A 56,261-nucleotide genomic window follows, 5' to 3' on the forward strand; every position below is an offset into this window, starting at 1 on the left:
CCACCGGGCCGCCGCCGGCGGCGTGCACCGAGTGGGCCGACGGCGACAAGGGCCGCCCGCAGGTACGGATTCCGGGGCAGCGCGTCGCCGATCAGGTCGGCGCAGCTGGCCGCGGCCGTGCCGCAGGAGGTCCGCGTGTCGGCCGACCGGGCGTCTGTGTCCATGAGCCGACGCGGTGACCGAGTCTCCCCGCGCGTGCCGCCGTCGAAAATCGTGCATTGGCATGGACCTGACGTCATGGCGCGGCTAGGCTCTGCCCCGCCACGCAGAGAGCGCTCTCAGACATCGGCTGTTCCACCCCACCCCTGGAACGACGAAGGGCAACTCCCATGAGACGCAGACGACTTACGCATGCCGCGCTGGCCGCACTCCTGGTCCTTGGCGGCCTGAGCGCAGCGGGTGCGGTCCCCGCGGCGGCGGCCGGCGCCACGACCGGATCCGCGGACACCGCGGCCTCCACCGCCCCGCCCGCCTCCGCCGGACTCGTGACCGCCATGCAGCGCGATCTCGGCCTCACACGCGAGCAGGCCGAGGCCCGGATCGCGGCTGAACGGACCGCCGCCGCGCTCGCCCCGAAGGTGCGCCGGACGGCCGGGGAGGCCTACGCGGGTTCCTGGTTCGACTCCGCGAAGGGACGCCTGGCGGTGGCGCTCACCCCGGACGCCCCGGCGGACACGCGCCGCGCGATCAGGGCGGCCGGGGCGGAGATCCGTACGGCCGCGCACACGGCCCGGCAACTGGACGCCGTCAAGGCGCGCCTCGACCGGCTGTCCGCGCCGCCCGGAGTGAGCGGCTGGCACGTCGACCCGGTGGCCGGCACGGTCGTCGTCGACATCGTCCGCGAGGACCGCTCCGACAACGATGTCCGGCACTTCGTGTCCCGGGCCCGCGAGGCGGGACCCGTCACGGTCCGGACCGTGCCCGCCGCACCGCGCACCTTCGCCGCCGGAACGGTCGGCGGCGACCCCTACTACACCGGCAACGTCCGCTGCTCCATAGGCTTCTCGGTGTACGGCGGCTTCGTGACCGCCGGGCACTGCGGCCGGCCCGGCGCCGGGGTCAGCGGCTGGGACGGCTCCTACATCGGCACCTTCCAGGGCTCGTCGTTCCCGGACAACGACTACGCCTGGGTGAGCGTGGGCAGCGGCTGGTGGACGGTGCCGGTGGTGCTCGGCTGGGGCACGGTGCCCGACCAGCTCGTGCGCGGCTCGGCCGTGGCGCCCGTCGGATCCTCCGTGTGCCGCTCGGGATCGACCTCGCACTGGCACTGCGGGACGGTGCTGGCGACGAACGAGACCGTCAACTACAGCCAGGGCGCGGTGCACCAGCTGACGAAGACGAGCGTCTGCGCCGAACCCGGGGACTCCGGGGGCTCCTTCATCACCGGGGACCAGGCACAGGGCGTCACCTCCGGCGGCTGGGGCAACTGCACCAGCGGCGGCGAGACCTGGTTCCAGCCGGTCAACGAGATCCTCGGCCGGTACGGCCTGACCCTGCACACGTACACCGGCTGACCTCGCCCGCGCACCGACCACACGCGGTCGCACCGGGGGTCCGCACGCACCGTGGCGGACCCCCTTCCGCACACCTGGGACGACCCGGGCACCTTCATCGAGGACACCACCCGGTCCGTCGAATCACCCTGGGCACCCTGACCCGGGCCACCCGCGCACCGGCCGCCGTACTCCGCGCCGGGCAGGCCGCGTCACTCCCGCCGCGGGACGGCCCCGCCGGCTCCCTCCGGCACCGTGTCGCCCATGAAGCCGAGCCGACCCGCACGCCGGGGCTCCCTCGTCGTCCACGCGGCCGCCTCCACGAGCCGGCTCGAACCCCGCCGAGCCGCCGGCCGGGGGGCGTTGTCAGAGGGGCCGGATAGCGTGACCGCCATCTGATCAAGCAATCGGTCCCGCCCGGGATCGGTGGAGGAGGGGTTGTGCGGCGCACGGAGTCGGTCGGGGTGGGTTCGGCGAGGGAAGAGGCCGAGGGGGAGGCTCCCGCGGTCGCCGGACCGGCGGCGGTGGCGGACGAGCCGGTCGCGCTGCCCGACGAGGAGACGTTCCGGATGCCGTCGGCCTGGCGGCGGCTGGTGCATCCCCGGCGGGGCGGGATCGAGCGGAGCGTCCCTGCACCGGACGCCGAGGCCGAGCAGTGGACGGCGGTCCGGCTCCAGGAGTACGCGGACCGCATCGAGGCGATGCTGGCCGACCCGAAGAGCGACCCGCGCATCGTCCAGGCCACCAGGGACCACCTGAGCGGCCGTCACGACCCGTTGGGCGCCGCGGCGATCGCCGTGCGGACCTTCTACTCGCACCACCCGGACGGCATCCACGTCGACGCCTGGGTCCGCGCACACGGACTGGCGTTCGCCGCCCGGGCAGTGGTGGAGTACTTCGACGTCGAGCCGCACTACCACCCGAGCGGCAGCCGCCGGGGAGAACCCTGGCTCGAATTCCGCCCCGACGGGACCATGCCCCCCGCGTGGGCCTGGCCCAAGTTCGCCGAACGCGTGCGCATCCTGCTGTCCGTGGCCGACGAGGACACCTACCGGGAGACGGTCGCCGCACTGGCCGGCTGCCGCACCGGCGCCCGCCGCCGTATCGTCGTGTCCTACCTGCTGCCGACCGAGCAGCAGTGGGTCGACGAGTGCTGCCTCGACGCACCGCGGGCCGACGCGCTGCTGCGCGCGATGCTGGCGTGCTCGCTGAACTCCCCCGAACAGCTGAAGCACTTCGGCCACCGGCTGGGCCTCACTTGGTTCGGCTGGAACACGGCGCTCGTCGCCACCCTCGCCGAGGGCACCGGCAAGGCCTTCGCCCCCCTCCTGGAGGAGGCCCTCGACCGGGCCGGCAACTCCGAGCGCACCAAGGCCTTCGCGAACGCCCTGGTCGAACTGCCGTCGGACGAGGCGTTCCGCCTCCTGCTGGACCGCGTCGGCGACAAGCACGTGCGCCCGTACCTGCTGGAGGCCATGCGCCGGTACCCGGTCCGCGCCCTGCGCCTGCTGGGTGCGGAGGCGGCAGGCTCCGGCAGGAACGCGCAGCCGGCCGGGCAGTTGCTCGCGGCGCACGTCCTCGCCCACACCGGCATCACCGCGGCCGTGCTGCCCGGCCTACCCGCCGAGGTCGCCGCCCTCGTGGCGCCCCACCTCACCCGCACCGACCGGGTGGCCGAGGCCCCCGCCGAGGCGCTGCCCGCCCTCCTGGTCCGCCCGCCGTGGGCCGGCAAGCGCAAGACCGGCAGGACGCGGGTCGCCACCGAGACGCCCGCGGCGCCCGAGCCGCAAGTGGGGTGGCGGCCGGACGAGCAGGAAGCCTGGGCCAGGTCCGGCGGCCCTTACGCCAGATGGCGCGTCGATTACGACTGGTCCGGCGAGATCGAGCACCTGCGGCGGACCGGGCAGCTGCGCAGCTTCCACGACCTGCGTCTGTTCGTCGACGGCCCCGAGGACGTCGTACGACCACTGCTCGCCGACTGTGCCCCCGAGGAATACTGGAACGGCGAGGCGGCGCTCAAGCCGGTCGCCGCCCGGCACTCGCTGGCCGCCCTGCCGCTGATGCGGCGGGCCGCGGCCCGGCACCCGAGCACCCTGGGCGCGCTGGTGCTGCCGTACCGGGACGTAGAGGTCGCCGCGCTCGTGTGCGACTGGCTGGCCCGGCTGAAATCCGCCGACGCCACCGCCCGCGCCTGGCTGGCCCGGCACGGTCTGGACGCGGTGCCCTTCCTGGTGCCGCACGCGGTGGGGCCGGCCGGCCCGGTCCGGCGCGGCGCGGAGAGGGCCCTGCGGCTGCTGGCCGAGGCCCACGGCGACACGGCGGTCTCGGCGGCCGCCGCCGGCTGCGGCGCGGAGGCCGCGGGCATCGTCGAGGAGACCCTGGCCGTCGACCCGCTGGTCAGCGCGCTGCCCGCCCGTGTGCCCACGGTCGGCGCCTGGGCGGACCCGGCGCTGCTGCCGCAGATCCTGCTGCGCGAGGGCGGCGCCCTGCCCGCCGACGCCGTCCGCAACGTGCTGACACTGCTGGCCCTGTCCAAGCCGGGCGAGACCTACCCGGGCCTGGAGGTGCTGACCGCGCACTGCACCGCCGACTCCCTCGCCGGCTTCGCCTGGGGCGTGTTCGGGCAGTGGCGGCTGGCCGGCATGCCGCCCAAGGACAGCTGGGCGCTGCACGCGCTCGGCTGGCTCGGCGACGACGACACCGTCCGCCGCCTCACGCCCGTCGTGCGTGCGTGGCCCGGCGAGGGCGCCCACCACCGCGCCGTGGAGGGCCTGGCCGTGCTCGCGGCCATCGGCACCGACGTGGCGCTGATGCATCTGCACGGCATCGCCCAGCGGGTGCCGTTCAAGGCGCTGAAGCTGCGCGCCCAGGAGAAGATAGCCGAGGTCGCCGAGGGCCTCGGCCTGACCGGCGAGCAGCTCGGTGACCGGCTCGTGCCCGACTTCGGCCTGGACTCCGACGGCACCACCGTCATCGACTACGGGCCCCGGCGGTTCACCGTCGGCTTCGACGAGCAGCTGCGCCCCTACATCCGGGACGCCGACGGCAAGCAGCGCAAGGCGCTGCCCGCGCCCGGCGTCAAGGACGACCCGGAGCTGGCCCCGGCCGAGCGCAAGCGGTTCGCCGCGCTGAAGAAGGACGTCCGCACCATCGCCGGCGAACAGGTACGGCGCCTGGAGGCGGCGATGGTCGCCCAGCGCACCTGGACGGCCGCGGAGTTCCGGGAGCTGTTCGTCGCCCACCCGCTGGTGTGGCACCTGGTCCGCCGCCTGGTCTGGCTCGGCGGCACCGACGGGGTGACGACGGCCTTCCGGGTGGCGGAGGACCGCACCTTCGCCGACGTCGACGACGACGAACTGACGCTGCCCGACGACGCGACGGTCCGTGTGGCGCACCCGCTGCACCTGGCCGACGAGCTCGCCGCGTGGTCGGAGCTGTTCGCCGACTACGAGATCCTCCAGCCGTTCCCGCAGCTGGGCCGGGCCGTGCACGAACTGACCGAGGAGGAGGCCGCCGGGCACCGGCTGACCCGGTTCGAGGGCGCGCGCGTGCCGGTCGGCAGGCTGCTCGGCCTCACCAAGCGGGGCTGGGAGCGCGGCGAACCGCAGGACGCGGGCGTGGAACGCTGGTTCCACCGGCGCATCGACGCCGACCGCCACCTGGTCATCGGGCTCGACGAGGGCATCGCCGCCGGCATGCCGGACACGTTCCCCGACCAGACCTTCGAGAACGTCTGGCTCGACTCCGCCCCGGGCGACTACTGGCGCAGTCGCGAGTACCCGCTGCGCTTCGGCGACCTCGACCCGGTCATCGCCTCCGAGATCCTCGCCGACCTCACCGAGGTGACCGCCAAGTGACCGCCACCGTCGAAGAAACCGGCGAGGCGCTGCTCCAGCGCCCGCCCGCCGAGGTCCGGTACGCCGCCGAACTGGCCGCCCTGCGCGCCGCGGACACCGACCCCCGCCCGCCCGGCTGGCAGCTGAGCCTGCGCGCGGCCCGCCGCTTCATCGTCGGCGACGAACCGGCCGGCATCAGCCGCAAGTTCGTCGGCAACGTCTCCCTGGTCGAGCGCGCCCTGGTGACCCTGGCCACCAACCGCGGCCTGATGCTCGTCGGCGAGCCCGGCACCGCCAAGTCGCTGCTGTCGGAGCTGATCGCGGCGGCCGTCAGCGGCAGCAGCGCGCTCACCGTCCAGGGCGGCGCGGCCACCACCGAGGACCAGATCAAGTACTCCTGGAACTACGCGCTGCTGGTCTCGGAGGGCCCCTCCGCGCGTTCCCTGGTGCCCGCGCCCATGCTGCGCGGCATGGTCGAAGGGCGGATCGTACGGTTCGAGGAGATCACCCGCTGCCCGCTGGAGGTACAGGACTGCCTGCTGTCCCTGCTCTCCGACCGCGTCATCACCCTTCCCGAACTGGACGGACCCGACGGCCTGGTCTTCGCCCGGCAGGGGTTCAACGTCATCGCCACCGCCAACACCCGCGACCGGGGCGTCAACGAGATGAGCGCCGCCCTCAAACGGCGCTTCAACTTCGAGACCGTGCTGCCCATCGCCGACTTCGAGACCGAGCTCGCCCTGGTCGGGGCCGAGGCCGCGGCGCTGCTGCGGCAGTCCGGGGTGGAGCCGCCGCCGCGCCGGGACGTGCTGGAGGTACTGGTCGGCACCTTCCGCGAACTGCGGGGCACCGCGGGGCGCGGCGAGCGGATGTCGACGGTGATGAGCACCGCCGAGGCCGTTTCCGTGGCCCACGCGGTGGGGGTGCGGGCCTGGTTCCTGCGCGGCGAGCCCGGCGGTGCCGCCGACGTCGTGTCCTGCCTGGCGGGTACGGCCGCCAAGGACAGCCCGGAGGACCTCGCCCGGCTGCGCCGCTTCCTGGAACAGGAGGCACCGCACCGGCCCGGCCCGCAGTGGCAGGCCCTGCACGAGGCCCGCCACCTCCTGGCCGACTGATGCCGGCCACGACAGCGCCCGCCGTCTTCCTCGGCGTGCGCCACCACTCCCCGGCCTGCGCGCGGCTGGTCGCCGACACGATCCGGACGCTGCGGCCGGCGTGGGTGCTGGTGGAGGGCCCGGCGGACATGAACGACCGGATGGACGAACTGCTGCTCGGGCACACGCTGCCCGTCGCCGTGTTCAGCCACTACCGCGACGACCGGCGCGTGGCCACGTCCTGGACACCGCTGTGCGACTACTCCCCGGAATGGATCGCGCTGCGCGAGGGGCGGGCGGCCGGCGCCGAGGTGCGCTTCATCGACCTGCCCGCCTGGCACCCGGCCGTCGCCGGCCGCACCGACCGGTACGCCAACCGCTACGCGGACGCGGAGGCGCGGTACGCCGAGGCCACGCACAGGCTGTGCGAGCACTTCGCCGTCGACTCCGTGGACGCCCTGTGGGACGGGCTGTTCGAAGTCACCGGGCCGGGTACGGACCCGCAGGAGCTGCGCGCCCGGCTCGACGCCTACTTCGAACTGGTGCGCGGCGACGCGGAGGCGGACCCCGCGGACCGGGCGCGCGAGGAGTACATGGCCGCCTGGGTGCGGGCCGCGCTGGCCCGCACCGGCGACCGCCCGGTCCTGGTGGTCACCGGCGGCTTCCACCAGCCCGCCCTGCGGGCACTGTCCGCACGGCACGGGGCCGCCGCGGCCCCGGCCGGCTGGCCCGCGGTGCCCGAGCCGCCCGACGGAGCGCTCGGCGGCAGCTTCCTCGTGCCCTACTCCTTCCGGCAGCTGGACGCCTTCGCCGGATACCAGTCCGGCATGCCCTCGCCCGGCTACTACCAGCGGCTGTGGGAGACGGGTCCGCCGGCGGCCGGGCAGGGTCTGCTGCGGGCGGTCACCGAGCGGCTGCGGACCCGCGGGATCCCGCTGTCCACGGCCGGCCTGATCGCCGCCCGCTCGCTGTCCCAGGGGCTGGCCCAGCTGCGCGGCCACCCGTACGAGACGCGGGTGGACGTCCTCGACGGCCTGGCCGGCGCGCTGATCACCGACGACCTGGACCGGCCACTGCCGTGGACGACGCGGGGCACCCTCGGCGCGGGCACCCATCCGGTCGTGGTGGAGATGGTCGCCGCCTGCACCGGCGAGGCCGTGGGCCGGCTGCACCCGGACACCCCCCTGCCCCCGCTGGTGCACGACGTGGCCGGCCGGCTCGCCCGCCTGGCGCTCGCCGACGTCACCGCGCCGGTCACCCTGGACCTGACGAAGGAGCGGGGCCTGGCCCGCAGCCGCACCCTGCACCGGCTGCGCGTCCTGGGCGTCCCCGGCTTCACCCGCGTCTCCGGACCGGCCCACGGGGCCGACCCGGTGTTCACCGAGGTGTGGGAGCCGGGCCCGGTGGCCGGCCGGGAGGCCGCGCTCATCGAGGCCGGTGCCTACGGGGCACGCCTGGACGAAGCCGCCGCGGCGCTGCTCGGCGAGCGGACGCACGCGGCGGGCCCCGAGCTCGGGGCGCTGGCCGGGCTGCTGTTCGACGCCGTGCTGTGCGGGGCCGGGCCGCTCTGCGCCGACCTGCTGACGGCGCTCGCGGTCCGGGTGGGGCAGGCCGGCGACCTCGGCCGGCTGGGCGAGGTGCTGTCGGCGGCGCTGGGCCTGTGGCGGCACGACCGGGTGTTCGGCGTGGCCCGGGACGGGCTGCTGGGCCGGGTGGTGGGCAGTGCCGCCGACCGGGTGTTCTGGCTGGCGGAAGGGCTGCACGGCGGCCCCGGGGCGGACCTGGCGGTGGTGCGCGCGCTGGCGGCCGCCCGGGACGCGCTGCGCCACGCCCCCGCCCTGCTGTCGGTCGGCCCGGAGGCCGCCGCCGAGGCCGCCGCCCGTATCAGCCGCGACCCGCGCGCCCCGGCCGCACTGCGCGGAGCCGCCTTCGGCCTGCGCTGGGCGCTGGGCGTCCCGGACGACCCCGGGCCGGTGGTGCAGGCGCTCGCCGCGGCCGCGGTGGACACCCTCGGCGACTGGCTGACCGGCCTGTTCGCGGTGGCCCGCGAGGAGGTGGCCCACGGCACGACGACCGGCGGCGGCTCCCTGATCGACCTCGTGGACGGGGTCGTATCGGCGCTGCCCGAGGGCGACTTCCTCGTCGGACTGCCCGCGCTGCGCCAGGCCTTCGCCTTCTTCCCGCCCCGCGAACGCGAGCGCATCGCCGAGCGCTTGCTGCACCGCCGCCGGCTGCGCGGCTCGGCCCGCTCCCTGCTGCGCACCCCCGCCGACCCCCTGCTGCTGGCCCGCGCCAGAGCCCTGGAGGAGAACGTGACCCGACTGCTCGACCGCCACGGCCTGGCGGCACCCGCCCCCGCTCCTCGCCCGGAGGCGACCGGATGAGCCCCGCACCGCCCGACCCGGTTCCGGCACCGTCCGGCACGCCGGCGACCCCCGACCCCGGGCTGGAGCGCTGGCGGCTCATCCTCGGCGCCGCCGCCGAACGCCGCACCGGCCCCCTGCACGGCGCGTCCGCCGCCCGGGACGCCGCGCTGGACTGGCTGTACGGCCGCGACGAGGACCTGCGCCGCCGCGGGGTGCGCCGCGGGGCGGCCGGCTCCCGGGAGGGCGGCAGCGGACCGTCCCAGCCGACCGCCGTGGACTGGCTCGACGACATCCACCGGCTGTTCCCGAAGGAGACCGTGGAGAGGCTGGAACGCGACGCGGTGGAGCAGTACGAGGTCCACGAGATCGTCACCGACCCCGACGTCCTCGCCCGCGTCGAGCCCAGCCAGACCCTGCTGCGGGCCGTCCTGCGCACCAAGCACCTGATGAACCCGCAGGTGCTGGCGGCGGCCCGACGGATCGTCGAAACGGTCGTACGGCAGCTGATGGAACGCCTCCAGCCGGAGGTGCGCCGGGCGGTCACCGGCTCGCGCACCCGCCGCCCCAGCCGGCTGCCGCTCGCCCGCGACTTCGACTTCCGCAGCACCATCCGCGCCAACCTCGCCCACTACCAGCCCGGGGAACGCCGCATCCTCATCCAGCGGCCCCACTTCCACTCCCGCACCCGCCGCCACCTGGAGCAGTGGCAGCTGGTGCTGCTGGTGGACCAGTCGGGCTCCATGGCCGGCTCGGTGATCCACTCGGCGGTCACCGCCGCCTGCCTGTGGAGCCTGCCGGGCCTGAAAACCCATCTGGTCGCCTTCGACACCGCGGTGGTGGACCTGACCTCCGAGGTGACGGACCCGGTGGAGCTGCTGATGCGGGTGCAGCTCGGCGGCGGCACCGACATCGCCCGCGCCGTCGACTACGGCGCCTCGCTCGTGGAGAACCCGCGGCGCACGATCGTCGCCCTCGTCTCCGACTTCTACGAGGGCGGCGACCCGTTCCGTCTGGTGCGCACCGTGCGGCAGCTGGTCGAGCAGGGCACCACCGTGCTGTGCCTGGCCGCCCTGGACGAGGCCGCCGACCCCGTCTACGACCGCGACCTGGCCGGCCGGCTGGCCGCGGTGGGCGCCCCGGTGGGGGCGATGACGCCGGGCCGGCTCGCGGAGTTCGTCGCGGAGCGGATCGGCCGCGGAGGACAGGCCCGGTGACCCGCTCCGACCTGCTGGCCCTGACACCCGACACGCTCGCCTCGCTCGCCAACCGGGGCCTGGTCAAGCGCGCCGACAAGGACCTCGCGGCCGGCTCCGGACCGGAGGTGACCACCGGCGACGACGGCACCGTACGCGGCACCTTCCCGGACGGCACCGTGACCGTGCTGCCGCCGGGCCGCGGCCTGGACGCGGCCGACTGCACCTGCGCCGCGGCGGCAATGTGCCGGCACCGGATCGCCCTGGTGCTGGCCTACCAGCGCGGCGCGCCGCAGCAGCCGCCGGCGGCCGGGGAACCGCTGGTGGACTGGTCGCCCGGCGCGTTCGACGACGACGCGCTGGCCGCCGCGCTGGGCCGCACCGCCCTGACCGCCGCCCAGCGCGTCCGCGCCCGCGGCTACACCGCCCGCGTGCACCGCCCCACCGCCGACGACCCGGTACCCCGCGTGGAACTGCCCACCTGCACCGTCCGCTTTCCCGTTCCGCGCGCGCTGGGCTACGCCCTCACGGACGCGGCCGCCGCCCTGCGCGGCGAGGTCGTCACCCTCGCCGTGTGGGCCTTCCGCGCGGCGGACGCCCAGCGGACGACCGAGGTGTGCGTCGGCGGCCGTACGACCACGCCCCCGGCGGCCGTCGAGGCGATGCGCGCGGCCCTGGCGCTCGCCGACGAACTCCTCCTGGACGGCGTGCGGCACGCAGGCCCGGTCTTCGCCGGCTCGCTCCGCCGCGCCGGGCGCGCCCTGGCCGCCACCTCCCTGCACTGGCCCGCGGGCGCGGTCGACGAGCTACGGGAACAACTCGACGCCTACACGGCCCGCGAGACCCGCTACACCCCCGAACGCCTGGCCCTGCTCCTCGCCGAACTCCACGCCCGGCACCGCGCCGCCGGCCACGACCCGGCCGGCGTGCTGGGCACCGCGGAGGCACCCGTGACTCCGCTGCGACGGGTACGGCTGGTGGCGCTCGGCTGCCGGATCGGCGGCACCGCCCGGGACCGTACGGCCGAGACGTACTTCGCGCACGCCGACGCCGGCATCGCCCTGGTCCTGCGCAGCCGCTGGGACCTGACGGAAGACCAGCGGCCCACGGGCCACGACCTGTCCGGGCGCCGCCTGCTCGGCTCACCGCTGCACGCGCTGGCCACCGCGAACGTCGTCAGCGAACACACCACGCGCGCCGCCGACCGCACGGTCACCCTCTCCCGCGGCCGCATCGCCGCCACGAGCGTCACGCCGGCCGGCTCGGCCTGGACGGAACTGCCCCGGACCCTGCTGGTGCGGGACACCGCCGCACACCTGCGGGCGGCCGGCGAGCGCCCGCCGCGACTGATCCGCCCGCGCGTCGCGGCGGACGACGTACGCGTGGTCATGGTGGACGCCGTCGAGGAGATCGGCTACGACCCCGCCGCGCAACGCCTCGAAGCGGTGCTCCGCGACCCGGCGGGCAACGGCGTCCACCTCCACGCCGAGTACAACCCGCTGTGCCCCGGCGGCCTCGACGCGCTGGCCGCGGCGCTGGCCGACGACGGGATCCGTGCCGTCAGCGGCATGCTGGGCCGCTCCCGCGGCCGTACCGTGCTGGACCCGCTCGCCGTGCTGACCGCCGACGGCGTGACCGTCCCCGACCTGGCCCCCGGCGCCGGCGACAGCGCGCTCGAAGCGGCCGGGCACCGCCCGTCCGACCCGGTCACCGCGGCCCTGCGGGCGGCGCTCATGGCCCTCGCGGACGCGGCCCACCAGGGCCTGCGTCACCTGACCCCCGCGACCCGCACCGCCCTCACCGACGGAGCGGACCGGCTGCGCCGCACCGGCCTGAACGGCGCGGCAGCCCGCCTGGACGACCTGACCCGCACCCTGCACGAGGAGGGAGCCCCCGCCGCCGTCCCGCACTGGGTGACGGCCCAGATCCGGCTGACGACCACCCTGGACCTGCACCAGGAGGACGGCTGACCGGCTGACGGCCCTCGGGACGCTCGGCGGGGCGCGGTGATCCTCAGAACGCGCCCAGGTCCGCGGCGGCCCAGTGCTCCGGCCGCATGTGGACGAGGAAGTGCTCGCCGAGGTGCTCCCGGTCGTACTCCACGAACGCGGCGACCTTCTCCTGCGGGAGGTAGCGCGCCGCCATCTCCCAGGACCGCTCGCGGCTGTCCGGGGCCGTCCGGGTGACCGGCCCCTCCACCCACACATAGCGCACGGAGGGCTGCGTGCGCTCGTACCAGATGGGAACCGTCAGCGGGGCGCGGTCCGGCCGTTCGACGACCGACAGGGCGCCGATGTGAGGCTCCGCCAGGAACTGTTCGCGTTCATGTAAGGAGAGAGTCACAGGGTCGAGCCTAACGCCGGTCGCCGCCTGGACGCCGGGTCATCCGGTTCCGCGGTCCAGCACCCGGCGGGCCGCCTCGGCCTCCGCCGCCACCGGGGACAACTCGTCGAGGGTGTCGAGTTCGTCGTCCGCCTCCAGTTCCCGCTCCCAGGCGGCGGCGAGCTGCTCCTGTTCCTCGCGCGGCTTCGCACCGACGGCCTCCCGGTGCTCCGGGTCCAGCGCCGTCAGGAATCGTTCGACGGGATCCTTCGGCATGCAGTGCTCCTTGTCGCCGCTCGCGGTGCCGCTCCCGCCCCAGCATGGCCAACCGAGCCCGCACCCGCCGCCCGACACGGCCCCGGACCACCCTGATGGCGTCAGGTCTGCCGGGCGTGCACCGGGTCGTTGGCGACCTCCTCCGGACACTTGCGGCGGGACCGGTTCGTCCGCCGGTCGCGCCGCCAGTCGGCCGTCGCCAGCGCCAGCGACGCCGCCATGCCGACGAGGGCGGCGCCCAGCGCGGTGACGAGCGCGCCGCGATAGTCGTGGCTCCTGCCGAGCACCAGGTAGAACAGGCCGGGCAGGGCGGCGGTCCCCAGCGCCGCACCCAGCCGCTGCCCGGTCTGCAGCGCGCCGCCCGCCGCGCCCGCCATGCGCACGGGCACGTCCCGCAGGGTCATCGTGATGTTGGGGGAGACCACGAAACCGCTGCCGATGCCGCCGAGGAAGAGGACCGGAGCGGCGAGCCAGGGCGCCATGTGCAGGGGCGCGAAGCGCAGCAGCAGCGCGGCGCCGCCCAGGCCTGCGAGCACGCCCGCGAGACCGCACACGGTGAGCAGGCGCCCGAACCGTTCCACCAGCCGGCCCGAGACCACGGCCGCGCTCGCCGAACCCACCGCGAAGGGGGTCACGGCCAGGCCGGACCGGAGCGGGGAGAAGTCCAGGCCGCGCTGGTAGAAGAGGGCGAACACCAGCCAGACGCCGCTGAAACCGACGAAGTACAGCGTGCCGATGCCGGCGCCGACGGCGTAGCCGCGCACGGTGCTGAACAGCCGCGGGTCGAGCAGCGGCTGGACGCCCCGGGCGACGAGGCGGTGCTGCCACCAGGTGAAGGCGGCGAGTACCGCCGCCCCGGCCGGGAACAGCCACCACAGCCGGCGCAGGCCGCCGGAGTCCGCCTGGACCAGCGGATACATGAGCGCCAGGACGCCCAGCCCGAGCAGCAGCACGCCGGCCACATCCAGCCGGCCCCGAGCGGAGCGCCGGACGCGGGGCAGCAGCCGGCGGCCGAGGAGGACGGCCAGGATGCCGATGGGGACGTTGACGTAGAAGATCCACCGCCAGCCCTGGGGGCCGGAGGCGAGGGCGAGGATGGCGCCGCCGGTGATCGGGCCGGCGGCGGAGGAGATGCCGACGGTGGCGCCGAAGAAACCGAAGGCGCGACCGCGCTCGGCGCCGCGGAACATCTGCTGGATCAGCGCCGAGTTCTGCGGCGCCATGAAGCCCGCCGCCAGGCCCTGGGCGAGCCGGGCCACCACCAGCAGCGTGATGTCCGGTGCCGCCCCGCAGGCCGCGCTGCAGAGCACGAAGCCGCTCAGGGCCAGCAGGAAGATCCGGCGCCGGTCCAGGGCGTCACCGAGGCGGCCCGCGGTGACCAGGGCGAGCGCGAAGGTCAGGGCGTATCCGGAGACCACCCACTGCACCTGCGCGGCGGAGGCGTGCAGCTCGCGCTGGATGGTGGGCAGGGCGACCGCCACGATCGTCACGTCCAGCAGGCTCATGAAGCCGGCCACCAGGGTGACCCACAGGGCACGCCACCGCTGCGGATCCGGCTCGTACCCGGCCTCCTGCGGGCCCGGGGCCGGATCGCCGGCTGCGGATGCAGACGCTGTCACCTGGACTCCTCCCGCCGGGGCCGCCACCCGGTCGGACCAAGTTCCCCCGCCCCGCACGGGCACACATCACGGGGGCCGTGGCCGGCTCCGGCCGGGGAACCCGTCGGCGTCCCCGCCGTTTTCGCACCGGGCCCCCGGGAACCCGGGCGGGGCGACGAGCGGAGCGGAGGACGGCGATGACGGAACACACCGACGAGCCTGCCGACCGGTACGCACGGGCCCGGGGCGACGAGGAGCCCGGAGCACACTCGGGCGGCGAGAGCCAGGCCCGCGAACGGACGATCCCGGGCACGGCGAGCGCGAAGGAGGGCTACCAGCCCGACCGCGGCACGGTGGCCGGCGAGCCGCTGCGCGGCGTGGGCACCGAGGACCAGGAGGGGGAGAGGCGGCAAGAGGACGAGGACACGGGTTCCGGCGGGTGACCCGGCGGACCCACGGCACGCCGTGCCGCGGACGGTTCAGGAATCGGCCGGTGCCCGCTCCTCGTCCCCGGCCCCGGTCTCGGCGTGCCGTGAACCGCCCGCGGACGGACGCCGTACCACCAGACTCGCCACCTCGAACGACATCTCGGTCGTCCCGGGGTCGGGCGAGGGGTGGTAACGGCCGGCGCTGACGGAGAGGTTGACGATCAGGTAGGCGTGCCAGCTGCGGCCCACGCCCCGTCCGTCCGCGAAGACCTGCGCGCCGTTCAGCCACCAGACCACCGACCGCGCCCCGAACTCGGTGCGCAGGTCCACCCAGGCGCCGGGCTGGACGGCGTCGTCGTCGAGGTAGCGGCTGCCGCCGCGCACGTGGTTGCTGAACTCCAGCAGATCCGGGTTGTCCGGGTGGTACTCGAAGACGTCGACCTCCTGGTCGCCGTCCCGCCACGTCCAGATGGCCGGCCAGGCACCGACCTCCTCGGGCAGTCGTACGCGCGCCTCCAGGACGTCCCCCGTCCGCACGGTGAACTCCTCCTGGCTGCCCTCGGTGGTCAGCAGCCCCGTGTCCCACCATCCGTCGGGCCGGCGCGTGGCCCGGAAGACGCCCGAGCGGCTGTATTCGGCGTCGGGCACCAGGTAGTCCAGCTTGTTGTCGCCCGGGTTGACCGGCCCGCCCCCCGGATAGGCCCACGACCGCCCCGCGACCCACTGGGTCTCGGACGCGAAGTCCGCCGTGAACACGACGTCGGGCGGGGGCGGGACGCGAGGGCCCGGCAGCGGGCCGCGGGATGTCGATTCGTCCATATGCGATGTCTCACCGGCTGGCGACCGGCCATGCCCCCGGGCGGCGGCCCGCCCGGGGGCACATGCGTTCGGCACTTCCACCGCACGGGCCCGGGTCGGCGCGGGCCGGCACCTCGCCGCGGACGTTCCGGGCATGGGCCGGCCACCGCGCCGGCAGCCCCCGCGCCCCGGCCGGCCCGGTCAGCGGACGACGCGGTGCTTCCTGCCCCCTCGGCGGAAGCGGATGCCGACGTAGACGAGGTCCAGGACGAGCACGACGGCGCCGATGACCAGCAGGTAGAACAGGCCGTGCACGGCGACGCCGATGATGCCCAGGACGACGGCCACGAGGATCAGGAACAGGAAAACGCTCATCGGATCTCCCGTCGGCTTCGGTGGGTCAGCGGCGGCCCAGGCGCCGCTCGCCGCCGGCGCCCGGGGTGTAGGTCAGCTCGTAGTGGGCGAAGACGGTCGGCTCGTCGGCGGCGGGCAGCTCCCCGTCGATCTCGATCGACGGGGCCTTCTTGACCCGCTCCTTGCCGTGGGCGACCTTCAGGTATCCCGGACCGACGGTCGCGCCGGGCAGGGGCACGAACACCAGCCGGCGGCGGGTGGGCAGGCCCACGGTCACTGTGGCGAAAAAGGGCTGGTCGGTGCTGGTGTCCACGTAGACGGCCTCCAGCGTGCCGATCTTGTGCCCGTCCGCGTCGACGACGTCGTGCCCTCGCCATTCGCGGATATCGGATGCCTCGAACATCACAACCTCCTCTGCGGGGGTACCCATGGTCAGGCCGGTGATGTCACCCCCGCCAGCCGGGCCGCGTCCGGGCCGGTCGCGCCCGGGTCCAGCCGGACGCGCAGGCTCCGGACGCTGCGGGCGACCCGGCCCGGGCCGTACGACACCGGGTCGACCGCGTGGCTCGCGGTTCCCTCCCAGCGGTTCGCGCAGGCGAGGGCGAGGGCGGTGACCCACAGCTTGCTGTCGTCGTGGGAGGCGGTGCCGTCGGCCAGCCGGCGCAGGTCCGTGGAGCCGGTCCGGTGCAGCGAGCTGCTGAGGTGGACGAGCCGGGCCGGCTCGGCCATCAGGGCCGTCAGCAGGTAGGGAGCGACGGTGTTGACCGTGCTCACGTCGGGGGAGTGCAGGGCGCCGGCATTGTGGATCACGGCGTCGAAGCGGCCGAACGCGCCGGCCTGCCGGGCGGCGTCACGGATCGGATCGACTTCGCCGAGATCACCCGTGACGACCCCCTCCCACCGGGCGGTGTCGTCCGCCCCCGTGAGCCGGGAGGGGTTGCGAACGTGGACGAGCGCGTCGTGCCCGTCGTCGGCCAGCGCGTGCGCCGTGTCCCGCCCCACTCCGCTGGATGCCCGGTCACCAGGATCAGTGCCATGTCCGTCCGTCATCTCCCGTGTGTGCCGCCTGCCGGCGGACGCGGTCCTCGAACCAGCCGACGGCGGCCCCGGGATGCCCGGTGGTGGCGCGGGGCGCCGTCGGTCCGTCGTCGTGCACCGGCCCCGCCGGCGTCACATCCGTGGCGGGCTGTCCGGTGGAGGTGGCCGGCGGGGGTCAGGGCGTGAGCAGGGCCTTGATGGCGCGGCGCTCGTCCATCGCCCGGTAGCCCTCGGCGACCTGGTCCAGGGGCAGGGTCAGGTCGAAGACCTTGCCCGGGTTGATCCGGCCGGACAGGACGCGGTCGATCAGGTCGGGCAGGTAGCGGCGCACGGGTGCCGGTCCGCCGCGCAGGCCGACCTGGGAGAAGAACAGCTCCTGGCCGTCCACGGCCACCTCGTGCGGGACGCCGACGAAGCCGACGTTCCCGCCGGGCCGCGCCGAGTGCAGGGCCTGCCGCATGGCCTCGGGCGTGCCGACGCACTCCAGCACCGAGTCGGCGCCGATGCCGTCCGTGAGGTCCTTGACGCGGGCGATGCCTTCGTCGCCGCGCTCGCTGACGATGTCGGTGGCGCCGAACTCGCGGGCGAGGTTCTGCCGGGACTCGTGCCGGCTCATGGCGATGATCCGCTCGGCGCCCAGCTCCCCGGCGGCGATGACACCGCACAGGCCGACCGCTCCGTCGCCGACCACGACGACCGTGGAGCCGGGCTTCACCTCGGCGGCGAGGGCGGCGTACCAGCCGGTGCCCATCACGTCGGAGACGGCGAGCAGGCTGGGCACGAGGTCGCCGGCCGGGTGCTCGTCCGTGGCGACCAGGGTGCCGTGGGCGTTGGGGATGCGGACGTAGTCGGCCTGGCAGGTGCTCATGAACTCACGGTTCAGACAGCTGGACTGCCAGCCGTTGCGGCAGTTCGCGCAGGTGTTGTCCGAGGTGGCGAAGGAGCCGACCACGAACTGTCCCGGCTGGACGTGGGTGACCTCGCTGCCGACCTCCTCGACGATGCCGACGTACTCGTGACCCATCGGGTGGGGATCGCCGATGGGCTCCGCACCGCGGTACGGCCACAGGTCCGAGCCGCACACACAGGTGGCCACCGTGCGGATGATCGCATCGGTGGGCCGGCTGATCTCCGGGTCGTCGAGGTTCTCGAAGCGCACGTCGCCGGGCGCGTGGATGACTGCTCCGCGCATGGTGGTCTTCCTTCGGTACGAGGGCTCGTGCCGCAGCCCTGGGTCGCAGACGCTGCTCACGGTCGAGCCTCACACCGGAAGGCCGACGCGAAAAGCGGAGGGATCCATCCGGGGAGGAACCCCTTCCGGGAGGGAGACATCCCCGGGAGGGGTTCGTCCGGGCGGCTGGTACCGGTACCGGCTACGACGCCTGACCCGTGCCTCAGCCGGTACTGCAGGAGACCGTCGGCCAGGTCCAGTTGCCGTTGGGCTGGATGGTGACGCCCCAGTTGTCGCCGTTGCCGTTGGGCTTGGCGACCAGTACCTGACTGCTGGGATAGCCGGCGCTGACGTTCCAGGTGGAGAGGACCTTCGCCGGGGACGGCACGTTCATCGTGACCGTCCAGTTGCCGGCGCCGGAGACGGCGACGTTCAGGTTGTACCGGTCGCCCCACTGCTGGCCGGCGGACAGGGTCGCGGTGCAGCCGCCGCCCCCGCCACCACCGCCGCCACCCGAACCGGCGCCGTCCACCGTGATGTTGGAGTTGCCGCTGCTCTGGTATCCCTCGGTGGCGAGGATCATGTAGTAGTTGAAGCTGCCGAGGGGCATGCCGGCGCGGGCCCAGGCGTCGAAGTGGTTACCGGTGGTGATGGTGCCGCCGGTCCGCTTGGTCTGCCGGACGCTCCAGTACTGGTTGAAGGTCTTGTTGCCCTCCACGGAGGGGGCGTTGTACCGGGTGGTCTGGTAGATGTCGTACGTGCCGCCGTCACTGGTGACCGTGCCCTTGTACGTTCCGGTCGGCCGGTAGGTCCCCCAGTTGTCGACGATGTAGTACTCCACCAGCGGGTTGGACGTCCACCCGTACAGCGCCAGGTAGGCGTTGCCGGACGGGTTGAAGGTGCCCGAGTAGGTCACCGCCCTGCGTCCGCCGTTGCTCCAGCCCTTGCCGGCGACGAAGTTGCCGGTGTTGCTCCAGGAGGTGCTGTAGTTGCCACCGGAGCCCAGGTTCATGGAGACCGTGCCCGGGGCGTCCGTCCAGAACGAGTAGTAGTAACCGTTGTTCGTGCCGGTCTGGTTGCCGGTGACGACCGTGTCGGCCTGGGCGGTGCCGGGCAGTGTCAGCGCGGCCACGCCGACCAGCAGCATGGTGCAGGCACTGCTGACGAACAGCCGTAAACGGCGCAAGAGTGCGTCCTTCATGCATGTCTCCTCGTCCTCGTGCGTCCTCGTGCTCCGACCCCCCTCAACGGCGACAGTGTTGGACGGCCCTGATGCACTGTCAATATTTTCGGCGATGATTCCGAAACATCAGCGGAGCCTGGATAGCCGAACTGGGCCATGTTTTCCCTGTTCAACGGGAGAAAGCGTCAACGCTGGGCAGCAGGATGTCTTCCGGGGAGGTGAAGGAGAGGCGGTGGTGGCGGCTCTCCGTCCCGAATGTTTCGGAATCAGGAGCGAACGATCCGCAGCCGGCGCGGCGGCCGTGCCACCGGCTCGGGCAGGCGCAGGGGCGTCAGGCCGGGCGTGATGCTGCCGAGCAGCGTGGCTCGGGAGGCGCCGGTGGCGCTGGGGTGGGTGCCGGGCAGGCCGTGGACCGTGAGGAAGCCCAGGACGGCGAAGGCGAGGGCCTCCTTGGCGTCCGAGGGCAGGCCCAGGTCGTCACTGGGGCGCACCGGCACACCGGGCAGTTCCTCGGTGATCATGCGCATGAGCACCGGGTTGCGGGTGCCGCCGCCGGAGGCGACGAGCTGGGTGACCCCGTGGGCGCGGCAGGCGTCGGCCACGGTCACGGCGGTCAGCCGGGTCAGCGTGGCCAGGACGTCGTCGGGGGCGGGCGTGGGTACGGCGTCGAGCGCCCGCTGCAGGTAGGGGAGGTGGAAGTGTTCCTTGCCGGTGGTCTTGGGGGCGGCCCGGCGGTAGTAGGGGTCGTCCAGGAGGACGCGGAGCAGTTCGGGGCGTACCCGTCCGGCGGCGGCCCGGCGCCCGTCCGCGTCGTAGGCGGCGGTGCCGTCGGTGAAGTGGTGGACGGCCGCGTCGAGCAGGGCGTTGGCGGGTCCGGTGTCGAAGGCCAGCGGCGCGGCTCCGGGCGCGAGGACAGTGACGTTGGCGATGCCGCCGAGGTTCAGCGCGGCGGGGGTGCCGGGCAGCCCGCACAGCAGCAGGGCGTCGGTCATGCCGACGAGCGGGGCGCCCTGGCCGCCGGCCGCGACGTCCCTGCTGCGCAGGTCAGAGACGACGGGGAGTCCGGTTGCCTCGGCGATCCAGGCGGCCCGGCCGAGCTGCAGCGTGCCGCGGACGATGCCGTCCTCGACCCAGTGGTGCACCGTCTGGCCGTGCGAGACCACCAGGTCCGCGGCGCCCGCGCACAGCTCCCGCAGGGCGCGCGCGGCCGCACCGGCGAAGGCCTGCCCGATACCGCTGTCCAGGGCGCAGACCGCCTGCGTGGTCGTGACCGCCGGCGGCAGGCAGGCCACGACGCGGGCGCGCAGGTCGTCGGCGTAGGGAACGGAGAGGTGTCCGAGGGGTCGCAGCAGCAGGGTGTCGTCGTCCAGGGCGAGGTCCGCGGCGGCCGCCTCGATCGCGTCGTGGGAGGTGCCCGACATCAGGCCGATCACCCGCATGGCGTCTCCTCTCCGGCGGGCGGAGCGGAGTGCGGCTGGGGCATGGTTCCTCCGGGATGTCGGTCGGGCTCGCGCGGTCCGGGGCGGTCAGTCCGAGCGGGTGGCCGCCGTGACCCGGCCCTCGCCGGGGTCCGGACCGCTCGCGGCCACGCCGGCCCCGGCCGGCCCGGGGGCGCGGTGCAGCAGGCTCAGCAGGCCGCCGACGGTGAGGGTGACGGCCACCCCGACCGGGACCAGCCACTGGGCGGCGATCGCCGTCGGGACGGTGGCGCCGGACGTGGTGACGTCGATCCGCACCGCGCGCACGATGTACGTCATCACCGCGACGGTCACCAGGAACGCCACGACGGAGTCGGCCTCGTGGGCCCGCCGCACGGTCCGGCCCAGCAGGAACGCGCCGAGCAGGGCGCCGTAGGTGTAGCCGGCGATGGTCAGACCGGTGAGGTAGACGTTGCCGGTGCCGGTGCTGAAGGCACACGCGAAGACCGCCATCAGCGCCGCCCACACCAGGGTCATCACCCGGGCGAGTCTCAGCAGTGACGCCTCGGAGGGCGTCGTGCGCAGGAAACTGCGGACGATGTCGGCGACGGTCGAGTTCGACATGGAGTTCAGCGCCGAGGACAGCGAGCCCATGGCGGCGCCGAGGATGCCGGCCACGAGCAGGCCGGAGACCACCACGGGCAGCCCGTGCAGGATGAAGTGCGGATAGAGGTCGTCGGAGCTGCTCAGGCCGAGTTCCTGGAAGCTCCTGCCCTCGTTGTACGACCACAGCAGTGCGCCGACGAGCGAGAAGGCCGCGAACTGGAGGGTGACGAAGACACCCGAGGCGACCATGGCCTTCTGGCCGTCACGCAGGGAACGGGTGGCCAGGACGCGCTGGACGATGAGCTGGTCGGAGCCGTGGCTTGCCATGGCGAAGATCGCGCCGCCGACGATGGCGGTGGGCAGGGCGAACGGGCTGGTCAGGACGTGCGCGAGGGAGAAGTCGGTGTCGAACAGCCGGAACTGGCCCGCGTCGAAGGCGCGGGCGAGACCGGCGCCGCCGACGTGCGCGGACAGCACGGCGACGGCGAGGACCGCGCCGCCCAGGTAGAGGCCCATCTGGATGGCGTCGGTCCAGATCACCGCCTTGATGCCACCGAGATAGGTGTAGACGACGGTGATCGCGGTGAGCACGACGATGATGACCCGGTAGTCCGCGCGGACGCCGAACTCGTCGAGCAGCAGCTTGATGGGGATCGCGGAGGCGAACAGCCGGACGCCCTCGGCCAGGAGCCGGGTGCAGACGAAGGTGACCGAGGCCAGCCCCTGGAGCCGGGGCCCGAACCTGGTGCCGAGGTACTGGTAGGCGCTGACGAAGCCGCCGCGTTTGTACAGGGGGATGAGAACGGTGGCCACGACGACACGGCCGACGACGTACCCCAGGGCCAGTTCGACGTTGCCGAAGCCCTGGCCGCTGTAGGCGCCGCCGGGCACGCTGATGACGGTGAGCACGCTGGTCTCGGTGGCGACCACGGAGAACGAGACGGTCCACCACGGCATGCTGCTCTCGCCGACGAAGTAGTCCTTCGACGTCTTCTGCCGGCCGGCCAGCCGGAGTCCGGTCACGGCGATCGCCACCAGGTAGACGCCGATCACCACGAGGTCGAGTTGGCGCACACTTTCTCCGACTGCTGCTGTCATGCGGCACGCCTTCGTGTCCGGGGATTCCGTCCCGTCGGACGGACGGTATGTCAACAAGTAACCACCGTCGGTGACTCCCGTACATTCCTGACGGCCGACCGGGTGCGCCCACCGTGTCCCACCCCGGCGTGCCGCGCCGCGGTGGGCCGCCGGCCCCCGCTCAGTCCAGCGGTACGACCACCTCGCCCGCGCCCGTCGCGCTCGCGCCCCCGGCGACGCGGACGGTGAACGGGCGGTCGGTGCCGCGCGCGGTCACCCGCAGCCGGGCCCCCTCGCGGCGTACGGTGAAGGCGGCGGCCGGGGCGCCCGTCAGGTCGGACACCGTCGTCCCGGCCGTGTAGTCCGGCGCGCCCGTGGGGTGGACCAGCAGGGTCGGGGTGTCGAGCCAGTCACCGTCGGGACGGCTGTCGTCGGAGGCGAGCGGCAGCACGGCGCCCTCGCGGACGTACAGCGGCAGGCTGTCGTAGGCGTGCCGCTCGGTGCGCCAGACCGGGCCGGTGACCCGTTCGCCGGTCAGCAGGTGCGTCCAGGTGCCCTCGGGCAGGTAGACCTCGACCTCGCCGTCCGCCGTGAACACCGGGGCGACCAGCAGATCGGGGCCGAGCATGTACTGGCGGTCCAGCGGGCGGCACGCCGGGTCCTGCGGGAACTCCAGGAGCATCGGGCGCATCACCGGGACGCCGGTACGGTGGGCTTCGGCCGCGGCGCCGTAGAGGTAGGGCATGAGACGGTGCTTGAGCAGCGTGAACCGCCGGGCGACCGCCACGGCCTCCTCGCCGAAGTTCCACGGCACGCGGTACGAGGTGGAGCCGTGCAGCCGGCTGTGCGAGGAGAGCAGCCCGAAGGCGAGCCAGCGCTTGAACACCGCGGGGTCGGGCGTGCCCTCGAAGCCCCCGATGTCGTGGCTCCAGAAGCCGAAGCCGCTCAGGGACAGCGACAGCCCGCCCCGCAGGGACTCGGCCATGGCCTCGAAGGACGCCCAGCAGTCGCCGCCCCAGTGCACGGGGTACTGCTGGCCGCCCGCGGTCGCGGACCGGGCGAACAGGACGGCCTCGCCCTCGCCCCGCTCCTTCTGCAGCAGTTCGAAGACGGTCCGGTTGTACAGGTGGGTGTAGTAGTTGTGCATCCGCTCCGGGTCGGAGCCGTCGTGCCAGACGACGTCGGTGGGGACGCGCTCGCCGAAGTCGGTCTTGAAGCAGTCCACGCCCTGGTCGAGCAGCGTCCTGAGCTTGGCCTGGAACCAGGCGCGGGCCTCCGGGCTGGTGAAGTCGACCAGGCCCATGCCGGGCTGCCACAGGTCCCACTGCCACACGTCGCCGTTCGGGCGGCGCACGAGGTGGCCGAGGGCGGCCGCCTCCCCGAACAGCGGGGACTTCTGGGCGATGTACGGGTTGATCCACGCGCTGACCCTGAGGCCCTTGTCCTTGAGCCGGCCCAGCATGCCCTCCGGGTCGGGGAAGACGGCCGGGTCCCAGGCGAAGTCGCACCACTGGTACTCGCGCATCCAGAAGCAGTCGAAGTGGAAGACCGTCAGCGGGATGCCGCGCTCGGCCATGCCGTCCACGAAGGACGTCACCGTCGCCTCGTCGTAGTCGGTGGTGAAGGACGTGGTCAGCCACAGGCCGAACGACCAGGCGGGCGGCAGCGCCGGACGGCCCGTCAGAGCGGTGTAGCGGGCCAGGACCTCCTTGGGTGTGGGTCCGGCGATCACGTAGTACTCAAGGCTCTGGTCCTCGACGCTGAACTGCACCTGGCCGACGGACTCGGAGCCGACCTCGAAGGAGACCCGGCCGGGGTGGTTGACGAAGACGCCGTAGCCGCGCGAGGAGAGGTAGAACGGGATGTTCTTGTAGGCCTGTTCGCTGCTGGTGCCGCCGTCGGCCTGCCAGATGTCGACGACCTGGCCGTTCTTGACGAACGGGGTGAAGCGCTCACCGAGGCCGTAGACCTGTTCGCCGACGCCGAGCGCGAGCTGGGCGAGGACGTGGTGCGCGCCGTCGTCGGTGGTGGCGAAGGCGGTGCCCTTGGCGCCGGCCCGGGTCAGCTCCCGCCCGTCCGGGCCGTGGAAGGCCAGGGCCCAGGGGGCCGCCTCGTCCAGACGGAGGGTCAGCGGGCCGCTGGTCAGCTCCGTGACGGTGCCGTCGCGGCGCACGTCGCCCGCACCCTCCGCCTCGGAGACGAGGGCGAAGTCCGGGCCGGGGCGGCGCTTGCCGGCGTGGTGCGTGACCCGGACGCCGATGACGCCCTCGGCCGGTGAGAAGCAGTCGACCGTGAGGAGCGGCGCGTTGAGCGTGTCCCCTCTCCGGGTCACCTTCCGCAGCGCGGCATAGGCGGTGAAGCGCTTCGACTCGCTGCGTACGTCACGGGTCTCTGTGGCGTAGGCGATCTGCACGCCGTCGCGGACGCGCCAGAAGCCGTCGGTGAACTTCATGTTCTTCCCTCGGGGGTGCTGGACGGGTGGGAGTGGGGCGCGGAGGCGTCGCCCGGCCGTTTGATCGTACACAGAACACGTCCGCCACGGACCAGGTCGTGCGCCGGAAAAATCTCTCTGACCTGCCCGGATCACGACCTTCTCGGTCATCGTCGCGAGGGACCGGAAGAGAACGGACCGCTGCCCGGGTCTGGCGCCGGGCCGGTGCGATGGCGTATTAGTCATGCCAATAAACAAACGCGTCCGGCAGTGCCGCCGGACAGTACGACAGCAAGGGCCGCGCATGTCGAAGCGCTTCAATAGCCGCTCCCGCAGTGCCGTGATACCGCTCGCAGCCGTCTCCGCCCTGGTCGCCGGGGCCGCACTGACCGGCTGCGGCCAGCAGCGCGACGGCTCCGTCTACACCGTGCTGAACTCTTCAACCGACGAGACGTACCACCGCTGGGACGCGCAGGCGATGGCCCGCTGCGGCAAGCGGCTGGGCGTCACCGTCGACCAGCGGAGCGTCCCGGCGGCGCAGGTGATGACCAAGGCGCTGCGCATGGCGTCCTCCAGGTCGCTGCCCGACATCGTGCAGTTCGACGCCTCGGAGATGCCGACGTTCGCCGGTGCCGGCGGGCTGGTCGACCTCCGCACGCTCGGGCTGCACACCGAGGACGTCCCGCAGGGCATCGTCAACTTCGGCTCGTACAAGGGCACGTACTACGGAGCCGCCCGGTCGGTGAACACGCTCGCCCTCTTCTACAACAAGGACCTCCTCGACCAGGCGGGCCTGAAGGTGCCCGCCACCTGGGCGGAGCTGCGCCGGACGGCGAAGCAGCTGACCCGGGGCCGGCGGTACGGCCTGGCGCTCAGCGCGGGCGGCGCCGAGGACGGCGTCTTCCAGTTCACGCCGTTCATGTGGTCCAACGGCGGCGACGAGACACGGCTCGACGGGCCGAGGGTCGTCGAGGCACTGGACTACTGGAAGGGCCTGCTGAAGGACGGCTCGCTGTCGAAGTCGACGGTGGGCTGGACGCAGGCCGACGTCAACGACCAGTTCATGGCGGGCAACGCCGCGATGATGATCAACGGCCCGTGGCAGGTCGAGACACTGAACACCAAGAAGTCACTGCACTGGGGCATCGCGCGGATCCCGGTGCCGAAGGCGGGGGAGAAGTCCGTCGGTCCGCTGGGCGGCGCCGTGCTCACCGTCCCGGACACCGGCGACGCACGGCGGGAGCGGATGGCGGGGAAGATCGTCGCCTGTCTGTCGAGCGAGCGGGAGCAGCTGACGTACGCGCGCAACAGCTGGATGGTCCCGGCCAACGAGAAGGCCGCCGCCGCATGGCGCAGGCAGGTGCCCGAACTGGACGCGCTGGCCGACCAGGTGGCCGCGGCCCGCTCCCGTACCGCCAAGCTCGGCGCCGGCTGGCCGGGCGTGTCACTCGCCCTGCAGAGCGCCTTCCAGGCCGCCCTGACCGGCCAGTCCAGCCAGGCCGCCCTCCAGCGCGCCCAGCAGCGGGCCACGAGCGGGAACTGAGGTACGCGCACATGACCACGTCCACCGTCACCGCACCCACCGCGGTGTCCGAGGCCGGCCGCCCGGCCCCCGCCCGGCCGCGGCGCCGGCAGCGGCTCGCCCAGTGGGGGTTCGTCGCCCCCGCGGTCCTCTTCATGCTGCTGTTCTTCGGCTACCCGCTCGTCCGCAACGTCGTGATGAGCTTCCAGCACTACACGCCGAAGACGTTCTTCACCGGCGAGGCACCCCTCAACGGCTTCGACAACTGGTCGAAGGTCTTCCGGGACGCCCTGTTCGGCAAGGCGCTGTGGCACACGCTCGTCTTCACCGCGGGCTCACTGCTCGGCCAGTTCTGCATCGGGCTCGCCCTCGCCGTCTTCTTCAGCCGGAGGTTCCCGCTGAACGGCGCCCTGCGTTCGCTGATCCTGCTGCCCTGGCTGGTGCCCATGGTGGTCTCCGGCATCGTGTGGCGGCGCATCCTCGACCAGGACACGGGTGTACTGAACTCCTTCCTCGACACCCTCGGCCTGGGCGGCCACACTCCATGGTTGACCAGTCCGCACATGGCCCTGCTGTCCGTCATCCTGGTCAACGTATGGATCGGCATCCCGTTCAACATGGTCATCCTGTACGGCGGGCTGCAGGAGGTCCCCCGCGAGCTGCACGAGGCGGCCGCCCTGGACGGCGCCTCCGCCTGGCGGACGTTCCGCTCGGTCACCCTGCCGGTGCTCCGGCCCGTCATCACGGTCGTCCTCGTCCTGGGCTTCATGTCGACGGTCAAGATCCTCGACCTGATCCTCGCCCTCACCGACGGCGGCCCCGCCGACGCCACCCAGACCCTGGGCACGCTCACCTACCAGAACTCCTTCGTCCGGCTGGACTTCGGAGCGGGCGCCGTCGTCGGCAACGTACTGATCCTGATCTCCGCGCTGTTCGCGGTGCTGTACCTGCGGGCCAGCCGCACCGAGGGGAAGTGACCGAGGATGGCCGCTCAGAACACGAAGCCGCCCGCGGACAGGCGTCGTTGGGGTTCCACCGTGGCCGGTGTGCTCGTCCTGTGCGTCATGCTGTTCCCGCTGTACTGGATGCTCGACACCGCACTCCAGCCCGAGTCCGGGCTGCTGGAGGCCGATTCCGTACCGCACAGCCTTGACCTGTCCGGCTTCTCCAAGGCGCTCGGCGACCAGGGCGGCCACCTGCTGACCTCGCTGGTGGTCTCGCTGGGCGCGGTCGTCATCTGCCTGGCGATCGCCGCTCCGGCGGCGTACGGGCTGGCACGGTTCGGGCTGCGCGGCACGCGCACCCTCGTGTTCGGCACGCTGATCACCCAGATGGTGCCGGGGATCGTCATCGCCAACGCGCTGTACACCTCGTACGTGGATCTGGGCCTGGTCAACTCCTACGCCGGCCTGATGCTCGCGGACGCCTCGCTGGGCATCCCCTTCTCGATCGTGCTCATGCGGTCGTTCATGCTGTCCATCCCCGGCGAGGTGATCGAGGCCGCCCAGATGGACGGGGCGGGCCGGCTGCGCACCTTCGTGCGGGTGGTGCTGCCGATGAGCCGCAACTCCCTGATCACCTCGGGTCTGTTCGCGTTCCTGTTCGCGTGGAGCGACTTCATGTTCGCGCTCACCCTCAACACCACCGACGACGTCAAGCCGGTCACGCTGGGCATCTACCAGTACATCGGCGCGCACGTGGGCGACTGGGGCTCGGTGATGGCCGCGTCCGTGCTGTCCGCGGTCCCCGCCGCGATCCTGCTCGTTCTCGCGCAGAAGTACATCGCCGCCGGCATCACCGGCGGATCCGTCAAATGACCCCCGGAGCACCGCACATGACCGACTCCCCGGCCTTCCCCCGGTTCCCCGACGGGTTCGTCCTCGGCGCCGCGACCGCCTCCTACCAGATCGAGGGCGCGGTGGACGAGGACGGCCGCGGCCCGTCCATCTGGGACACCTACAGCCACACCCCCGGCCGGGTGGCGAACGGCGACACCGGTGACGTCGCCTGCGACCACTACCACCGCTACCCCGAGGACATCGCACTGCTGCGGGAACTCGGCGTCGACTCCTACCGGTTCTCGATCGCCTGGCCGCGGATCGTGCCCGACGGCTCCGGACCGGTGAACCCCAAGGGCCTGGACTTCTACTCCCGCCTCGTCGACGAACTCCTCGCGGCGGGCATCGAGCCGGCCGCCACCCTCTACCACTGGGACCTCCCGCAGGCCCTGGAAGCTCCGTTCCACAGCGGCTCCGCCGCGGGCGGCGGCTGGCGGGTCAGGGCGACCGCCGAGCGGTTCGCCGAGTACACGGCGGCCGTCGCCACGCACCTGGGCGACCGCGTGCCACGCTGGATCACCCTGAACGAGCCGTGGTGCAGCGCCTTCCTCGGCTACTCCGTCGGCCGGCACGCCCCCGGCGCCCAGGAGGGCCGGGGCGCGCTCGCCGCCGCCCACCACCTGCTGATCGGGCACGGACTCGCGGTCGGCGCACTGAGGGCGGCCGGAGTGCGCGAGGTGGGCATCACCCTCAACCTCGACCGCAACCTGCCCGCGACCGGCTCCGCCGCCGACCGGGCCGCCGTCGTCCGCGCGGACACCCAGCACAACCTGATCTGGACGGAGCCGCTCTTCGCGGGCCGCTACCCGCGGGCCGAGGAGGAGACCTGGGGCGAGCTGATCAGCGGCCAGGACGTCCGGCGCGACGGCGACCTGGCACTGATCGGGCAACCGCTGGACTTCCTCGGCATCAACTACTACCGGCCGATCGTCGTCGCCGACGCCCCGCACCGGGAGGCCGACCCGGCGCGGCGCACGGCGACGGACAACCGGTACGCGGAGGTGCGGCTGGAGGGGGCGCGGCACACCGCGATGGAGTGGCCGGTCGTACCGGACAGCCTCACCGACCTCCTGGTGGAACTGAGCGAACGGTACGGCGACGCGCTGCCGCCCCTCCACATCACCGAGAACGGCTCCGCCGAGCACGACGAGGTGAGCGCGGACGGTGCGGTGCACGACAGCGACCGGGTCGCCTACCTGCGCGACCACCTCACCGCGCTGCGGGCGGCCCTGGACGCGGGCGTCGACGTGCGCGGGTACTACGTCTGGTCGCTGCTGGACAACTTCGAATGGGCCCACGGCTACGGCAAACGGTTCGGCATCGTCCGCGTCGACTACGACACGCAGCGGCGCACGCCGAAGGACAGCTACCACTGGTACCGGGCGCTGATCGCCGCCCAGCGGGACTGACGGCACCCGCGCTGCCTAGGGCCGCGTGTCCTCCGCGACCGGTTCGCCCAGGCTCCGGTACTCGGTGGGAGTCATCCCCGTCGCGGTGCGGAAGGCACGGGTGAAGTCGGAGGCCCGCGGGAAACCCCAGCGGGCCCCGATCGCACCGACGGGGACGGCCCCGAGCAGGGGGTCCGCCAGGTCCCGGCGGCACCGGGCGATCCGCTCCCGGCGGATGTACCCGTTCACCGTCGTGCCGTGCACCTGGAAGACACGGTGCAGGTAGCGCATCGAGATGCTGTGGGCCGCCGCGACCGCGGCCGGGCCGAGGCCGGCGTCGTGCAGGTGCCGGCTGATGAACGCGGTGATCTGCTGGTACAGCGTCGCCGTGCGGCTCTCCGCGGGCAGCGCGGACGCGCGGTCGGCGCGCCGGGCGATGACCGCCGCGGCGAGGTCGACGACGGTCGTGCCGAGCCGTTGCCGGTCGGGGCCGCTCAGGTCGGGTTCCGCGTCGGCCAGGCCGGCCAGCGTCTGACGGAACACGTGCCCGACGCCGTCGGCCGCGCCGAGGCTCGTCCCGCACAGCGGGGCGACCACGTGGTCGGGCAACGGCATCAGGCGCCGGGGGAACTGCAGCACCAGGGAAGCGCAGCTGCCCGGGCCGCGGGCCGACGCCTCGAACGGCCGGGAGCTGTCGTACAGGACGATCTCGCCGGGGCCGAGGACGGTGTGGTGCCGCGCCTGCTCGATGCCCTGCCGTCCGGAGGTGACGACGGCGATCTGGTACAGCTCGGGATCCGACTCGCGGATCAGGCGCGGGGAGCGGTAGCAGACCAGCCGCGCGTACGAGATCACCGACAGCTGCACCGGACCCAGCGCCATGGCGCGTATACGCGCCCCGAAGTTCCCGGGGTCGGGAAACCGGAAGCGGGTCGTCACCAGGGCCTGGGCGGTGGTCTCGGCCCAGGCGGTCGTTCGCTCGGCGGGCGGCAGACAGGAGGTGTCCAGGACGGTCATCATGACGGTTCCCCGTGGCGTCACCGGTGTCGCTCTTGGTCAACAGCACTGTCCGCCGCCGCGGGCCGCCGACGGAAGACCCTTCTTCGTCAATCGGTGTGTGCGCTGCGTGCCAAGCAGTGTGCACCGTGTGCTCACGACACCGGGGGCGGCCGGCGGGCAGGCTCGGAGCGCACCGCCACTCCACAGGCGGTGCGTCCACGAGATGGGAGGATCTTTCGTGCGGACGTCACACAAGGCCGGCCTCGCCGCGGCTGCCGCGGTGCTCGGACTGGCCGGCATGCTCGCCCCCACCGCCTCTGCCCAGCCCCGGGCGGCGGCGGCCCCGTCCGACTGCCCGAAGTACTACTTCTGCGGGTACAAGCAGGCGAACTTCGAGGCACTGGCCTTCACATTCAAGGACTGTTACCTGCAGGAGATCCCCGACGGCCTGAACAGCGGCGGGTCCTGGTACAACAACCAGTCGACGGGGACGAAGGCCCGCATGTACGACAAGAACAAGAGGCTCATTTACACCACACCGGGCGCCCCCTCCTCGGACGCCCACGGCGACTGGGGCCCCGTCTGGTACATCGACGCCTGCTGACCCCACGCCGTTCCCCGGCCGGGGCCTCCACGGGGCCCCGGCCGCACCCGCGCCCGATCCGTCCCGGTCGGCCGGGACCTCCGATTCGGGCACCCCGGCGGTGGGCAGGGCGATGGTGGCCGCTGTGCCGGACAATCGGGGTAGGGGCCCCTGTTGCGAGGTCCGTCCGGGAGGTGCGATGAGTGAGCAGCCGGTGCTTCTTCCTTACGCCGACCCCGCCTTCGTGGCTGATCCATTCCCGCTCTACCGGCGGTTGCGGGAGGACGGTCCGGTTCGACGGGCGGTCATCGCAGGCGGCCTGGACGCCTGGCTGGTCACACGGTACGAGGACGGGCTGGCCGCGCTGTCCGATCCGAGGCTGAGCAGCGACGTCCGGGACGCCGCGGACCCCCGCCTCGTCGAGCAGCTGCCCGACTTCGAGCGGGAATCACTGATGAGCACCATGCTCCGCTCCGACCCGCCCGACCACACCCGCCTGCGCCGCCTGGTCTCGAAGGCGTTCACCGCGCGCCGGGTCGCCGATCTGCGGCCCCGGATCCAGGAGATCACCGACCGGTTGCTCGACGCGGTGGTGCCGGCCGGCCGGGCCGAACTCGTGGCGGACTTCGCCCTGCCCCTGCCGGTCACCGTCATCGGCGAACTGCTCGGCGTCCCCGTGGACGACCGGTACGACTTCCAGCGGTGGACCGACGCCATGCTCGTCAGAGGCGAGAAGATGCCCGACCCGGCCGTCGTCAACGAGGCGTGGCAGCGGATGCGCGCCTATCTGACGGTGCACCTGGAAGCCAAGCGCGCACGGCCGGGAGACGACCTGCTCAGCGCCCTGATCAGCGCCCATGACGAGCAACAGCGGCTCAGCCGCGACGAGCTGACCGCCATGACCTTCCTGCTGCTGGTCGCCGGGTACGTCACGACGGTCAACCTGATCGGCGGCGGCATCGCCGCCCTGCTCGCCCACCCCGACCAGCTGTCCCTCCTACGGGAGCAGCCGGACCTGCTCCCCGACGCGATCGAGGAGTTCCTGCGCTACGACGGCCCGGTCAGCCCCGGCATCGCCCGCTTCGCGCGGGAGGACGTCGAGATCGCGGGCGTGACCGTCCCGCGCGGCGCGACCGTGCTCATCGCGTCCGCGATCGCAGACCGTGACCCGGTCCGGTTCCCCGACCCCGACCGGCTGGACGTCACCCGGCGCGACAACGGCCACCTCGCCTTCGGGCACGGCATCCACTACTGCCTGGGCGCACCGCTCGCCCGGCTGGAGGGCCGGATCGCCATCGGAACGGCACTGCGCCGCCTCCCCGGCCTGGCCCTGGCCGTACCGCCGGGCGAGCTGACCTGGCGGCCTGGCGGTCTGCGCGGCCCGGCGCGACTCCCCGTCACCTTCACGCCGGGCGGCCGGGCGGACTGACCACCGGAACCCACCCGCCGGCCTCCCGGGACCCGGGCCGCTCCCTACGCGCCGCCCTCCGTCAGCGCGTGCGTGAGGTGGTCGGCGAGCCGGGGCAGCCAGTCGGGCCGGGCGTTGCCGAGCAGTGCGGGACGGAGAGGTACGTGCCGCGCGGTGCCGTACGGGCCAGCGGTTCGCCGTTCCAACGCGCCCGAGCGCCCTGCCCGGCCGCGGAGTTCGGCCTGAGGCGGACCCGTCCGCTCAGAGCGGGAACAGCATGCGCAGCGCCAGGCCGGCGACTTGGTGGAGTCGGTCTCGGGTATGGCCGCTCGCCGCCTGCACGGCGATGCCGTCGGTGACGGTGTACACCAGCTGGGCAAGCACACACGGGTCACAGTCCGCGGGCAGGTCGGCTGCCTGCTCGAAGCGCCGACGGAGCGCGGCTTCGCCGGCCATCCGCCGTGCGATCACCTCCTGGCGGACCGGGTCGGAGTCCGCCCGCAGGCGTGCACGCTGTTGACGCTCAGGCACCCGTGGGGCGTGTGCGGCCCGGTGGTCAGCTCGACGGCTCCTCGGACCAGACGCTCGACGACGTCCCGCGCGGTGGGCGCTTCCAGGGCCTCGACGGCGAAGGCGCCGGGGCCGGCGAAGTAGCGGTCGAGCACCTTGCGTGCCACCGCCGCCAGGACGTCCGACGCCGGCCGGTGAGGCCACGCCCGCCCGGTGCGCGGGCAGGGCGGTCCGGCGTACAGGGGTCGGGCCGCCTGCGGCAGGGGCGCGGCCGGCGGCACGCACCCGGAGCCCGCCGCCAGCGCCTGGCCGAGGTCCCCCCGACCCGGTGGTGACGTTCCGCGACCCACCTCACGCGCCCGCTCTGTACACCTCGCTCACGTTCGGGCGCGCCGCCGGGCGGTGACGGGCGGCGGCGCCCTCCGCGAAGGCCCGCAGGACGTTCTCCGTCGTGCGGGTCACGAAGGCGCGGGTGCGGGCGTCCATCCCGTGATCGCGGCCACCGTCGGGGGTGCCGGCCATGAGGGCCTCCACCCAGCGCATGGTGCCGGTGGCGAACACCCCCGCGCCGCTGCCGGCCGTGTAGTAGGCCGAGTCACTGTGGCTGCGGCGGCCACCGCATGTGAGGGGGGAGTGAGCGGTTATCTCCAGCGGCTCGGGGACGGGCGCCCCAGGAGTGACCCGGTCGTATTCGACGCCGACCAGGTGGTCGAAACCGTCGCCGGGCCGTACGCCCGTCCCTTCGTACAGCCAGTGGTCCGCCGTGTGGACGACGTACGGCGCGTCCGTCGGATAGCCCTCGTACAGCACGCCGGTCAGCGAGGACTCGGGATCCGGCGCCGGAGCCTGGCGGAAGTCGGTGGTCACCAGGGCGGGCCGGGTGGTGTAGAAGGGGTCGGCCCGGACGGCGGACTTGTAGCAGACCACCGTGCGGTCCGGCCGGGTCTCCCCCTGCTCCAGACGGACCCGGCGGAAACAGGTGTTGGCGCCGAGGAAGAGCACGTTGGTGCCGGCGTCGCGGGCCGCGGTGACGTGCCGGCGCTGCTCCGAGGTCCAGTACTCGTCGTGCCCCAGACAGACGACCGTGGCCGCGCCGCGCAGCACCTCCGGATCACGGTGCACATCCGTCCCGGTGGTGTAGGCGAGGGGTATGCCGAGCCGTTCCGCCAGCACCACCGCCGCCCGTTCGTACACCATGAACTTCTCCGCGCCGTCGGCGTCGTAGGGCCGGTCGAAGCTGACGGCCAGGGAGCGGGTGGCGTACGCGCCGGAGGCACCGGCGTAGAGGCTGTAGCCGCCCCATCGGTTGTAGGCCTGCCAGGTGGCCGGCGCGTGTACGAGGACCGTACGGCCCGTGCCCCGCGTGGAGCGCACGATCAGCGGGAGGTAGCGCTGGTGGCCGCTGTCCGCCTCCAGCCGCAGCAGGTACGCGCCCTCCGGCCAGCCGGCGGTGCCGAACGTGAGCGTGCGCGGCCAGTCCGCGCGCACCGTGCGGGTCTCGGCCAGGAACCGGGGTTCGGGCTGGACGCGGCCCCGTACGCGCTCCGACGACCACACGAGCCGGGCCTGGGCCCCGCCGTACCAGCCGACGCGGAAGGCCGAGACCCGGAAGGACGCCGCGGTCGTCGACACGTACAGGCCGCACTCCTCGCCCGGCGTCACGCTCACCCGGTCCGCGTACCCGGTGACGGCCGGAGCGGGACCGCGGGACGTGATACGCCAGTCGGGTGTCCCCGGCCGGTCCCGTTCCGCTTCGGGCCGCCCGGAGGCGGCTGCCGGGTGGGACCCGCGCGGGGGAGTGGTCCGGTCGCAGCCGGCCGCCGTCACCGAGGCGAGTCCGAGTCCGGCGCACGCCCCGACGAAGCGCCTGCGCCCCAGCCGTCGCTCGTGCTCCGGCCCTCCCGGCCGGGCGGAATCCACGCCCATCACGCCTCCCGCACCCGAGCTCGCGCCTCACCTGCTCTCCGGCCAAGGTGACACGGCTCCGCTCGCCGCGCGCCGCCTGCCTCCGGCGAGGGGGCTGATGCCCGCCTGGCCGGGGTATGCCGACCCGCGTAAGCCAACGCGAATCACTCCGATAGCATGTTCGAACTTTCGTATAAGGCTTTTCGTCTATCGCACCAAATACCAACAAAACGACTGAACGATTGAAATCCAGGGCGTCACGGGTGTTCCCTCAGACAAACGACAGGACCGCGTTGGCCGTATGGCGTCAACAGCGAGCGATGGTGTGGGTCGCGGCAGGGGTGGTGGCTCTTGGATTCCTGGTCGTGCTGGAGATCGTCGCACGCCGATACGGTCAGCCGGGACCGCTCACCAGCCAGGTGGGGGAGCTGATATTCGCCCCCAAACCGGGGCCGCTGTACGGCGGCCTGGCGCTGATGATGGTGGTGCTCACCTGGCGGCAACGGTTCATCGCGGCCGGGATCGCGATCGGGATCGACGTCTGCTTCGTTCTCGTACGGCTGGCGACCGGCGCCGAGATGACCGACGGCCACTCCTTCGGCAACGGCGCACTGTGGGTGATGGTGGGCTACGCGGTCGTCGCCGTCACGCGCCGCACCGGCCAGGAACGCGTCCTGCTGCTGAAGGGCGTCGGGCTGGGCCTGCTGCTGGTGGCCGGCCGCAAGACGGGCGACACCTGGCTGTTCATCACCTCGAAGGCGCGCCCGATGGTGCTCGACCAGTACGTGGCGACCGCCGATCACGCGCTGGGCAACCCGTCGTGGCTGGTGGGCCGGATCGTCGGGGCCACCGACCCGATCGGCCCCCATCTTCTCCACCTGGTCTACGCGCAGCTTGCGGTGGCCGCGGTCGTCGTCGCGCTGTACCAGCTGCGCAACGTGGCGGTCGAGCGCCGTTTCCCACGCCACCACCTGGTGCGCACCTTCCTGGTGATCGGCCTCCTCGGGCCGGGCATCTACATGATCTTCCCGGTGGTCGGACCGGTCTTCGCCTACGGCCCGGGCGCCTCCGGCACCGGCGGTGTGCAGTGGGCGGTGGCCGACCTCTGGCCGCACACGCCGCCGTCGATCAGCGTCCCGCACCCGATGTCCTACGACGGGATCACCCCCCGCAACTGCATGCCCAGCCTGCACACGGCGTGGGCCACCGCGATCTTCATCCATACCCGCAAGGGCTCACGGCTGCTGCGTCACGCGGGGACGTTCTGGCTGACCGCCACGCTCACCGCCACGCTGGGTTTCGGATATCACTACGGCGCGGATCTCGTCGCCGGCGTGGTGTTCGCGCTCACCATAGAGACGGCGTTGCGCTCGCTCGACCGGGGCTGGGACCGATCGGGAATCCAGTTGGTGATCTACGGGACCACGGTTTTCACCGCGCTCCTGGTGTCGTACCGCTATCTGCCGATGGAGCTGGCCGGACACCCGGCGGTATTCGGGCCGCTCCTCCTCCTGGCGATGGCCTCGGTGGTCTACGGCTACCTACGGACCACCAGACTGTGGGAACCGGCGGCCGTACCGGCACGCCAGCCGGAACCCGCACCCGAACCCGTCTGAGCGTGCCGCTTCACGTACTGTCGCGCAGGCCCAGACGCAGGTGCTCGACGTGGTGGAGGGCCTGCTCCAGCAGCTCGGCGACGTGGTTGTCGTAGAGCGCGTAGACGACCGAGCGGCCCCGGCGGTCGCCGGTGACCAGGCCCAGGTTGCGCAGGAGGCGCAGCTGGTGCGAGCAGGCGGACTGCTCCATGCCGACAGCCTCCGCGAGTTCGGTCGCCGCGCACGGGCCCTCCAGGAGGCGGGCCAGGATGCGCAGACGGGAGGGCGCGGCCAGGGCCTGGAGGGTGGCGGCCACGTCCGTGGCACCCACGGACTCCAGGCGCTCGCGCGCGGTGGCGGTGGTCTTCGTATCGGTTCCGTGGCCCATGGCACTCATCCTACGGACGACGTTCCATGAACGAATGAATGACTCTTCATGTGGTCCTGTACGGTGGGGGGAGTGGCGCCGGCCCCCCGGCCGCCCCTGTTTCGTCATGCCCCCGTCGGTGAAGGACCTGCGCTCCGATGACCTCCACCCTCACCCACCCGTCGGCCGACAGGGCCGCACCGGCGCGCGACGACGCCGTGCCCCGGCGCCGCACCCGTGTCCTCGCCCTGCCCGAGGTGCGCTGGGCGATCGCGGCCACCGTCTCCTTCCTGCTCGCGCTCCCGCTGCAGCTGACCGGCGCCCCGGTGGGGACGTGGGGCCCGCTGTACGCACTGGCGTACGCGGCCGGCGGCTGGGAGCCCGGCTGGGAAGGGCTGAAGGCGCTTCGGGAGAAGTCCCTCGACGTCGATCTGCTGATGGTCGTCGCCGCGCTCGGTGCCGCGGCGATCGGGCAGGTCATGGACGGGGCACTGCTCATCGTCATCTTCGCCACGTCCGGTGCGCTGGAGGCCCTGGCCACGGCACGCACGGCCGACTCCGTGCGGGGGTTGCTGGATCTCGCGCCGGCCACGGCGACCCGAGTCGACGCCTACGGCGGGGAGCAGCCGGTCGCCGTCCAGGAGCTGGCCGTCGGCGACACCGTCCTCGTACGTCCCGGCGAGCGCGTCGGCGCCGACGGCCGGGTGCTGGACGGCGCGAGCGACGTCGACCAGGCGACCATCACCGGTGAACCCCTCCCCGTCACCAAGGAGAAGGGCGACGAGGTCTTCGCGGGCACCCTCAACGGCACCGGGGCGCTGCGCATCCGCGTCGAACGGGACGCGTCCGACACCGTGATCGCCCGGATCGTCCGCATGGTGGAGGAGGCGTCCGGGACCAAGGCGCCCACCCAGCTGTTCATCGAGAAGGTCGAACAGCGCTACTCGCTGGGCATGGTGGCGGCGACACTGGCCGTCTTCCTGGTCCCGCCGGCCTTCGGTGCGCCGCTCACCGACTCGCTGCTGCGCGCGATGACCTTCATGATCGTGGCCTCGCCGTGCGCGGTCGTGCTCGCGACCATGCCGCCCCTGCTGTCGGCCATCGCGAACGCCGGACGGCACGGCGTGCTCGTGAAGTCGGCCGTGGTCATGGAACGGCTAGCGCAGGTCGACGCGGTGGCGCTCGACAAGACGGGCACCCTGACCGAGGGCACACCACGGGTCACCGACATCAGCCCGCTGCCCGGACGGGACCCGGAGCAGCTCCTCGTCCTCGCGGCGGCGGCCGAGCACCCGAGCGAGCACCCGCTGGCACGGGCCATCGTGGACGCGGCGCGTGAGCGGGGGCTCGCGCTGCCGGTGGCGGAGGACTTCGACTCCACGCCGGGCGTCGGCGTGAGCGTCACCCTGGACGGGCGGGTCGTCGCCGTCGGCGCACCGGCCCGGTTGCTGAACGGCGCGACGGACGCCGGCTCCGCCCGGGCAGCGGCCCTCGCGACCGGGCTGGAGGACGGCGGGCGGACCGCCGTACTGGTCAGCCTGGACGGAGCGCCGGTGGGGGTACTCGGCATCGCCGACCGGCTGCGCCCCGACGCCACCGCCACCGTCGCCGCGCTGACGTCCCTGACCGGGACCTCGCCCCTGCTGCTGACCGGCGACAACCCGCGCGCCGCCGCCCGCCTCGCCGCCGAGGCCGGCATCGACGACGTACGTGCCGGGCTGCTGCCCCAGCACAAGGTCGGCGCCGTCCGGGACGCGCAGGACGCGGGCCGCAGGATGATGGTGGTCGGCGACGGCGTCAACGACGCCCCGGCGCTCGCCGCCGCCCACACCGGTGTCGCCATGGGCCGCGCGGGCTCCGACCTCGCCCTGGAGACCGCCGACGCGGTGATCGTGCGCGACGAACTCGCCACCGTTCCCGCCGTGATCTCCCTGTCCCGGCGCGCCCGCGGGCTGGTCGTGCAGAACCTGGTCATCGCCGGCGTCTTCATCGCCGGCCTGGTGGTGTGGGACCTGGCCGGCAACCTGCCGCTGCCGCTCGGTGTCGCGGGCCACGAGGGTTCCACCGTCCTCGTCGGCCTCAACGGGCTGCGGCTGCTGCGCGAGGCGGCCTGGCGGCGGGCCGCCGAGTGAGCCGGCGCAAGGAGCCCCCGGCTCAGGCGGCGTCCCCGTGCACGGTGACCGTCTGCCGCGGCTGCTGCTGCGGCACCGACAAGGTTCCCGGCGTCGACCACCGCGCTCAGCTCGCCACGCTGAAGGCCCGGCTGGCGCCGGTCGCCCGGATCCGCGCGGTGAACTGCCTCGACGCCTGCGAGCAGGCCAACGTCATCGTCGTCCAGCCGTCCTCGGCCGGGAGGGCCGCGGGCGGCCGCCCCGTGTGGCTCGGGCTGGTCAACGACCCGGACGCCACGGACGACATCGCGGCATGGGTACGTGCCGGCGGGCCGGGGCCGGCCGCACAGCCGGAGATCCTCGACCTGTACCGGTTCGCGCCGTCCCGGCGTGTACAGCGGAGCCTGGAGGACTGAACCCACCGGTCGCCCGGCAGCCCCGGGCCCGGCCGGAAAACACCAGTACCTTGCGGGCGCGCCGGTGTACCTGCACCGGGCGGAGGGCGGTTGAAGCCGGGCCGGCACTGGCTGTACCACACCGGTCCGGTCCTGGCGGCGGTGATCGTCATCCCGTGGTTCCTGGCCGACAAGCTCGACGACCTGCCGGCGTCCAAGCGGGCACGGCGGGAGCTGCTCGGCCGGCGTACCGACCGGGCGCCGGCACCACGGCGCGCCGACGGTGACCGGCATCGCCTCCCGGAGCCGTCCGCCGACGTCTTCGACGGCGACTGGGCCCGCACCGCCGGCCAGTCGCTGCTGCGCCGGTACGGGCAGTCCCCCAACCTCCGGCGTCCGCTGCTGTTCACCGACGACGGCGTCTGCCTCGCGGCCTCGCCAGGACGACGCCCGTCGCCGACCGAGGCCGAGCGGCTTCGACATCGTCACGGAGTTCGCCCACCGCGAGGCCCGGATCCACCGGGAGCCGGGCCAACGCCACTTCTTCCTGCGCTTCTCGGACGGTTCGTGGCTCAACCCGGGGCGGCTGGCCGACAGCGAGGACGCCGAGCACTTCCTGAAGGCGATCAGCGCCTGACACCCGCCGGACCTCGCACTCAGGACCTCCGCGGTCCGGACCTCCGCGCTCGGCCCTGCGCGACTCAACTCGTGCAGGCGTCCGGGCCGTTCTCGGCGAAGGACTGCTTGGTGCAGTAGGTGACGGTCGGGTAGTAGTCGCCCATCACCTTCGCCGGGTCGTCGCCCTTGCCGATGTCCTGGATGGCGTTGCGGAAGTCGCCGGCCGGCAGCATGTTCCGGAACAGCAGCAGGCTGGAGACGTCGGTGGGCCCCCAGTCGATCCATGTCACGCCCTTGTCCGTGGTCGCGTCGGCGGGCCGGTCCCGCTTGGTGGAGACCACGTAGGTGTAACGCCCGTTCTTGTCCAGGGCCGTCTGGAAGTCCGCGGCGCAGGAGCTCACCGGGTAGGGCAGTTGCCACTGGTTCTGGCAGAGGGACCAGTACCTGAGCTGTGTCCTGGTGAGCACCGACTGGCCGTTGACGGTGTCGGGGAACGTCGGCGCCTTGCCGCGGACGACCGCGACGCGGCCGGACTTGTAGGCGAGCGGCGCGCACAGGTACTTGTTGTACGGATTGGGGAACAGCCCGAGCACCTTGGTGGGCGGTGCGAAGCCCGGATCACTCGGCGTGAACTTTCCGCAGCCTGCGAACTTTCCCGCGGGCGCGTTGTCCTTCACGAGCTTCCTGAGCGTATCGGCGAGCGGTCCCGACGGTCCCTGCGCGGAATCCGCCCTGGGGCAGGTCTTCATGGCGCTCGGGCCGCTGCCCTGACGCTGCACCGACAGCGTCGGCAGCGGAACTCCGCCTGCCGGGTCGGATTCGTTGTCGGGGACGTAGATCCGCAGCACCAGGAAACCGGCACCGGACGCCGCACTGTTCGAGGTCGCGGCGATGGTGTCGGCACCGGAACCGGCCGCGACTCCCGGTTTCAGCGTCACCTGGTAGCGGTGGTGCGCCGGATCCGTGCCCGCGTCCGGGACGGCGAACGGGTTCTTGCTCCCCGGACGGGGGGAGATCTGGTAGTCGGCGAGGGCGTCGACAGGCGCGCCCTTGGTGTCGTACGCCGTCAGCGCGGTGAATCGGGCGGACGGGTACGTTCCGTCCACCACGAGTCGGTCGCCCTTGCCCAGGCGGTAGGGCGTCAGCCAGTACGTCGCGTTGGTCTCGGGGAAGGCGAAGTTCAGCCTGCCGGGCCGGACGACGGCCGGCCAGGCGCAGGGACTGCCCGACGCGGTCACGGTCACACCGGCGTGGGCCGGGGCAGCAACGGCTGCGGAGGGCGTCGCCGGCACGGCGACGACCCCCAGGCACGCCAGAGCGGACACGGTCAGGTGTCGCCAAGGAGCACGCAGCATGATGCCCCTCCGTCCGTGGGTGGCGCGGGCTGCGGAAAGGGCGTCCCGGGGGCCTACCGCGCGTTCCGGGGGAGGACCCCCGGAACGGGCCGCGCACGGGCCCGGTCCCAGGACGCAACCGCCGCCATCAGTCTCACTCCGTTCCCACCCCCGTGCAACGCGGCACCGCGGCTCCTCCCGCAACCGGCACTCACTCCCCGGAGAGCGGCCGGGCGCGGTAGAGGTCGCGCAACAGGGCGACCTCGGCGCCGTGGTGCAGCACTTCCTGGTTGACCCACCACACGATGCCGAGGAGCGGTTCCTCCGCGTCGCTGCCGTACGGGTAGGTGCAGTACCCCACCGTGTCCAGCGCGGCGTCGTCGACGCCCAGCAGCGTCTTCCGCCAGGCCGCGGCACCGGCGCCGAAGGCCGCGCCCGCTCCCGCGGCGTCCCCGCTGACGCGGTGGTCGTCCCGGGTCAGCGTGTGACTGCCGGCGGTGTGGTCGGCGCGCAGGGCCGGCATTTCGGCGAGGTGGCTCAGGCGCCACGCGATGGTCGTGAAGGGGGGCGGCCAGGGATGCGGGTCGGGGGCGGCGTCGCGGCCCCAGTCGCCGGTGCCGGCCAGGAAGGTCAACGACAGCGTGCGTGGCCGCGCCGGCCGGCGCACCCGCTCAACGGGTCCGCCGGGGCCGGTCCGTGCAGGGACCGGCCCCGGCGGGGGCTCACCGCCTCGGAGTGTTACGGCAGGGGCGGGTAGGCGTTCTGCAGCAGCTGCTGGAACTGGGCGGAGAACCAGTGTCCGGCCAGGGGCGCACCCGGCAGGGCACCGGTGGGGCTGTTGCCGTTGCGGGCGTTGCCGCCGTAGGTGGGGTCGCACATGCGGTCGAAGCCCTTGCCCTCGTCGTTGGAGACGGCGGAGCTGGAACCGTCGGACTCCCCCGGGGGCTTGACCCAGACGTAGGCGTCGATGCCGGCGGCCGGGGCCGCGGTGGGCCGCTGGCCGAGACCGGCACCGCTCTGGTTGCACCAGTTGCCGGCGTGGATCCGCCGGTCGACACGGCCGCCGTTGACGTAGTCGTCGACGGAGGTCAGGGGGCCGGGCTTGGTGGGACGGGCGGAGCCGCCCCAGCCGTTGCGGGAGGTGTCGATGAGCATGCCGAGACCGGAGTTGAACCCGGCACCGACCAGCTTGTCCCGCAGGGCGACGGCGAAGGACTGCTCGTCCACGTACTGGTTCCAGTCCACCCACTTCGACTGGCGCACGGTCTGGCCGTTGACGCTGTCGGTGACCTTGAAGTTCGGTTCCGTCGTGGGGCTGTAGTTGGCGGTGTTCACGATGAAGCCGGCCACGTCGTTGACGCTGGCGCCGTTCGTCGTGGCGACCCTCGCGAACTCCTGCACCGCCGGGGCGAGGTTGCTGTCCCAGCCGAGCCAGCCGTGGTGACCGGCGTCGATGTAGTTGTAGACGTTGGGGATGGCACCGAGCTTGTCCAGTGCGTAGGAGACGCCCTTCTCGTAGTTGCCGTTGCTCTTCATGGTCACGCAGGCGTCGGTGGTGGAGTTGGTGCCGCCGGCGTTGGTGATCAGGTTGGGCAGGGAGTCGGGTTCGATGACGGTGGCGATCCGGAGGGAGGCGTACTTGGGGTCGGACAGGATCGAGGCGATGGGGTCGATGTACTGGCTCTTGTACTTGTCGATCTCGGTCGGGCCGAGTTCGCCGTTGGAGGCGAGGGCGGCGCAGTCGCGGCCGGGCAGGTCGTAGATGACCAGCTGGACGACGAGATCACCCGAGCCCTTCTGCTTCAGGGCCTCGTCGAGGTGGGCGCGCAGGCCCATTCCGCCGCTCACCCCGTTGATCGCGGCGATGCGGTCGAGCCAGACGGCGGTGGGCTGGTTGGAGACGCGGCTGCCGCCGGGCTCGGCGGCAGCCTTCGCCGACCACTCGGGGTTCACGTACGCCTTGGCCCCGACGTAGGGGTTGTCGACCTTGCCGCCGGAACCGCCGTTGTCCCCACCGGTGCTCCCGCCCGTGTCACCACCGGTACTTCCGCCGGTGCTGCCACCCGTGGAACCGCCGGTGCTCCCGCCCGTGTCACCGCCGGTGCTGCCACCTCCCGTGCTGCCTCCCGTGCTGCCTCCCGTGCCCCCACCGTTGTCGACGTTGCAGGTGACGCCGTCGAGGGTGAAGGCGGTGGGGACGGTGTTCGTGCCGCTGTAGGTGCCGTTGAAGCCGAAGCTGACCGAAGCGCCGGTGGCCAGGCTGCCGTTGTAGCTCTCGTTGGCTGCGGTGACCGCGGTGCCGCTCTGGCTGACCTTCGCGCTCCAGCCCTGGGTGACCTTCTGGTTCCCGGTGTACGACCACTTCAGGGACCAACTCGACTTGGCCGCCGCGTTGTTCGTGAGGGTGACGGCGGCGGTGAAGCCGGTGTCCCACTGGCTCTGCACCTTGTAGTCCACCGAGCAGGGGACGGAGGTGACGGCGGCACCGGCCGGTGTCGTGAGGAGCGCCGTCCCCGAGGCTCCGGCGAGCACCGCCAGGGCAGCGAGGAACGACAACTTGGTACGACTCATCAGTGCGGATTCCTTCGTTTCGATGGCTTCTTGTGGGGTGGGCTTACGACAGGTCGTGGTCGGACCACTTCACCGACCTGGTCGACGAATCCGTGTGAGCAGGACACTGGTGGGTGACGGCGTACTCCACCGTGCAGGCGAGCGCGGCTCCCTGGGGCGAGCCCACCGGGCCGGCCACGCCGATGACGAGCGTGGCCGCACCGGCGGCGGCCGGCAGCACTGAACGCGGGGGTGTCGCATGAGCGACTCCTTGCAGTGTGGCGCCGTGACGGACGCGTCGACTGAATGGAACCGCTCCCACTGGTGCGAGGGACGGTAGCGCCAACTGCGCTGCTTTCACAGGGCTGTTGCTTAACTTTTCTTAGATGGTCCGCTTCTGACGATTCAACTTCTCAACGTCTTGACCGAACCGGCCCTGATCCTCACTATGGGAGCGCTCCCACTGGTTCAAGCCTTGTTCCCCCACGAGCCGCAACCCGCAAGGAGAGACCGGAACGATGGATCCCGGACGTAAGCGCAGAGCTGCGCGCCCACTGTGGAACGCCGTGGCGGCCGCATTCGCCCCACCCCTGACGATGCTCGCCACCGGCAGCAGAACCTCCTCGCCGCCTACGCGCTCAGCTCGGTTGCGGATCTGAAGCGCAAGTCGGCCAGGGGTGCTGCGGACTGGGGCAAGTCGCAAGCAGCGGCAGCTGGAGTCCTACCGTTGGCGGCAGTCCGCCGAAGGCGCCATCGCCGGCGGTGCCACCAACAGCTGGGCCGGACGCCACGCCGCCCCACCGGCCGGTACCTGGTCCATGGAACGCGTCGCGGAGTACTCCTCGGCATGGGCTCGTACGCGGAACTTCTCGAATGACCCCCGCCCACCCTTCCGTGTACCCGGCCCCGCCGCACCACGACAGAGCCCACCAGGCCGGGCGGCCCCACCCGCGCAGGGGACCGCCCGGCCCACACACACGCTTCAGCTCCGCTCACACTGCGCGGGCCGGCACTATCCGGTGGGCGGGAGCGCGGCCCGGCTGGGAGCGCTCCCAGGTCCGGGCTGTCCGCTCTCGCCGTTCCTCCCCCCACGCGAAGCCGGCGCATGTGACCGGACCCTTCGGGCAGCGACGAGCAGTGACGACGGGCGAGCCGGACGACCGAGTACTTCCCGTGATTCCTCCTGACCGGAACCCAACTGATTACTTGCGGAAGCGGTGTTGCCCGGTTCGCGGGCCCGTAAGATCAGTGATCTCGTGGGGGAGGTGGTCATGGTCAAGCGACGCCCTGGTACGCCGACGCTGGAAGAGGTGGCCGCCCATGCCGGGGTGGGGCGGGGCACGGTCTCCCGAGTCATCAACAACGCGGCCGGTGTGAAGGAGTCGACACGCCGGGCCGTGCAGCAGGCCATCGAGGAGCTGGGGTACGTGCCCAATCTCGCGGCCCGCTCCCTGGCCGGGCGGCGGGCCGACGCCGTGGCCCTCGTCCTCACGGAGCCGGACTGGAGGCAGTTCGCGGAGCCGTTCTTCTCCGAGATCGTCCGTTCGCTCGGAGACGCGCTGGTGGACACCGGGATGCAGCTGCTGCTGACCCTGGTCCGCTCCGAGGCCGAACGGCAGCGCTTCCTGGAGTACGCCCGCGGCGGCCGTGTCGACGGCATCCTGTTGATATCCGTGCACGCTAATGATCGGTTGCCGGACATGCTCGCCGAGGCACGGTTGCCGACCGTGCTGCTGGGGCGCCGCTCGGGTGACGAGTACGTCAGTTACGTGGACGCCGACAACGTGGGCGGTGCCCGAAGCGCCGTATCGCACCTGCTGGAACGGGGCCGTAGAACCATCGCGACCATCACCGGACCGCTCGACATGTACGCCGCCCAGTCCCGGCTGCGCGGCTACCAGGATGCCCTTGCGCTGGCCGGGCTGAAGGTCACGCGATCCTTGGTCGCGGAGGGCGACTTCACGGAGGACAGCGGGCGCCGGGCCATGGCGGAACTCCTGGAACGGCACCCGGAGATCGATGGTGTCCTCGCCGCGTCGGACACGACGGCGGTGGGGGCCCTGCACACGTTGCGCGCGGCGGGGCGACGGGTGCCGGAGGATGTCGCCGTGATCGGCTTCGACGACTTTCCGCTGGCGCAGAGCACGAAGCCGCGCCTGACCACGGTGCGTCAGCCGCTGGAGGAGATCGGCCGGGCCATGGTCAGGCTGCTGATGGAGGAGATGGAAGAGCCGGCCGTGGCCTGGCGGCACGTGATCCTCCGTACGGAACTGGTCGTCCGCGAGTCGTCCTGACGACCGTCTTCCGCTGCCGGAGGAGCGCCCGACCGGCCCCCGGCCCCCCGTCCCTCCTTCGCGCGAGCGGAGGCGTCAGTGCCGGGCGAACTGGACGCGGGTGGGCTGTACGACGTTCGGCCGCAAGGCCATGCCGCCGACGGTCAGTTGTTCCCCGTAGATGTCCGTGAGTCTGATCGTGCCGCCGCATCCGCCGCCGTCCGCGGAGATGAAGTAGTCGTAGTCGGTGCGGGGCAGCCGCCGCCAGCCGCCCGCGGTACGGACTTCCAGCCGTGCGACGGGATTCCGGTGGCCGATCGCCTGGACACCGCACCAATAGCGGCTGGACCCGGTCTTGTACCTGAGGGAGACCGTGTCGGACGTGTCGGGACTCACCAGGCTCCAGGTGATCGGGATCCGTCCGAGTTCGGGGGCGGCGAGCTTGGCGAAGGCCTGTTCACTGAGGTCGAGTTGCCCGGGTGCGCAGGGAAGCGGGCATTCGTTGGTGATGCGCACGGTGACCGAGGCTCCGTTCGCCGCGCGAACGCGCACGTACGCGCCGCACGCCTTGGACGTCTCGTAGTCGGTGGTGTTCATCGCCGCGATCATGAGGTCGGTGCTCGGTCCGAACAGGCAGGCGCCGTCTCCGTTGCCGGCCTGGTAGGAGGTGGCGACGCCTCGGTAGGTGGTCCCGGGCCTGATCCGTCCCGCGAGCGATGTCGTGCCGGAGGCCGTGCGCGGGGGTTGCGGGGTGCGGGTGGACGAGGGCTTCGTCGTCGCGGTGGCCGCGGCGGGCGTCGGGGTCGGTGAGCCGGCCGGGGTCGCGGAGGCGGTCGAGGCGGCCGGGGAGGGGGCGCTCGACCTGGTCGCGGTGGTGGCTCCGGTTCGGGGGGTGGTGACGGAGGCGGCCGCGGCGGGCTGTGCATCGGCCCGGTGGCCGGGGCGCATCGCCACCACCAGGTAGGCGAGAAGGGCCGTGGAGACGAGCCCCAATACCGTACCCAGCATGATCCTGCGTCTGTGCCTGCGCTGCCGCGCGGCCTGCCGTGCTGTCTTCATACCCGTCCGTTCGGAAGATCGAGCCGATGGTGCACTCCCTGGTGGCCACCGGAGGCGCAAAGGTTGCCGCCGGATTCCCGGAGTTCCGCCGGCCGGCGGCCGGCGGCCGTGCGAGGATCGCCGCGTGAATGATCTACGACTCCGCACGGCCACCGAGGCCGACTCGGCTGTCCTCGTCCGGCTGCGTGACGACGCTGCACGCTGGATGGTGGCCCGCGGTATCACGGGGCAGTGGCGGCCGGGAGAACTGGACGAGGACCACTTCGGCCGGGTCATGGCGCACGGCGAGGTCTGGCTCGCTGAGATCGGCGGTCGTGTCGCCGGCGCCTGGGAGCTGTGGTGGGACGACGAGGCCGCCTGGGGTTCGCAGCCGCCCGTAGCCGGATACGTGCACCGGCTCATGGTGGACCGGTGCGTCGCCGCGCCCGGAACGGGGAGACTGCTGCTGAGTGCCGCCGAGCGCAGAGTTGCCGAGGCGGGACGGACATGCGTGCGTCTGGACTGCCTGGCCGGCAACGCCCCGCTCAACTCCTACTACCAGCAGGCCGGTTACCGCATCGTGGGCCACAAGAAGGGCAAACCGCAGCCGAACGGGCCGGCCAAGTCCTTCACCCTGCTGGAAAAGGAGCTTTGACCGGAGATCGGGGCGCGTCCGCGGCAACCAACCCACCGCATCGCACGGATCAGGGACGATGAAGTATGCGCCCGGAGGACTGGCACCTCACCGAAGACATCGACGAGTTCCTCGCCCGAGCCGGCGACTTCCTGCGCTCGCGCCCCGCCCTGCACAACACGCCGCTGACAGTACTGGAGAGACTGCGCACGCGCGGGTCGGACGCGTACGGCGCGGGAGTCACCGTCTTCGGACGGCTGGAGTCAGGGGGTGAAGTCCGCGCCGCCTTCTACCGCCTCGCGACCCGGCGGGTGACGCTCACCCCCCTCACCACCGAGCAGGCCGACACCCTCGCCGCCCGTCTGACCGGCCTCGGCCGCCCGGTGTCCGGCGTCACCGCGGACCACGACACCGCCACCGCCTTCGCCGAGGCATGGCAGCGGCACACGGGCGCAACGGCCGAAGCGCACTGGTGGGGCCGTCTGCACCGGCTCGGTCCGCTCACGCCGCCGGAGCCGCGTCCCGAGGGCCGGGCTCGTCTCGCGGGAGAACACGACCATGAGCAAGTCATCCGGTGGTGCAACGAGTTCGCCGCCGACGTGGGGGAGGCCCCCACCCTGGACGCCGACTCCTGGCCCGACTCCCGCTTCGCCGACAAGCACTTCACCTTCTGGGAGGACCCGGACGGCACCCCCGTCTCCATGGCCGGCTCGACTTCCCTGGTCGGCGGCATGATCCGAGTGGACCCCGTCTACACCCCGGCCCACCTCAGGGGCCGCGGCTACGCAGGCGCCGTGACCGTCGAGGTGACCCGAACCGCACTCACCGCAGGCGCGACGGACGTCGTCCTGTTCACCAACCCGGCCAACCCCACCAGCAACGCCCTCTACCAGCGCATCGGATACCTTCCGATCGCGGACTTCACCGGCTACAGGTTCTCCCAGGACGCACGGGACGCCGGCTAGGGACGCGCGGATCGGTCGGAGCATCGCGGCACGTCGGCGCCGACGCCGCCACCATGACCCGCACCATCCAGCGCCTGGAGAAGGCCGGCTTCGTGCGCCGTGTGCGCTCCACCAGCGACAAGCGGTCCGTCCTCGTCGAACCCACCGCCGCCAGCCAGGCCCTGCGCCAACAGGTCGAAGACCTCTGGGCCCGCCTTGAGGACTACGTGGCCGGCGACCTCACCGACACCGAACGCGGCGAGACCGTCGCCGTCCTGGAACGCCTCGAAACCGCCCTGGCCGCCCACCTCGGCGACGCCGAACCGCCCTCGCGCCCCGGTACGCCCGACGCCTGAGACGCCTGGCCGGACAGCCGGGTGCGATATCGGTAACAGCTGTTACCATGCCGGTATGGCGAAGACACAGCTGGGTGCGCGCGTGGACGAGGACATCGCGGAACTCGCGAGGAAGCGCGCCGCCGACCTCGGACTGAGCATCGGCGACTACCTCGCCCGGCTCGTGCAGGACGACGCCAGCGGACTGCGCGCCCGCGCGGTCGACGCGGCCGCCCGGTTCCTGGCCGACCACCAGGCCGTCTTCGACGAGGCCGAACAGGAGCAGCAGACGCCTCCGGGAGCGCGCGCGGCCTGATGGAACTGCACATCGACGTCCCCTGGATCCTCCAGGTCGCCGAGGCCGCCGGCGCGAACGACCCGGCCCCCGACGACTACGGCGTTCCCGTCTCCGCGATCGCCCGCCACCGGGCCGAACTGTTCGAGCAGCCCGTCTACGACGGTCCCTACGCCAAAGCAGCCGCCCTGGTGCACACGCTCGGCCGATGCCGCTGGCTGGAGCGCTCCAACCTCGCCGTCGCCGCGGCCACCGGCGTGATGTACCTGGAAGCCGCGGGGATCCCCGTCAAGCCCGCCCGCGAGGACGCCATCGCCCTCAAGGACCTGCTCCTCGACCCCACCTGCACCGCCGGCCGGATCGCCGCCTTGCTGCGGACATGGCCCACCGCCACCTGACGCCGTCGCCGTATCGGCAGCCTTCGGTTCCACCGGGCCGGCCGCACAGCTACCGACCCGGCACGGGTGCGTCAACAGGGGCCGGATGCGGGACCAGACCACCGGCGATAGCATGAAAACAGCGGCCGCGCGAGCCCAGTCAACCGGTGGCCGAATCCCCGTGGCGTCGCTTTCCTTCCTCCGTGCGCCTTCGTGTTGCTCGTTCTCTGGGCCCGCAGACTGCGGGAAGGGAGACAGAACACGATGAGTGAGACGGACACCCTCGTCGCCGTCGAGAAGGCCGAAGTGGGCTACCACGAAGGGTTCTCGAACGGCCACTACAACAACCATCAGAAGTTTTCTCCCGCCGTTCCCGGACTGGAGTGGTCGCAGAACCAGTCATGGTGTCAGACCTTCCAGTCGTGGGCCTTCCAGCAGGCCGGACTGAAGAGCCTGGCACCTGTGACCGCGTCCTGCGCGACGGCGGTCGACTGGTACAAGAGCCGCGGCAGATTCTCGTTCTACCCCGCCATCGGGGCGATGGTGTTCTTCGGCCACACGGGAGGCGAACACGTCGGACTCGTCTACAAGTACGACGCGGACTACGCGTACACCATCGAGGGGAACACCAACGCCAACGGTTCCTCCGAGGGCGACGGGGTGTACCGGAAGAAGCGGGCCCGCCGGGACAGCAACCTCTACGGATACGGACTGCCGAAGTTCGCGGAGGGCATCGTCACGGCCGACCCGGGTCTGAAGGGCAAGCCCGGATACACGTACATGGCCGCCGCGTCGTCCCGCGAGGCCCAGCCCCTGCCCGTGGCAGAGGCCGAAGAGGCGCTGCCGTGGGTGTCCTCGCACCAGCTCGCCTGGGCGGCCACTCATCCCACGGCCGAGGAACAGACCGCGGGAAACGGCTCCGGCCCCACGGCGGACGACGTCGCTCACGTACAGGATGCGTTGGAGAAGGTCCTGGGTGTCGCCCCCGACGACCCGCACTCCCTGTTCGAAGCGGAGACACAGGAGCTCTTCGAACGGTTCCGGAGGGAGAAGCTGGGCTACGGCGAGGCGGACGGCCATGGCGTTCCCGGCACGCGGGAGCTGGTCGAACTGGGCAGGCAGTCGGAGCTGTTCAACGTCAGGGCGGGTTCGTCCCCGGCCGTCGAGCAGCCCTGGGTCAGCTTCAACCAGGTGGTCTGGGCGTCGACGCACAGTGCCGAGGAGGAGCACGCCCAGCCGGACGGCAGGGCCGGCCCGAAGGCCGACGTGGCGCTGGTGCAGGAGGCGCTGGAGAGGGTCATGCACACGGTCGTGACCGATGAACGCGGGATCTTCGAGGCCGCCACCCAGGACCTCTACGACGAGTTCCGTCGTGCGGTGCTGCACTTCTCCGGCAGTGACGCCGCCGGGACACCCGGCGTGCAGTCGCTGACGGAACTCGGGCAGTTCGCCGGGCTGTTCCGGGTGCACGCCGGTTTCCCGGTGGACGGGGCCACGGTTGCCGCCGCCGTCGAGACCATGGGGCAGCTCGACCCGAAGCAGGTGACGTTCCACCGGCACCTGCCCGACGGCAAACTGGAGGACTGGATCGCCCAGGCGTGCACGGCGGCCGGGGTCCAGGCGAGCGGCTACTGGGTGAAGGGCTTCAGGACAGCCGTCGCGCGCGAGTCCTCCGGCAACCCCAACGCCTGCAACATGTGGGACCGCAACGCCGTGACGCCGGCCGGCTTCAGCAAGGTCAAGGATTTCGGGGACGGCTATCTGCGCGACGGGCGGATCATCCGGCTGAACGGAACCCTCACGCACTTCCAGTGCTCCCGGGGCATCGTGCAGTGCATTCCGCAGACGTTCGCCCAGCGCCACGCTCCCGGCACCTCGGTGAACATCTACGACCCCGTGGCATGCATCGCCGCCGCGATGCGGTACGTCCGCAGCCGGTACGGCGTCGCCGTCGACGGGTCCGATCTCGCCAAGAAGGTCCAGCAGTTCGACCCCAACCGGCGTCCCCACGGGTACTGAACAGGCGCCACCGCGGGGGCCAGGGGCGACCCCGGACCCCGCCCTACGGCGCCTACCAGGGAAGCCGCCCCGCCTGGTCGAAGTAGCCGCCGGTCGGGCCGTCCGGCCCCAGCCGAGCCATCCGGACGATGATCTCGGCGCCTTGCTCGACGCTCTGCATGCCCTGGTGCCGGTTCAGGTCCGTCGCGGTGTATCCGGGCTCCACGGCGTTGATCCGCATGCGCGGGAACGCCTTGGCGAACTGCACGGTGAGCATGTTGACCGCGGTCTTGGAGGTGGGGTAGGCCACCCCCGGATACCCGTCGCCGGCCCGGGCCAGCGAGGCCAGGCCGCTGCTGACGTTGACCACGACCGGCGCGGCGGATTTCTCCAGCAGCGGCAGGAAGGCGTGGGTCACCCGGACCAGGCCGAAAACGTTCGTTTCGAACACCTCCCGCAACACGTCGGCGGTCAGTTCCGCGGCACCGATGATGTCACCCCCCGGTGACCGCACCTCGATCCCGGCGTTGTTGACCAGGACGTCCAGGCCGCCGCCGGCCTCGACGGTGGTGACCGCCGCGGCGACCGACGCATCGTCGGTGACGTCGAGTTGCACGAACCGGGCTCCCAGCTCGGCCGCGGCGGCCGTGCCCCGTTCGATGCTGCGTGCTCCCAGCCAGACGGTGTGGCCCGCGGCGATCAGACGGCGGGCGGTCTCGTGACCGAGGCCCTTGTTGGCCCCGGTGATCAGTGTGGTGGTCATGGGACACAGCTTCCTTCCGGGCTGATGCGATCGACCAGTGGTTTACGGCGCGGGGCAGTCACCGGGGCAATGGTTCCGCGTGGCCCGAGCACCGCAGCATTCGGCGTGTTCCGCGCGTGCGGCGGAAAGGTCGTCGCGGTCGTCGGCGGAGAGCACCACGACGGCGTGCACCAGCTTGTCGCCGTCGGCGTCTGCGAACGTCCCGCCGGACTCGGCCCGGGGCGGGGCACCGCCGCACGCCTCTGGCTCACGGTCGCCCACCGCGTCGACGGCGAACCCGCCGGCCAGCCCGTGGGGCTCACCACCGGCACCGCCACGGGGCGTCACCCTGTCTCCTCACGGCGGGCGGTGGCGAACCGGCGCTGGTAGGCGGCGGGACTGATGGACAGCTCCCGGGCGAAGACGCGGCGCAGGCTCTCGTAACTCGGGAAACCGGACAGGGACGCGGCCTGCGTCGCGGTGTGCCCCTGGTCGAGCAGCGACTTCGCGATGTCGAAGCGGATCGACTCGACGTACCGGGCCGGTGTGGTGCCCAGCTCCTCCCGGAACAGCCTGGTGAGGTGACGCGTACTGACGTTGAGGTGACCGGCGAGTTCGGCGAGGGAGTAGGTGCCGGCCGGGTCTGCCGTGACCAGGTCGACCACCCTGCGCAGGGCGGGCGAGCGGGGCGGTGGACCCTGCAAGGGTGCGGAGAACTGGGACTGGCCGCCCGCACGGTGCAGGTAGACCACCAGAGAGCGGGCCACCTCACGGCTGACGTCGGGACCGTGGTCCTCCTCGACGAGGGCGAGCGCGAGGTCGATCCCCGCGGTGACGCCGGCCGACGTGTACGTCGTGCCGTCGCGCACGTAGAGGGCGTCGGGCTCGACGCGGGCCTTCGGGTACCGCGTGGCGAGTTCGCCCGCGATCTTCCAGTGGGTGGTCGCCCGTTTCCCGTCCAGGAGGCCCGTCGCGGCCAGCACGAAGGCACCGGAGCACACGGAGGCGACCCGGCCGGCCCGGGCCGCCAGATCTCGCGCCGCGTCGGCCAGGCCGCGCGGGACGGGGGTCCGGGGATGGACGTCTCCGCCCGGCACCAGGAACGTGTCGGGGTCCGGCGCCGTGGCGGCGCTGCCGTCGACGGCTACGCGCATGCCGATCGAGGAGACGACGTCGGCGCCCGTCGTCGACACCAGGGCGATCCGGTAGTCGGCGCCGAGCAGATTGGCCTCACCGAGCACCTCGGCGGGGCCGGCGACGTCCAGCAGTTTGACCCCGTCGTAGACGAGGATCGCCACCCGATGCGTGCCGGTGCTCACGGGCCCATCCTGAGGTGACCGGATTCGAGTGGTTCATGGCCGGACCGAGGCGGCGCGGGGTGTCGCGTGGTCGGCACTGTGGGAAACGGACGCACCGTCCACTCGTAGCACATCGCATCGGAAAGCACGGACCTCATGACCGACATCATCGCAGGAGTGGAAATACCCGGTACCTCGGCCGTCGCGGCGGCCACGGATTTTCTCCGGGAAAGGACCAGCCCACTGATCTTCCACCACTCCCGGCGCGTATTCCTCTTCGGTTCCCTCCATGCGCGCGAGCTGAACCTCCGGCCCGATCCGGAGCTTCTCTACATTTCGGCGATGTTCCATGACACGGGCCTTTCGATCCCTTTCTCCGACACGCAGCAGCGTTTCGAGCTGGACGGCGCCGACCACGCGCGGACGTTCCTGCGCGACCGCGGTTTCCCCGAGAGCGCCGCCGAGACCGTCTGGAGGGCGATCGCCCTGCACACGACACCCGGCATTCCCGGCCGGATGGAACCCGAGGTCGCCGCCACGAACTACGGCGTACTGACCGACGCGGTCGGCTGGGGACTGGACAGGCTGGCGGACGACCGGCTGGACGAGATCGTCGCGGCTCATCCCCGCGGTGATTTCAAGAAAGAATTCCTGCAGGCATTCGTCGACGGGCTCAAAGACCGCCCGGACACCACCTACGGGACCGTCAACGCCGACGTCCTGGAACATTTCGTTCCCGGTTTCCGCCGTACGTCCATGGTGGAGCGCGTCATCAACGCTCCCTGGCCCCGCTGAAGGGAATGCTCATGCGAGCCGTCACAGTCCGCGATCGCGAGGCCGGAATCACGGGGCTGACCCTGGAGGACCATTCCCACCCCCACGCCGCCGAGAACGACGTCATCGTCCGGGTGCACGCCGCGGGCTTCACCCGGGGAGAGCTCGACTGGCCCGCCACCTGGACCGACCGCGCCGGCCGCGATCGCACCCCGAGCGTGCCCGGCCACGAGGTCTCGGGGGTGGTGGCGGAACTCGGATACGGGACGACCGGCCTCACCGTCGGCCAGCGGGTCTTCGGGCTGACCGACTGGACCCGCAACGGCTCGCTCGCCGAGTACGTCGCCGTGGAGGCCCGTAACCTCGCCCCGCTCCCCGCCGGCATCGACCACGCGGCGGCCGCCGCACTGCCGATCTCCGGACTGACCGCGTGGCAGGGCCTGTTCGACCACGCCCGTCTCGCCACCGGCCAGACCGTCCTGATCCACGGGGCCGCCGGCGGTGTCGGCTCGATCGCCGTACAGCTCGCTCGCGAAGCGGGCGCCCGTGTGGTCGGCACGGGCCGCTCCGGCGACCGGGACACCGTGCTCGGTCTGGGCGGACACGCGTTCCTCGACCTGGAGACCGACCGGTTGGAGGACGCCGGCCAGGTCGACGTCGTGTTCGACGTGATCGGTGGCGACATCCTCGACCGCTCGGCCTCCCTGGTACGGGCCGGCGGCACGCTGGTCACCATCGTCATGCCGCCCGAGGTCCGGCCCAGGGACGGGCGGGCGGTCTTCTTCGTCGTCGAACCAGATCGTGCCCGGCTCGCCGACCTCGCCGCGCGGCTGAAGGACGGCCGGCTCAAGCCGGTCGTAGGCGCTGTGCTGCCGCTCGCCGAGGCCCCCGCCGCGTTCGCCGCCGGCCGGCGCGCCCGGGGCAGGACGATCATCCGCGTCACGCAGGACTGAACACACCGGCCTTCGCGGACGGGCAGGGCGAAACCGGCGCGAGGGGCGGGACACGGCCAATAGTGAGGCGCCGCGGAGGGGGTGGTCCGCGATGATGGAACGGTGTGGTCGCGCAACTGCGGGCAGCGCCGCGCGCGGTGCCTGATCACTGCTCGCGAGGGCCGGAAAGGGGTCGTCGATGCGGTGTCCTCGTACGGAGCCGGTGCATGTCGTCCGCGCTTCCACCGCACCCTGCCGGCGGAGCGACGGTGCCCGCCATGGCTGACAGGGGCACGGCCGCGCCGGCGCTGATACGGATGGTGCAGGCCAGCCACACCGTCACGCTGGAGCAGCTGCCCGGCCTGATCGCGGAGCACGCCGCCGCGGCCGGGATGCACGACGCGGCCGTCTACGTCGTCGACATCCGTGAGACGGTGCTGCGCCGGCTCACCGGCCGGGGACGCGACGCTGCGGGCGGCGGCGAGGAGTTCACCGTCCAGGGCAGCCTGCCGGGTCAGGCGTACCAGCGTGTCGAACTGCTCGCCGAGTCGGGGTGGGACGGTGCGCCGGGCGGGCGGCGGCGGTGGTGGGTCGCCATCACCGACGGTGTGGAGCGGCTGGGTGTGCTCCGGGCCGACACCGACACCGATGACGAGCCCACCCGTGACGCCTTGCGCGATCTGGCGTCGACGACGGCTCTGCTGCTGCTCAGCAAGCGTTCCTTCAGCGACTCCTACGCACGGCTGGTGCGCACCGAGGCGATGAACGTCGCCGCCGAGATGCAGTGGAACCTCACCCCGCCCAGCGCCTATGCGG

General features: G+C 72.6%; 51 protein-coding genes and 2 pseudogenes (1 of these 53 cut by a window edge). 27 read left to right on the forward strand and 26 right to left on the reverse strand.

Annotation, left to right across the window (positions count from 1 at the left end; all coding sequences use genetic code 11):
- Positions 1 to 329 precede the first annotated feature (329 nt).
- From IG05_RS0124675 to IG05_RS0124700, 6 genes are all read left to right on the forward strand, one after another.
- Positions 330 to 1,514, forward strand: coding sequence for a S1 family peptidase (locus IG05_RS0124675; RefSeq protein WP_030345868.1), 1,185 nt, complete (start codon positions 330 to 332; stop codon positions 1,512 to 1,514).
- Between the two features lie 419 nt (positions 1,515 to 1,933).
- On the forward strand, positions 1,934 to 5,350 hold the full coding sequence (locus IG05_RS0124680; protein ID WP_234336003.1) for a DUF4132 domain-containing protein: 3,417 nt from the start codon (positions 1,934 to 1,936) through the stop codon (positions 5,348 to 5,350).
- Positions 5,347 to 6,444: an ATP-binding protein gene (locus tag IG05_RS0124685; RefSeq protein ID WP_037814615.1), complete on the forward strand. Its 1,098-nt coding sequence runs from the start codon at positions 5,347 to 5,349 to the stop codon at positions 6,442 to 6,444. The genes IG05_RS0124680 and IG05_RS0124685 overlap by 4 nt, the downstream gene beginning before the upstream one ends.
- Positions 6,444 to 8,807: a DUF5682 family protein gene (locus tag IG05_RS0124690; protein WP_051790218.1), complete on the forward strand. Its 2,364-nt coding sequence runs from the start codon at positions 6,444 to 6,446 to the stop codon at positions 8,805 to 8,807. The genes IG05_RS0124685 and IG05_RS0124690 overlap by 1 nt, the downstream gene beginning before the upstream one ends.
- A complete protein-coding gene (locus tag IG05_RS0124695) occupies positions 8,804 to 10,003 on the forward strand; it encodes a VWA domain-containing protein (protein WP_051790221.1) in 1,200 nt (399 codons plus the stop codon). The genes IG05_RS0124690 and IG05_RS0124695 overlap by 4 nt, the downstream gene beginning before the upstream one ends.
- Positions 10,000 to 11,952: a hypothetical protein gene (locus IG05_RS0124700; RefSeq protein WP_030345876.1), complete on the forward strand. Its 1,953-nt coding sequence runs from the start codon at positions 10,000 to 10,002 to the stop codon at positions 11,950 to 11,952. Before IG05_RS0124695 ends, IG05_RS0124700 begins: the two co-directional genes overlap by 4 nt.
- A 43-nt stretch (positions 11,953 to 11,995) precedes the next feature.
- Here IG05_RS0124700 and IG05_RS0124705 read toward each other — a convergent pair whose 3' ends face one another.
- The 3 genes from IG05_RS0124705 to IG05_RS0124715 all read right to left on the reverse strand — a co-directional run bounded on the left by IG05_RS0124705 (position 11,996) and on the right by IG05_RS0124715 (position 14,199).
- Positions 11,996 to 12,325, reverse strand: a complete 330-nt coding sequence (locus IG05_RS0124705) for a hypothetical protein (protein ID WP_030345877.1) — start codon at positions 12,323 to 12,325, stop codon at positions 11,996 to 11,998.
- A gap of 39 nt (positions 12,326 to 12,364) precedes the next feature.
- Complete coding sequence (locus IG05_RS0124710) at positions 12,365 to 12,580, reverse strand: hypothetical protein (protein ID WP_030345878.1); 216 nt, start codon at positions 12,578 to 12,580, stop codon at positions 12,365 to 12,367.
- A 101-nt stretch (positions 12,581 to 12,681) separates the two neighbouring features.
- A complete protein-coding gene (locus IG05_RS0124715; protein WP_030345879.1) occupies positions 12,682 to 14,199 on the reverse strand; it encodes an MFS transporter in 1,518 nt (505 codons plus the stop codon).
- Positions 14,200 to 14,375: 176 nt separating this feature from the next.
- On the opposite strand from IG05_RS0124715, the gene IG05_RS0124720 reads away from it, so the two are divergent.
- Positions 14,376 to 14,621, forward strand: coding sequence for a hypothetical protein (locus IG05_RS0124720; protein ID WP_030345880.1), 246 nt, complete (start codon positions 14,376 to 14,378; stop codon positions 14,619 to 14,621).
- 36 nt (positions 14,622 to 14,657) lie between these two features.
- Here IG05_RS0124720 and IG05_RS0124725 read toward each other — a convergent pair whose 3' ends face one another.
- The 9 genes from IG05_RS0124725 to yicI all read right to left on the reverse strand — a co-directional run bounded on the left by IG05_RS0124725 (position 14,658) and on the right by yicI (position 24,703).
- Positions 14,658 to 15,425 carry a family 16 glycosylhydrolase gene (locus IG05_RS0124725; RefSeq protein ID WP_051790224.1) on the reverse strand — a complete coding sequence of 256 codons (768 nt, stop codon included), beginning with the start codon at positions 15,423 to 15,425 and terminating at the stop codon, positions 14,658 to 14,660.
- Between the two features lie 180 nt (positions 15,426 to 15,605).
- Positions 15,606 to 15,779, reverse strand: a complete 174-nt coding sequence (locus IG05_RS48470) for a hypothetical protein (RefSeq protein WP_199808375.1) — start codon at positions 15,777 to 15,779, stop codon at positions 15,606 to 15,608.
- 25 nt (positions 15,780 to 15,804) lie between these two features.
- Positions 15,805 to 16,161, reverse strand: a complete 357-nt coding sequence (locus IG05_RS0124735) for a PRC-barrel domain-containing protein (protein WP_030345883.1) — start codon at positions 16,159 to 16,161, stop codon at positions 15,805 to 15,807.
- Between the two features lie 29 nt (positions 16,162 to 16,190).
- Entirely contained in the window at positions 16,191 to 16,808 is a 618-nt protein-coding gene (locus IG05_RS42510) for a short-chain dehydrogenase (RefSeq protein WP_234336005.1), read from the reverse strand.
- Between the two features lie 163 nt (positions 16,809 to 16,971).
- On the reverse strand, positions 16,972 to 17,988 hold the full coding sequence (locus tag IG05_RS0124745; protein WP_030345885.1) for a zinc-dependent alcohol dehydrogenase family protein: 1,017 nt from the start codon (positions 17,986 to 17,988) through the stop codon (positions 16,972 to 16,974).
- A gap of 202 nt (positions 17,989 to 18,190) precedes the next feature.
- A complete protein-coding gene (locus IG05_RS0124750) occupies positions 18,191 to 19,168 on the reverse strand; it encodes a glycoside hydrolase family 11 protein (protein ID WP_030345886.1) in 978 nt (325 codons plus the stop codon).
- A 248-nt stretch (positions 19,169 to 19,416) separates the two neighbouring features.
- Positions 19,417 to 20,589 carry an anhydro-N-acetylmuramic acid kinase gene (locus IG05_RS0124755; RefSeq protein WP_030345888.1) on the reverse strand — a complete coding sequence of 391 codons (1,173 nt, stop codon included), beginning with the start codon at positions 20,587 to 20,589 and terminating at the stop codon, positions 19,417 to 19,419.
- Positions 20,590 to 20,676: 87 nt separating this feature from the next.
- Positions 20,677 to 22,248 (reverse strand): sodium:solute symporter, encoded by a 1,572-nt coding sequence (locus tag IG05_RS0124760; protein ID WP_030345889.1) that lies wholly within the window; start codon positions 22,246 to 22,248, stop codon positions 20,677 to 20,679.
- Positions 22,249 to 22,432: 184 nt separating this feature from the next.
- Positions 22,433 to 24,703: an alpha-xylosidase gene (gene yicI / locus IG05_RS0124765; RefSeq protein WP_030345891.1), complete on the reverse strand. Its 2,271-nt coding sequence runs from the start codon at positions 24,701 to 24,703 to the stop codon at positions 22,433 to 22,435.
- Positions 24,704 to 24,986: 283 nt separating this feature from the next.
- Between yicI and IG05_RS0124770 the strand changes: the two genes are divergently transcribed.
- The 4 genes from IG05_RS0124770 to IG05_RS0124785 are packed head-to-tail and all read left to right on the forward strand — an operon-like array spanning position 24,987 to position 29,451.
- Positions 24,987 to 26,225: an ABC transporter substrate-binding protein gene (locus IG05_RS0124770; RefSeq protein ID WP_030345892.1), complete on the forward strand. Its 1,239-nt coding sequence runs from the start codon at positions 24,987 to 24,989 to the stop codon at positions 26,223 to 26,225.
- Positions 26,226 to 26,236: 11 nt separating this feature from the next.
- Positions 26,237 to 27,181: a carbohydrate ABC transporter permease gene (locus IG05_RS0124775; protein ID WP_030345894.1), complete on the forward strand. Its 945-nt coding sequence runs from the start codon at positions 26,237 to 26,239 to the stop codon at positions 27,179 to 27,181.
- Between the two features lie 6 nt (positions 27,182 to 27,187).
- Positions 27,188 to 28,021: a carbohydrate ABC transporter permease gene (locus IG05_RS0124780; protein ID WP_030345896.1), complete on the forward strand. Its 834-nt coding sequence runs from the start codon at positions 27,188 to 27,190 to the stop codon at positions 28,019 to 28,021.
- Positions 28,022 to 28,038: 17 nt separating this feature from the next.
- Complete coding sequence (locus tag IG05_RS0124785; protein ID WP_030345898.1) at positions 28,039 to 29,451, forward strand: GH1 family beta-glucosidase; 1,413 nt, start codon at positions 28,039 to 28,041, stop codon at positions 29,449 to 29,451.
- A 15-nt stretch (positions 29,452 to 29,466) separates the two neighbouring features.
- On the opposite strand, the gene IG05_RS0124790 is transcribed toward IG05_RS0124785, so the two are convergent.
- Positions 29,467 to 30,450 carry a helix-turn-helix domain-containing protein gene (locus tag IG05_RS0124790; RefSeq protein WP_037814619.1) on the reverse strand — a complete coding sequence of 328 codons (984 nt, stop codon included), beginning with the start codon at positions 30,448 to 30,450 and terminating at the stop codon, positions 29,467 to 29,469.
- 217 nt (positions 30,451 to 30,667) lie between these two features.
- Here IG05_RS0124790 and IG05_RS0124795 point away from each other — a divergent pair, with 217 nt between their 5' ends.
- Complete coding sequence (locus IG05_RS0124795; protein WP_030345901.1) at positions 30,668 to 31,033, forward strand: hypothetical protein; 366 nt, start codon at positions 30,668 to 30,670, stop codon at positions 31,031 to 31,033.
- Between the two features lie 178 nt (positions 31,034 to 31,211).
- Positions 31,212 to 32,441, forward strand: a complete 1,230-nt coding sequence (locus IG05_RS0124800) for a cytochrome P450 family protein (RefSeq protein ID WP_030345903.1) — start codon at positions 31,212 to 31,214, stop codon at positions 32,439 to 32,441.
- A gap of 44 nt (positions 32,442 to 32,485) precedes the next feature.
- Here IG05_RS0124800 and IG05_RS47070 read toward each other — a convergent pair whose 3' ends face one another.
- The 4 genes from IG05_RS47070 to IG05_RS0124815 all read right to left on the reverse strand — a co-directional run bounded on the left by IG05_RS47070 (position 32,486) and on the right by IG05_RS0124815 (position 34,856).
- Positions 32,486 to 32,626, reverse strand: coding sequence for a hypothetical protein (locus IG05_RS47070; RefSeq protein ID WP_234336007.1), 141 nt, complete (start codon positions 32,624 to 32,626; stop codon positions 32,486 to 32,488).
- A gap of 55 nt (positions 32,627 to 32,681) precedes the next feature.
- Positions 32,682 to 32,876 (reverse strand): hypothetical protein, encoded by a 195-nt coding sequence (locus IG05_RS49475; protein ID WP_234336009.1) that lies wholly within the window; start codon positions 32,874 to 32,876, stop codon positions 32,682 to 32,684.
- A gap of 11 nt (positions 32,877 to 32,887) precedes the next feature.
- Complete coding sequence (locus IG05_RS49480) at positions 32,888 to 33,097, reverse strand: hypothetical protein (RefSeq protein WP_234336011.1); 210 nt, start codon at positions 33,095 to 33,097, stop codon at positions 32,888 to 32,890.
- Positions 33,098 to 33,281: 184 nt separating this feature from the next.
- Positions 33,282 to 34,856, reverse strand: a complete 1,575-nt coding sequence (locus IG05_RS0124815; RefSeq protein ID WP_234336012.1) for a N,N-dimethylformamidase beta subunit family domain-containing protein — start codon at positions 34,854 to 34,856, stop codon at positions 33,282 to 33,284.
- A 299-nt stretch (positions 34,857 to 35,155) separates the two neighbouring features.
- Between IG05_RS0124815 and IG05_RS0124820 the strand changes: the two genes are divergently transcribed.
- On the forward strand, positions 35,156 to 36,451 hold the full coding sequence (locus IG05_RS0124820) for a phosphatase PAP2 family protein (RefSeq protein WP_030345907.1): 1,296 nt from the start codon (positions 35,156 to 35,158) through the stop codon (positions 36,449 to 36,451).
- A gap of 10 nt (positions 36,452 to 36,461) precedes the next feature.
- Here IG05_RS0124820 and IG05_RS0124825 read toward each other — a convergent pair whose 3' ends face one another.
- The gene (locus IG05_RS0124825; protein WP_030345908.1) at positions 36,462 to 36,818 is read right to left on the reverse strand and encodes an ArsR/SmtB family transcription factor; all 357 of its coding nucleotides are present in this window, start codon (positions 36,816 to 36,818) and stop codon (positions 36,462 to 36,464) included.
- A gap of 137 nt (positions 36,819 to 36,955) precedes the next feature.
- On the opposite strand from IG05_RS0124825, the gene IG05_RS0124830 reads away from it, so the two are divergent.
- Both IG05_RS0124830 and IG05_RS0124835 read left to right on the forward strand, forming a co-directional pair.
- Positions 36,956 to 38,929, forward strand: coding sequence for a heavy metal translocating P-type ATPase (locus IG05_RS0124830; RefSeq protein WP_030345909.1), 1,974 nt, complete (start codon positions 36,956 to 36,958; stop codon positions 38,927 to 38,929).
- Positions 38,926 to 39,324: a hypothetical protein gene (locus tag IG05_RS0124835; protein ID WP_030345911.1), complete on the forward strand. Its 399-nt coding sequence runs from the start codon at positions 38,926 to 38,928 to the stop codon at positions 39,322 to 39,324. Before IG05_RS0124830 ends, IG05_RS0124835 begins: the two co-directional genes overlap by 4 nt.
- 680 nt (positions 39,325 to 40,004) lie before the next feature.
- On the opposite strand, the gene IG05_RS0124840 is transcribed toward IG05_RS0124835, so the two are convergent.
- From IG05_RS0124840 to IG05_RS47965, 4 genes and pseudogenes are all read right to left on the reverse strand, one after another.
- Positions 40,005 to 41,276, reverse strand: coding sequence for a hypothetical protein (locus IG05_RS0124840; RefSeq protein ID WP_037814624.1), 1,272 nt, complete (start codon positions 41,274 to 41,276; stop codon positions 40,005 to 40,007).
- A 190-nt stretch (positions 41,277 to 41,466) separates the two neighbouring features.
- Positions 41,467 to 41,919 (reverse strand): annotated as a pseudogene (locus tag IG05_RS0124845) (DinB family protein); the annotation flags it as partial.
- A gap of 74 nt (positions 41,920 to 41,993) precedes the next feature.
- The gene (locus IG05_RS0124850) at positions 41,994 to 43,826 is read right to left on the reverse strand and encodes a glycoside hydrolase family 6 protein (protein WP_030345916.1); all 1,833 of its coding nucleotides are present in this window, start codon (positions 43,824 to 43,826) and stop codon (positions 41,994 to 41,996) included.
- Positions 43,827 to 43,869: 43 nt separating this feature from the next.
- The gene (locus IG05_RS47965) at positions 43,870 to 44,046 is read right to left on the reverse strand and encodes a hypothetical protein (RefSeq protein ID WP_158839013.1); all 177 of its coding nucleotides are present in this window, start codon (positions 44,044 to 44,046) and stop codon (positions 43,870 to 43,872) included.
- Positions 44,047 to 44,418: 372 nt separating this feature from the next.
- On the opposite strand from IG05_RS47965, the pseudogene IG05_RS45645 reads away from it, so the two are divergent.
- Positions 44,419 to 44,644, forward strand: a pseudogene (locus IG05_RS45645) (glycoside hydrolase family 48 protein); the annotation flags it as partial.
- A 432-nt stretch (positions 44,645 to 45,076) separates the two neighbouring features.
- On the forward strand, positions 45,077 to 46,099 hold the full coding sequence (locus IG05_RS0124860) for a LacI family DNA-binding transcriptional regulator (RefSeq protein ID WP_030345918.1): 1,023 nt from the start codon (positions 45,077 to 45,079) through the stop codon (positions 46,097 to 46,099).
- A gap of 75 nt (positions 46,100 to 46,174) precedes the next feature.
- On the opposite strand, the gene IG05_RS0124865 is transcribed toward IG05_RS0124860, so the two are convergent.
- A complete protein-coding gene (locus tag IG05_RS0124865; protein WP_051790232.1) occupies positions 46,175 to 47,086 on the reverse strand; it encodes an expansin EXLX1 family cellulose-binding protein in 912 nt (303 codons plus the stop codon).
- 175 nt (positions 47,087 to 47,261) lie between these two features.
- Between IG05_RS0124865 and IG05_RS0124870 the strand changes: the two genes are divergently transcribed.
- From IG05_RS0124870 to IG05_RS50305, 6 genes are all read left to right on the forward strand, one after another.
- Positions 47,262 to 47,771 carry a GNAT family N-acetyltransferase gene (locus IG05_RS0124870; RefSeq protein ID WP_030345921.1) on the forward strand — a complete coding sequence of 170 codons (510 nt, stop codon included), beginning with the start codon at positions 47,262 to 47,264 and terminating at the stop codon, positions 47,769 to 47,771.
- A gap of 65 nt (positions 47,772 to 47,836) precedes the next feature.
- On the forward strand, positions 47,837 to 48,715 hold the full coding sequence (locus IG05_RS0124875) for a GNAT family N-acetyltransferase (protein ID WP_030345923.1): 879 nt from the start codon (positions 47,837 to 47,839) through the stop codon (positions 48,713 to 48,715).
- Entirely contained in the window at positions 48,652 to 49,050 is a 399-nt protein-coding gene (locus IG05_RS42520) for a MarR family winged helix-turn-helix transcriptional regulator (RefSeq protein ID WP_078894446.1), read from the forward strand. The genes IG05_RS0124875 and IG05_RS42520 overlap by 64 nt, the downstream gene beginning before the upstream one ends.
- Positions 49,051 to 49,105: 55 nt before the next feature.
- Positions 49,106 to 49,345 (forward strand): hypothetical protein, encoded by a 240-nt coding sequence (locus IG05_RS0124885; protein ID WP_030345924.1) that lies wholly within the window; start codon positions 49,106 to 49,108, stop codon positions 49,343 to 49,345.
- Positions 49,345 to 49,722 carry a hypothetical protein gene (locus tag IG05_RS0124890; protein WP_030345925.1) on the forward strand — a complete coding sequence of 126 codons (378 nt, stop codon included), beginning with the start codon at positions 49,345 to 49,347 and terminating at the stop codon, positions 49,720 to 49,722. The genes IG05_RS0124885 and IG05_RS0124890 overlap by 1 nt, the downstream gene beginning before the upstream one ends.
- Before the next feature lie 243 nt (positions 49,723 to 49,965).
- Positions 49,966 to 51,720, forward strand: coding sequence for a hypothetical protein (locus IG05_RS50305; RefSeq protein WP_051790236.1), 1,755 nt, complete (start codon positions 49,966 to 49,968; stop codon positions 51,718 to 51,720).
- A 52-nt stretch (positions 51,721 to 51,772) separates the two neighbouring features.
- Here IG05_RS50305 and IG05_RS0124900 read toward each other — a convergent pair whose 3' ends face one another.
- Genes IG05_RS0124900 through IG05_RS0124910 form a run of 3 tightly spaced genes read right to left on the reverse strand, consistent with a single transcriptional unit; the run spans position 51,773 to position 53,760 of the window.
- Positions 51,773 to 52,462, reverse strand: coding sequence for an SDR family oxidoreductase (locus IG05_RS0124900; RefSeq protein WP_030345927.1), 690 nt, complete (start codon positions 52,460 to 52,462; stop codon positions 51,773 to 51,775).
- A gap of 42 nt (positions 52,463 to 52,504) precedes the next feature.
- Positions 52,505 to 52,789, reverse strand: a complete 285-nt coding sequence (locus IG05_RS47970; RefSeq protein WP_158839015.1) for a hypothetical protein — start codon at positions 52,787 to 52,789, stop codon at positions 52,505 to 52,507.
- Positions 52,786 to 53,760 (reverse strand): GlxA family transcriptional regulator, encoded by a 975-nt coding sequence (locus IG05_RS0124910; RefSeq protein ID WP_030345929.1) that lies wholly within the window; start codon positions 53,758 to 53,760, stop codon positions 52,786 to 52,788. The genes IG05_RS47970 and IG05_RS0124910 overlap by 4 nt, the downstream gene beginning before the upstream one ends.
- Before the next feature lie 135 nt (positions 53,761 to 53,895).
- On the opposite strand from IG05_RS0124910, the gene IG05_RS0124915 reads away from it, so the two are divergent.
- From IG05_RS0124915 to IG05_RS0124925, 3 genes are all read left to right on the forward strand, one after another.
- Entirely contained in the window at positions 53,896 to 54,534 is a 639-nt protein-coding gene (locus tag IG05_RS0124915; RefSeq protein WP_030345930.1) for an HD domain-containing protein, read from the forward strand.
- Positions 54,535 to 54,545: 11 nt separating this feature from the next.
- On the forward strand, positions 54,546 to 55,466 hold the full coding sequence (locus IG05_RS0124920) for an NADP-dependent oxidoreductase (RefSeq protein ID WP_030345931.1): 921 nt from the start codon (positions 54,546 to 54,548) through the stop codon (positions 55,464 to 55,466).
- Positions 55,467 to 55,723: 257 nt separating this feature from the next.
- Positions 55,724 to 56,261, forward strand: the beginning of a protein-coding gene (locus IG05_RS0124925; RefSeq protein ID WP_030345932.1) for a PP2C family protein-serine/threonine phosphatase. 686 nt of this gene lie beyond the right edge of the window; the window shows 538 of its 1,224 coding nt (coding positions 1–538); the start codon lies at positions 55,724 to 55,726; the stop codon falls past the right edge of the window.

Source organism: Streptomyces sp. NRRL S-1022, assembly GCF_000720135.1.
Lineage (GTDB): Bacteria > Actinomycetota > Actinomycetes > Streptomycetales > Streptomycetaceae > Streptomyces.

What these genes read in the sequence shown, in the direction of transcription:
- IG05_RS0124790 (WP_037814619.1), bottom strand. Translation starts at nt 30,450, where the DNA reads ATGATGACCGTCCTGGACACCTCCTGTCTGCCGCCCGCCGAGCGAACG.
- IG05_RS0124860 (WP_030345918.1), top strand. Translation starts at nt 45,077, where the DNA reads ATGGTCAAGCGACGCCCTGGTACGCCGACGCTGGAAGAGGTGGCCGCC.
- IG05_RS0124690 (WP_051790218.1), top strand. Translation starts at nt 6,444, where the DNA reads ATGCCGGCCACGACAGCGCCCGCCGTCTTCCTCGGCGTGCGCCACCAC.
- IG05_RS0124825 (WP_030345908.1), bottom strand. Translation starts at nt 36,818, where the DNA reads ATGGGCCACGGAACCGATACGAAGACCACCGCCACCGCGCGCGAGCGC.
- IG05_RS0124840 (WP_037814624.1), bottom strand. Translation starts at nt 41,276, where the DNA reads ATGCTGCGTGCTCCTTGGCGACACCTGACCGTGTCCGCTCTGGCGTGC.
- IG05_RS0124890 (WP_030345925.1), top strand. Translation starts at nt 49,345, where the DNA reads ATGGAACTGCACATCGACGTCCCCTGGATCCTCCAGGTCGCCGAGGCC.
- IG05_RS0124780 (WP_030345896.1), top strand. Translation starts at nt 27,188, where the DNA reads ATGGCCGCTCAGAACACGAAGCCGCCCGCGGACAGGCGTCGTTGGGGT.
- IG05_RS0124815 (WP_234336012.1), bottom strand. Translation starts at nt 34,856, where the DNA reads ATGGGCGTGGATTCCGCCCGGCCGGGAGGGCCGGAGCACGAGCGACGG.
- IG05_RS0124830 (WP_030345909.1), top strand. Translation starts at nt 36,956, where the DNA reads ATGACCTCCACCCTCACCCACCCGTCGGCCGACAGGGCCGCACCGGCG.
- IG05_RS0124710 (WP_030345878.1), bottom strand. Translation starts at nt 12,580, where the DNA reads ATGCCGAAGGATCCCGTCGAACGATTCCTGACGGCGCTGGACCCGGAG.
- IG05_RS0124875 (WP_030345923.1), top strand. Translation starts at nt 47,837, where the DNA reads ATGCGCCCGGAGGACTGGCACCTCACCGAAGACATCGACGAGTTCCTC.
- IG05_RS0124725 (WP_051790224.1), bottom strand. Translation starts at nt 15,425, where the DNA reads ATGGACGAATCGACATCCCGCGGCCCGCTGCCGGGCCCTCGCGTCCCG.
- IG05_RS0124745 (WP_030345885.1), bottom strand. Translation starts at nt 17,988, where the DNA reads ATGCGCGGAGCAGTCATCCACGCGCCCGGCGACGTGCGCTTCGAGAAC.
- IG05_RS0124820 (WP_030345907.1), top strand. Translation starts at nt 35,156, where the DNA reads ATGGTGTGGGTCGCGGCAGGGGTGGTGGCTCTTGGATTCCTGGTCGTG.
- IG05_RS0124770 (WP_030345892.1), top strand. Translation starts at nt 24,987, where the DNA reads ATGTCGAAGCGCTTCAATAGCCGCTCCCGCAGTGCCGTGATACCGCTC.
- IG05_RS0124750 (WP_030345886.1), bottom strand. Translation starts at nt 19,168, where the DNA reads ATGAAGGACGCACTCTTGCGCCGTTTACGGCTGTTCGTCAGCAGTGCC.
- IG05_RS0124675 (WP_030345868.1), top strand. Translation starts at nt 330, where the DNA reads ATGAGACGCAGACGACTTACGCATGCCGCGCTGGCCGCACTCCTGGTC.
- IG05_RS0124800 (WP_030345903.1), top strand. Translation starts at nt 31,212, where the DNA reads ATGAGTGAGCAGCCGGTGCTTCTTCCTTACGCCGACCCCGCCTTCGTG.
- IG05_RS0124915 (WP_030345930.1), top strand. Translation starts at nt 53,896, where the DNA reads ATGACCGACATCATCGCAGGAGTGGAAATACCCGGTACCTCGGCCGTC.
- IG05_RS0124720 (WP_030345880.1), top strand. Translation starts at nt 14,376, where the DNA reads ATGACGGAACACACCGACGAGCCTGCCGACCGGTACGCACGGGCCCGG.
- IG05_RS0124885 (WP_030345924.1), top strand. Translation starts at nt 49,106, where the DNA reads ATGGCGAAGACACAGCTGGGTGCGCGCGTGGACGAGGACATCGCGGAA.
- IG05_RS48470 (WP_199808375.1), bottom strand. Translation starts at nt 15,779, where the DNA reads ATGAGCGTTTTCCTGTTCCTGATCCTCGTGGCCGTCGTCCTGGGCATC.
- IG05_RS50305 (WP_051790236.1), top strand. Translation starts at nt 49,966, where the DNA reads ATGAGTGAGACGGACACCCTCGTCGCCGTCGAGAAGGCCGAAGTGGGC.
- IG05_RS0124865 (WP_051790232.1), bottom strand. Translation starts at nt 47,086, where the DNA reads ATGCTGGGTACGGTATTGGGGCTCGTCTCCACGGCCCTTCTCGCCTAC.
- yicI (WP_030345891.1), bottom strand. Translation starts at nt 24,703, where the DNA reads ATGAAGTTCACCGACGGCTTCTGGCGCGTCCGCGACGGCGTGCAGATC.
- IG05_RS0124850 (WP_030345916.1), bottom strand. Translation starts at nt 43,826, where the DNA reads ATGAGTCGTACCAAGTTGTCGTTCCTCGCTGCCCTGGCGGTGCTCGCC.
- IG05_RS0124735 (WP_030345883.1), bottom strand. Translation starts at nt 16,161, where the DNA reads ATGTTCGAGGCATCCGATATCCGCGAATGGCGAGGGCACGACGTCGTC.
- IG05_RS0124900 (WP_030345927.1), bottom strand. Translation starts at nt 52,462, where the DNA reads ATGACCACCACACTGATCACCGGGGCCAACAAGGGCCTCGGTCACGAG.
- IG05_RS0124775 (WP_030345894.1), top strand. Translation starts at nt 26,237, where the DNA reads ATGACCACGTCCACCGTCACCGCACCCACCGCGGTGTCCGAGGCCGGC.
- IG05_RS49475 (WP_234336009.1), bottom strand. Translation starts at nt 32,876, where the DNA reads ATGGCCGGCGAAGCCGCGCTCCGTCGGCGCTTCGAGCAGGCAGCCGAC.
- IG05_RS0124695 (WP_051790221.1), top strand. Translation starts at nt 8,804, where the DNA reads ATGAGCCCCGCACCGCCCGACCCGGTTCCGGCACCGTCCGGCACGCCG.
- IG05_RS0124920 (WP_030345931.1), top strand. Translation starts at nt 54,546, where the DNA reads ATGCGAGCCGTCACAGTCCGCGATCGCGAGGCCGGAATCACGGGGCTG.
- IG05_RS0124755 (WP_030345888.1), bottom strand. Translation starts at nt 20,589, where the DNA reads ATGCGGGTGATCGGCCTGATGTCGGGCACCTCCCACGACGCGATCGAG.
- IG05_RS0124785 (WP_030345898.1), top strand. Translation starts at nt 28,039, where the DNA reads ATGACCGACTCCCCGGCCTTCCCCCGGTTCCCCGACGGGTTCGTCCTC.
- IG05_RS42510 (WP_234336005.1), bottom strand. Translation starts at nt 16,808, where the DNA reads ATGACGGACGGACATGGCACTGATCCTGGTGACCGGGCATCCAGCGGA.